Annotated in this window: 57 protein-coding genes and 1 pseudogene (1 of these 58 only partly in view); 29 read left to right on the plus strand and 29 right to left on the minus strand. The window is 62.6% G+C overall.

Annotation, left to right across the window (positions count from 1 at the left end; translation table 11 throughout):
• Together K3555_RS05795 and K3555_RS05800 are read right to left on the minus strand one after the other, a co-directional pair.
• A protein-coding gene (locus K3555_RS05795; protein ID WP_259990964.1) for an EI24 domain-containing protein crosses the window boundary here: on the minus strand, positions 1-553 show its 5' portion. Its footprint begins 137 nt before the window's first position; the window shows 553 of its 690 coding nt (coding positions 1-553); the start codon lies at positions 551-553; the stop codon falls past the left edge of the window.
• Positions 550-1,128, minus strand: a complete 579-nt coding sequence (locus K3555_RS05800; protein ID WP_259997915.1) for a nitroreductase family protein — start codon at positions 1,126-1,128, stop codon at positions 550-552. Before K3555_RS05800 ends, K3555_RS05795 begins: the two co-directional genes overlap by 4 nt.
• A 521-nt stretch (positions 1,129-1,649) precedes the next feature.
• Between K3555_RS05800 and K3555_RS05805 the strand changes: the two genes are divergently transcribed.
• On the plus strand, positions 1,650-2,615 hold the full coding sequence (locus K3555_RS05805; protein ID WP_260007736.1) for a calcium-binding protein: 966 nt from the start codon (positions 1,650-1,652) through the stop codon (positions 2,613-2,615).
• 247 nt (positions 2,616-2,862) lie between these two features.
• Here the strand turns inward: K3555_RS05805 and K3555_RS05810 are convergent, their stop codons facing one another.
• From K3555_RS05810 to K3555_RS05830, 5 genes are read right to left on the minus strand one after another with little or no spacing between them, the layout of a single operon-like run.
• Complete coding sequence (locus K3555_RS05810) at positions 2,863-3,231, minus strand: DUF1353 domain-containing protein (protein ID WP_260007737.1); 369 nt, start codon at positions 3,229-3,231, stop codon at positions 2,863-2,865.
• A complete protein-coding gene (locus K3555_RS05815; protein ID WP_260007738.1) occupies positions 3,228-4,208 on the minus strand; it encodes a phage late control D family protein in 981 nt (326 codons plus the stop codon). Before K3555_RS05815 ends, K3555_RS05810 begins: the two co-directional genes overlap by 4 nt.
• A gap of 3 nt (positions 4,209-4,211) precedes the next feature.
• Positions 4,212-4,415 carry a tail protein X gene (locus K3555_RS05820; RefSeq protein WP_260007739.1) on the minus strand — a complete coding sequence of 68 codons (204 nt, stop codon included), beginning with the start codon at positions 4,413-4,415 and terminating at the stop codon, positions 4,212-4,214.
• Positions 4,415-4,843, minus strand: a complete 429-nt coding sequence (locus K3555_RS05825) for a phage tail protein (RefSeq protein WP_035920047.1) — start codon at positions 4,841-4,843, stop codon at positions 4,415-4,417. Before K3555_RS05825 ends, K3555_RS05820 begins: the two co-directional genes overlap by 1 nt.
• Positions 4,843-6,501 (minus strand): hypothetical protein, encoded by a 1,659-nt coding sequence (locus tag K3555_RS05830; protein ID WP_260007740.1) that lies wholly within the window; start codon positions 6,499-6,501, stop codon positions 4,843-4,845. The genes K3555_RS05825 and K3555_RS05830 overlap by 1 nt, the downstream gene beginning before the upstream one ends.
• A 124-nt stretch (positions 6,502-6,625) precedes the next feature.
• Between K3555_RS05830 and K3555_RS05840 the strand changes: the two are divergent.
• A pseudogene (locus K3555_RS05840) lies at positions 6,626-8,180 on the plus strand (IS3 family transposase).
• 10 nt (positions 8,181-8,190) lie between these two features.
• Here the strand turns inward: K3555_RS05840 and K3555_RS05845 are convergent.
• Entirely contained in the window at positions 8,191-8,457 is a 267-nt protein-coding gene (locus tag K3555_RS05845) for a hypothetical protein (RefSeq protein WP_260007741.1), read from the minus strand.
• 898 nt (positions 8,458-9,355) lie between these two features.
• Here K3555_RS05845 and K3555_RS05850 point away from each other — a divergent pair.
• Positions 9,356-9,637: a DUF167 domain-containing protein gene (locus K3555_RS05850; RefSeq protein WP_260007742.1), complete on the plus strand. Its 282-nt coding sequence runs from the start codon at positions 9,356-9,358 to the stop codon at positions 9,635-9,637.
• A 3-nt stretch (positions 9,638-9,640) separates the two neighbouring features.
• On the opposite strand, the gene K3555_RS05855 is transcribed toward K3555_RS05850, so the two are convergent.
• Positions 9,641-9,880, minus strand: coding sequence for a hypothetical protein (locus K3555_RS05855; protein ID WP_129370243.1), 240 nt, complete (start codon positions 9,878-9,880; stop codon positions 9,641-9,643).
• A 149-nt stretch (positions 9,881-10,029) separates the two neighbouring features.
• Between K3555_RS05855 and K3555_RS05860 the strand changes: the two genes are divergently transcribed.
• The 5 genes from K3555_RS05860 (at position 10,030) to K3555_RS05880 (ending at position 12,066) form a co-directional block, all read left to right on the plus strand.
• Positions 10,030-10,743: a M48 family metalloprotease gene (locus K3555_RS05860; RefSeq protein WP_260007743.1), complete on the plus strand. Its 714-nt coding sequence runs from the start codon at positions 10,030-10,032 to the stop codon at positions 10,741-10,743.
• A 2-nt stretch (positions 10,744-10,745) separates the two neighbouring features.
• Positions 10,746-11,138 carry a YigZ family protein gene (locus K3555_RS05865; protein WP_260007744.1) on the plus strand — a complete coding sequence of 131 codons (393 nt, stop codon included), beginning with the start codon at positions 10,746-10,748 and terminating at the stop codon, positions 11,136-11,138.
• Positions 11,139-11,226: 88 nt separating this feature from the next.
• The gene (locus K3555_RS05870) at positions 11,227-11,490 is read left to right on the plus strand and encodes a DUF6455 family protein (RefSeq protein WP_027258172.1); all 264 of its coding nucleotides are present in this window, start codon (positions 11,227-11,229) and stop codon (positions 11,488-11,490) included.
• 40 nt (positions 11,491-11,530) lie between these two features.
• Positions 11,531-11,791, plus strand: a complete 261-nt coding sequence (locus K3555_RS05875) for a DUF6455 family protein (protein WP_260007745.1) — start codon at positions 11,531-11,533, stop codon at positions 11,789-11,791.
• A gap of 5 nt (positions 11,792-11,796) precedes the next feature.
• A complete protein-coding gene (locus K3555_RS05880; protein WP_260008498.1) occupies positions 11,797-12,066 on the plus strand; it encodes a DUF6455 family protein in 270 nt (89 codons plus the stop codon).
• Between the two features lie 54 nt (positions 12,067-12,120).
• Here K3555_RS05880 and K3555_RS05885 read toward each other — a convergent pair whose 3' ends face one another.
• The 3 genes from K3555_RS05885 to rimO form a co-directional block, all read right to left on the minus strand.
• A complete protein-coding gene (locus K3555_RS05885) occupies positions 12,121-12,363 on the minus strand; it encodes a CDGSH iron-sulfur domain-containing protein (protein WP_129370247.1) in 243 nt (80 codons plus the stop codon).
• 140 nt (positions 12,364-12,503) lie between these two features.
• Positions 12,504-13,343 (minus strand): hypothetical protein, encoded by an 840-nt coding sequence (locus K3555_RS05890; protein ID WP_260007746.1) that lies wholly within the window; start codon positions 13,341-13,343, stop codon positions 12,504-12,506.
• 9 nt (positions 13,344-13,352) lie between these two features.
• Positions 13,353-14,771 (minus strand): 30S ribosomal protein S12 methylthiotransferase RimO, encoded by a 1,419-nt coding sequence (gene rimO / locus K3555_RS05895; protein ID WP_260007747.1) that lies wholly within the window; start codon positions 14,769-14,771, stop codon positions 13,353-13,355.
• A gap of 648 nt (positions 14,772-15,419) precedes the next feature.
• On the opposite strand from rimO, the gene K3555_RS05900 reads away from it, so the two are divergent.
• Positions 15,420-17,330: an AsmA family protein gene (locus tag K3555_RS05900; RefSeq protein ID WP_260007748.1), complete on the plus strand. Its 1,911-nt coding sequence runs from the start codon at positions 15,420-15,422 to the stop codon at positions 17,328-17,330.
• Positions 17,331-17,478: 148 nt separating this feature from the next.
• Here K3555_RS05900 and K3555_RS05905 read toward each other — a convergent pair whose 3' ends face one another.
• The 4 genes from K3555_RS05905 to K3555_RS05920 are packed head-to-tail and all read right to left on the minus strand — an operon-like array spanning position 17,479 to position 22,207.
• On the minus strand, positions 17,479-18,975 hold the full coding sequence (locus K3555_RS05905) for a phosphomannomutase/phosphoglucomutase (protein WP_260007749.1): 1,497 nt from the start codon (positions 18,973-18,975) through the stop codon (positions 17,479-17,481).
• 21 nt (positions 18,976-18,996) lie between these two features.
• Positions 18,997-19,830: a 3-deoxy-8-phosphooctulonate synthase gene (gene kdsA / locus K3555_RS05910; protein WP_129370252.1), complete on the minus strand. Its 834-nt coding sequence runs from the start codon at positions 19,828-19,830 to the stop codon at positions 18,997-18,999.
• A gap of 15 nt (positions 19,831-19,845) precedes the next feature.
• Positions 19,846-21,570 (minus strand): capsule biosynthesis protein, encoded by a 1,725-nt coding sequence (locus K3555_RS05915; RefSeq protein ID WP_259991006.1) that lies wholly within the window; start codon positions 21,568-21,570, stop codon positions 19,846-19,848.
• Positions 21,548-22,207: an ABC transporter ATP-binding protein gene (locus tag K3555_RS05920; RefSeq protein WP_129370254.1), complete on the minus strand. Its 660-nt coding sequence runs from the start codon at positions 22,205-22,207 to the stop codon at positions 21,548-21,550. The genes K3555_RS05915 and K3555_RS05920 overlap by 23 nt, the downstream gene beginning before the upstream one ends.
• 242 nt (positions 22,208-22,449) lie before the next feature.
• Between K3555_RS05920 and K3555_RS05925 the strand changes: the two genes are divergently transcribed.
• On the plus strand, positions 22,450-23,067 hold the full coding sequence (locus tag K3555_RS05925) for a uracil-DNA glycosylase family protein (RefSeq protein WP_409201676.1): 618 nt from the start codon (positions 22,450-22,452) through the stop codon (positions 23,065-23,067).
• Positions 23,064-23,855, plus strand: coding sequence for an SseB family protein (locus tag K3555_RS05930; RefSeq protein ID WP_260007750.1), 792 nt, complete (start codon positions 23,064-23,066; stop codon positions 23,853-23,855). Before K3555_RS05925 ends, K3555_RS05930 begins: the two co-directional genes overlap by 4 nt.
• Before the next feature lie 270 nt (positions 23,856-24,125).
• Here K3555_RS05930 and yghU read toward each other — a convergent pair whose 3' ends face one another.
• Entirely contained in the window at positions 24,126-25,001 is an 876-nt protein-coding gene (yghU, locus tag K3555_RS05935; protein ID WP_260007751.1) for a glutathione-dependent disulfide-bond oxidoreductase, read from the minus strand.
• A 272-nt stretch (positions 25,002-25,273) separates the two neighbouring features.
• On the opposite strand from yghU, the gene K3555_RS05940 reads away from it, so the two are divergent.
• Entirely contained in the window at positions 25,274-25,792 is a 519-nt protein-coding gene (locus K3555_RS05940) for a YHS domain-containing (seleno)protein (protein ID WP_259991014.1), read from the plus strand.
• A gap of 142 nt (positions 25,793-25,934) precedes the next feature.
• Here K3555_RS05940 and K3555_RS05945 read toward each other — a convergent pair whose 3' ends face one another.
• Positions 25,935-26,534, minus strand: a complete 600-nt coding sequence (locus K3555_RS05945; RefSeq protein ID WP_259991016.1) for a GcrA family cell cycle regulator — start codon at positions 26,532-26,534, stop codon at positions 25,935-25,937.
• Positions 26,535-26,694: 160 nt separating this feature from the next.
• Here K3555_RS05945 and K3555_RS05950 point away from each other — a divergent pair, with 160 nt between their 5' ends.
• Positions 26,695-27,507 (plus strand): ABC transporter permease, encoded by an 813-nt coding sequence (locus K3555_RS05950; protein ID WP_260007752.1) that lies wholly within the window; start codon positions 26,695-26,697, stop codon positions 27,505-27,507.
• Between the two features lie 5 nt (positions 27,508-27,512).
• Here K3555_RS05950 and K3555_RS05955 read toward each other — a convergent pair whose 3' ends face one another.
• Positions 27,513-28,751: an MFS transporter gene (locus tag K3555_RS05955; RefSeq protein ID WP_260007753.1), complete on the minus strand. Its 1,239-nt coding sequence runs from the start codon at positions 28,749-28,751 to the stop codon at positions 27,513-27,515.
• Positions 28,752-28,875: 124 nt separating this feature from the next.
• Positions 28,876-29,793 (minus strand): DMT family transporter, encoded by a 918-nt coding sequence (locus tag K3555_RS05960; RefSeq protein ID WP_260007755.1) that lies wholly within the window; start codon positions 29,791-29,793, stop codon positions 28,876-28,878.
• A gap of 403 nt (positions 29,794-30,196) precedes the next feature.
• Here K3555_RS05960 and K3555_RS05965 point away from each other — a divergent pair, with 403 nt between their 5' ends.
• The 4 genes from K3555_RS05965 (at position 30,197) to K3555_RS05980 (ending at position 33,989) form a co-directional block, all read left to right on the plus strand.
• Positions 30,197-31,372, plus strand: a complete 1,176-nt coding sequence (locus K3555_RS05965) for an aspartate aminotransferase family protein (protein WP_260007756.1) — start codon at positions 30,197-30,199, stop codon at positions 31,370-31,372.
• 77 nt (positions 31,373-31,449) lie between these two features.
• Entirely contained in the window at positions 31,450-32,376 is a 927-nt protein-coding gene (gene argF, locus K3555_RS05970; protein ID WP_260007757.1) for an ornithine carbamoyltransferase, read from the plus strand.
• A 216-nt stretch (positions 32,377-32,592) separates the two neighbouring features.
• On the plus strand, positions 32,593-33,168 hold the full coding sequence (locus tag K3555_RS05975; RefSeq protein WP_260007758.1) for an isochorismatase family protein: 576 nt from the start codon (positions 32,593-32,595) through the stop codon (positions 33,166-33,168).
• Positions 33,169-33,269: 101 nt separating this feature from the next.
• On the plus strand, positions 33,270-33,989 hold the full coding sequence (locus K3555_RS05980; protein WP_260007759.1) for an SDR family NAD(P)-dependent oxidoreductase: 720 nt from the start codon (positions 33,270-33,272) through the stop codon (positions 33,987-33,989).
• Positions 33,990-34,055: 66 nt separating this feature from the next.
• On the opposite strand, the gene K3555_RS05985 is transcribed toward K3555_RS05980, so the two are convergent.
• From K3555_RS05985 to hrpB, 3 genes are all read right to left on the minus strand, one after another.
• Positions 34,056-35,537, minus strand: a complete 1,482-nt coding sequence (locus K3555_RS05985; RefSeq protein WP_129370266.1) for an inorganic phosphate transporter — start codon at positions 35,535-35,537, stop codon at positions 34,056-34,058.
• Positions 35,538-35,627: 90 nt separating this feature from the next.
• Positions 35,628-36,086 carry an NUDIX hydrolase gene (locus K3555_RS05990; RefSeq protein ID WP_129370267.1) on the minus strand — a complete coding sequence of 153 codons (459 nt, stop codon included), beginning with the start codon at positions 36,084-36,086 and terminating at the stop codon, positions 35,628-35,630.
• 291 nt (positions 36,087-36,377) lie between these two features.
• On the minus strand, positions 36,378-38,855 hold the full coding sequence (gene hrpB, locus K3555_RS05995) for an ATP-dependent helicase HrpB (protein WP_260007760.1): 2,478 nt from the start codon (positions 38,853-38,855) through the stop codon (positions 36,378-36,380).
• A gap of 199 nt (positions 38,856-39,054) precedes the next feature.
• Between hrpB and meaB the strand changes: the two genes are divergently transcribed.
• The 5 genes from meaB to K3555_RS06020 all read left to right on the plus strand — a co-directional run bounded on the left by meaB (position 39,055) and on the right by K3555_RS06020 (position 42,315).
• The gene (meaB, locus tag K3555_RS06000) at positions 39,055-40,032 is read left to right on the plus strand and encodes a methylmalonyl Co-A mutase-associated GTPase MeaB (protein ID WP_260007761.1); all 978 of its coding nucleotides are present in this window, start codon (positions 39,055-39,057) and stop codon (positions 40,030-40,032) included.
• Positions 40,033-40,037: 5 nt separating this feature from the next.
• Positions 40,038-40,841, plus strand: coding sequence for an alpha/beta hydrolase (locus tag K3555_RS06005; protein ID WP_260007763.1), 804 nt, complete (start codon positions 40,038-40,040; stop codon positions 40,839-40,841).
• 150 nt (positions 40,842-40,991) lie between these two features.
• Positions 40,992-41,282: a 50S ribosomal protein L28 gene (gene rpmB / locus K3555_RS06010; protein WP_129370271.1), complete on the plus strand. Its 291-nt coding sequence runs from the start codon at positions 40,992-40,994 to the stop codon at positions 41,280-41,282.
• Between the two features lie 153 nt (positions 41,283-41,435).
• Positions 41,436-41,783 (plus strand): hypothetical protein, encoded by a 348-nt coding sequence (locus K3555_RS06015; protein WP_259997968.1) that lies wholly within the window; start codon positions 41,436-41,438, stop codon positions 41,781-41,783.
• A gap of 55 nt (positions 41,784-41,838) precedes the next feature.
• Positions 41,839-42,315 (plus strand): copper chaperone PCu(A)C, encoded by a 477-nt coding sequence (locus K3555_RS06020; RefSeq protein ID WP_260007764.1) that lies wholly within the window; start codon positions 41,839-41,841, stop codon positions 42,313-42,315.
• A 101-nt stretch (positions 42,316-42,416) separates the two neighbouring features.
• Here the strand turns inward: K3555_RS06020 and K3555_RS06025 are convergent, their stop codons facing one another.
• Positions 42,417-43,115, minus strand: a complete 699-nt coding sequence (locus tag K3555_RS06025) for an NAD-dependent deacylase (RefSeq protein WP_260007765.1) — start codon at positions 43,113-43,115, stop codon at positions 42,417-42,419.
• A gap of 49 nt (positions 43,116-43,164) precedes the next feature.
• On the opposite strand from K3555_RS06025, the gene K3555_RS06030 reads away from it, so the two are divergent.
• Positions 43,165-43,602 carry a low molecular weight protein-tyrosine-phosphatase gene (locus tag K3555_RS06030; protein ID WP_260007766.1) on the plus strand — a complete coding sequence of 146 codons (438 nt, stop codon included), beginning with the start codon at positions 43,165-43,167 and terminating at the stop codon, positions 43,600-43,602.
• Here the strand turns inward: K3555_RS06030 and K3555_RS06035 are convergent, their stop codons facing one another.
• From K3555_RS06035 to K3555_RS06050, 4 genes are all read right to left on the minus strand, one after another.
• Entirely contained in the window at positions 43,603-44,568 is a 966-nt protein-coding gene (locus K3555_RS06035; protein ID WP_260007767.1) for a LysR family transcriptional regulator, read from the minus strand. It lies immediately after the preceding gene.
• 180 nt (positions 44,569-44,748) lie between these two features.
• Positions 44,749-45,060: a hypothetical protein gene (locus K3555_RS06040; RefSeq protein WP_260007768.1), complete on the minus strand. Its 312-nt coding sequence runs from the start codon at positions 45,058-45,060 to the stop codon at positions 44,749-44,751.
• Positions 45,061-45,227: 167 nt separating this feature from the next.
• Positions 45,228-45,410 (minus strand): hypothetical protein, encoded by a 183-nt coding sequence (locus tag K3555_RS06045; protein WP_129370277.1) that lies wholly within the window; start codon positions 45,408-45,410, stop codon positions 45,228-45,230.
• Positions 45,411-45,639: 229 nt separating this feature from the next.
• A complete protein-coding gene (locus K3555_RS06050) occupies positions 45,640-47,187 on the minus strand; it encodes a hypothetical protein (RefSeq protein WP_260007769.1) in 1,548 nt (515 codons plus the stop codon).
• A gap of 46 nt (positions 47,188-47,233) precedes the next feature.
• On the opposite strand from K3555_RS06050, the gene lepA reads away from it, so the two are divergent.
• Together lepA and K3555_RS06060 are read left to right on the plus strand one after the other, a co-directional pair.
• A complete protein-coding gene (lepA, locus tag K3555_RS06055; RefSeq protein ID WP_259991056.1) occupies positions 47,234-49,033 on the plus strand; it encodes a translation elongation factor 4 in 1,800 nt (599 codons plus the stop codon).
• A gap of 461 nt (positions 49,034-49,494) precedes the next feature.
• Positions 49,495-49,752, plus strand: coding sequence for a hypothetical protein (locus tag K3555_RS06060; RefSeq protein ID WP_259991058.1), 258 nt, complete (start codon positions 49,495-49,497; stop codon positions 49,750-49,752).
• 59 nt (positions 49,753-49,811) lie between these two features.
• On the opposite strand, the gene K3555_RS06065 is transcribed toward K3555_RS06060, so the two are convergent.
• Entirely contained in the window at positions 49,812-49,949 is a 138-nt protein-coding gene (locus K3555_RS06065; protein WP_134830252.1) for an entericidin A/B family lipoprotein, read from the minus strand.
• Between the two features lie 234 nt (positions 49,950-50,183).
• Here K3555_RS06065 and K3555_RS06070 point away from each other — a divergent pair, with 234 nt between their 5' ends.
• The 4 genes from K3555_RS06070 to K3555_RS06085 all read left to right on the plus strand — a co-directional run bounded on the left by K3555_RS06070 (position 50,184) and on the right by K3555_RS06085 (position 54,169).
• Positions 50,184-50,492, plus strand: a complete 309-nt coding sequence (locus K3555_RS06070; protein ID WP_260007770.1) for a TraR/DksA C4-type zinc finger protein — start codon at positions 50,184-50,186, stop codon at positions 50,490-50,492.
• A gap of 235 nt (positions 50,493-50,727) precedes the next feature.
• The gene (locus K3555_RS06075) at positions 50,728-51,381 is read left to right on the plus strand and encodes a protein-L-isoaspartate O-methyltransferase (RefSeq protein ID WP_259991063.1); all 654 of its coding nucleotides are present in this window, start codon (positions 50,728-50,730) and stop codon (positions 51,379-51,381) included.
• Between the two features lie 136 nt (positions 51,382-51,517).
• Positions 51,518-52,942, plus strand: coding sequence for a TolC family outer membrane protein (locus K3555_RS06080; protein ID WP_260007771.1), 1,425 nt, complete (start codon positions 51,518-51,520; stop codon positions 52,940-52,942).
• A 75-nt stretch (positions 52,943-53,017) separates the two neighbouring features.
• Entirely contained in the window at positions 53,018-54,169 is a 1,152-nt protein-coding gene (locus K3555_RS06085) for a hypothetical protein (RefSeq protein WP_260007772.1), read from the plus strand.
• Positions 54,170-54,372: the final 203 nt, after the last annotated feature.

Below are 54,372 nucleotides of genomic sequence, written 5' to 3' on the forward strand. Positions count from 1 at the left end.
GACGCAGTTTCTTGGCCTCTGCCGTGCCAATGCGGCGGGCGGCGGCGAGGGTAAAGTATTCGCGGCCCAAGAGGAACCCGTTGAGGCCCCAGAAGATGAACAGTGCAGCGGGCGGGAACAGCACATAAAGAAACAGCGCCAGGATGTTGGCAGCAATCAGCAGGCCGAGGAAGTTCACCGTGTCCCTGACCGCATCCCAGAACGGCACCTTGGCGGCCGGGGGCAGGGCGGGGTAGTGTTTGTCCTCTACCGCCTGGGCGACCTCCTCCAGGAACATCGAGGTGATGGCTGAGGCAACCGGCACCATCAGGAATACCGACAGCACCAGCATGAAGAACAGGGAGCCGATAGACAGCAGATCATCGACCCAGGTGACGTCACCCAGCAGCGGCAGGGTGGCTTCGGGGCCGACCAGCCATTGGATCAGCATCAAAAAGCCTGCATAGGCGGCAATCAGCAGGGCAATGGTGAGGCCAAGCCCCAGAAACAGCACCTTGCGGAAGCGCGGGTCGCCGGTCTGGCCAAGCGTTTTGAAGAAGGCGGTGAAGATCATGCGCTCACCCAGGTTGTAATGGAGTCCAGGTCCGGGCGCGGGCGTTCAGGCGGGGCGGAGCTTTCGGTGGCGATATGGATGATGCCGGCGATGTGCTCGTTTTCCGCCAGATCAAAAGCCGCCTGGCAGAAACCGCGGTCATGGCTGGCCCAGCCGCTGAGCCAGTTGGCGCCCCAGCCCGAGGCCAGGGCGGCATTCAGCAGCGCCAGGCAGGCAGCACCGGCGGAGTAGGTCTGTTCCCGCGCCGGGATCTTGGTGCTGTGTTTTTGCACCTCGACCACCACCACGGCCAGCTGGCCCTGGTCGAATTGGCTGCGGCCCTTGGCGATGTCCTCGGGGCATTTGCCCAAGCGCGCACCCGCCGCCTCGGCCAGGGCGGCCAGCCGCGCCATGGCGGGTTGCTCCACCACGATAAAGCGCCAGGGTTCCAGCTTGCCATGGTCAGGCGTGCGGGCGGCGGCGGTCAGGATCGGCAGCAGCTCTTCGCGCGACGGCGCAGGCGCCACCAGCGTTTTGGCCGGGCGAGAGCGGCGCGACAGCAGGAATTCAAGGGCAGCGTCATTGCGTGCGGGCATATGTGAAACCTTCTTACATCTATTGCCGCCTATTTCGGCAAGCAGTGGCGTTTTTTCAAGATCCAACGGGAGTAGCGGGACACTTCGCGTTGCAGTGCGGGACACTTCCCGTTGCAGCAACTCATTTTCGCGATTTCCCTGATTTTTATGCCTGAAACGGGGGTTTAGCCAGTCCGGATCTGCGCCGGTTCCGTGATTTGACGCCGGAATTTTGGGACACTTCGCGTTGCAGTACGGGACACTTCCCGTTGCAATACCCGGCAATCCGCCGCCCAAAACGTAAAAAAACGTCGGGCGGCAGAGGGTTTTAAAGGGTGTTTAAAGGGCTGTTGTAGGGGCTGGCGGGACCAACCGGACTTTCGCCGCGGATGCAAGTTTGCCGCCCGACTCTGCAACTTACCTTGTTGCTCAACGTCCGCATTTTAAGAGGCGGACGGATAGCCATTGCTGATCCGAATTCATCAAAAGTTAAATGCCGCAATCTAGACGAGGCACTTTAGTAATTTAGGTTGGAGTGATCAATGTCTGGAACTAGTGGGAAGGACACGTTGATTGGGGATAGCGGTGTCGACACTTTGATTGGCGGTGCAGGGCAAGATTCAATTAGCGGTTTAGGTGGAAATGACGAATTACATGGAGGCGGCGGCGAAGATACCATTGATGGCGGTAGCGGCGACGATTTTGTTGCCGGTGGCGACGGTGCAGACACAATTATCGTGAGTAAAGGGGTCGACACTCTTGATGGCGGGACAGGGAACGATGTGTTCATCGTGGACGGCAGCCAGGTCGACGATGACATCCGTGGTGGCGGCGGCGTCGATACACTCCGCTTTGAAAGCGGCACGGCCACAGTACTTTCCACTGCGAGCCTTACGGACATCGACTTCATCGAGTTAGCAGAAGACACAACTGGCGTTCTTCGCATTCTCAATAAACAAACGGCTATTTTCGATTTCAGCGGCACGCAGCTTATTGGTACAAACACGATCGAAGCTTACGGCTCGGTCAATAGCCCGATTACTGTGATCGGCACGAATCAAGCAGATCACATTTATGGTGACTCTACTGCCATGAACACTCTTTCTGGAGGAGGCGGGAACGACACCGTGGAAGGCAAAAACGGTGACGACATTCTGGACGGTGGTACCGGAGATGACAGTGTTCTGGGCGGATCCGGTGATGACTCTCTCGCGGGGGGCAGCGGGAACGACACGCTTTTGGGTGAGCACCACAATGACACCCTATCCGGAGGAATTGGAAACGATGTGTTTGTATTCGCTGACGGTGGGGATCAGGATGTGATCCTGGATTTCGCGGACGACACGGATTCAATTCATTTTTCTGGTTTCGGACTGAGCGACGCACAAGACGCGTTGAGCTATGCAAACCAAATCGGAAACAACGTTGTGTTCGATCTTGGTAGCGGGGATACATTGACCGTTGAGAATGCTGTACTCGCAAACCTCGAAAACGACATCTTAGTCTGAGGCTAGGAAGCCGATTTTGCTGCCGCCTAGCAGATCCGCTCTGACGTCAGCGCTACGTTCCTTTGTTACGCCGTTTTGTGCGGCGTAACAAAGGGGTGTCTGCATTTTGACAGGGTTAACTTTTGTTTCACGGCTCGCTCCCCTTCGCGGAGTCAGAGCTCCGGGGAAAATGCCGATCATCGGAACGGTTTCATCGGAGCCCGGGGTAATCCCAGCAGCATTGGGCTCAAAGTAACTGCCCGCGCCCTTATGCCGACAGAAACACCCATTTCCAGAACCGGCGGGAGCGCATCCCCGAATAGGCGAGCCAGGTTCGCAGACCTGGCGCATGGACACTTAGGGCCGCCTCAAACCACTGGCTGTCTGCAAAGGCCCGGCGGAACCCTTCCTCTAGCAGCGTGTCATGGATCACGGCCGACTTGAGGAAATAGGGGTCATCCGGCGAAAACACCCAGCGCAGAGGACGGGGAACGGAGCTTTCGAATTCGCGCCCGGCCGGGATGGTCAGCACCCAGCCGCTGTTCTTCTTTCCTATGTCCCAGGACAACGGCCGGGTGGTGATGTAATCGCGGCTGCCGCCTTTTTCGGCCCAGCTTGTGTCTGGCAGTTTGGTCATGAATTGGCCTTCTCATTATCGCGTTCGGCTTGGAAACTTGTCGTCAATGTGCCCGCCAGCGTGTGGGTAACGCTGGTAATCAGCCATTCGCCTTCCAGCTCGGGCTTGATGCCGGTCAGGTTGACCTTGGCTTCGGCCATCAGGTCGCCCCAGAAACCGCCCAGGCGGATGCTGATGGTGCCGCTGGCCCGGCCGCTGCGCTCCAGAGCGGCGTCGGCCGCGCGCTGCGCTTCCTCCCGCGACGGGTAGCGGTGGCGCAGCTTCAGCTTCGGGTCTTTGTCTCCGGCCTTGCAGATCTGCACCTTGGCTGCGCCCAGGTCGGTCCATTCAACAATGACGCAGCCGTATTTGCCGCGTCCGTTGATCTGCCAGTCGCCGGAGGCAATCTGGCTGCGGTGGACGTCAAAGACCGGCAGATCCGCACCGTCGGCGCCCTTGTTCTCGCCGCGTTTGGCAAAGACCAGGGCACCGCCTGCAGGCTTGGCAACGGCGTCCAGGTCCTGGGCAAGGCGGGTGAGGAAGTTCAGATCGCTTTCGCTGGTCTGCGCCAGATATGCGTAAGAATGGGCATTCAGGCTATCGCTGATGATGGCTTTCAGCCCGTGTTCCCCAGCGATTTTGCCCACTAGCTCCGCCACGGTCACCTTGTGCCAGGAGCGGGTTTTCTTGGCCCGGATGCCGCCCAGCATGTCGGCCGCCTTGGCCCCGATCGTCATCGTATCCGGTGCCAGCTCGCCGCTGATTTCATCGACGGTGAATTGCCCCAGTTCGACCAGGTCGCCGGTGAAGCCCAGGGCGATTTCCAGCTTGGCGCCGGTCGCGGGCAGAGCAACGGCATAGTCCCGGTCATCCACTTGGATTTCGGCGCGGTCGGACTTGCTGCCTGCCTCATCGACAATGGTCAGGCCAATTAGCCGGTCGGCAAAGTTGCCGGTGACGTCGGCGCCATCAGCAATGATCCGGTAGGCGATTTTCATGGTCTACCCCCAGAGCCGCACGGGCTTGCGCACGGTGGCAGGCTCCACAGCGGGCAGGGTGATTTCAAGGCCCTTGGGAAGAATGGGGCCAAGCCGGGCAAGACCCGGATTTGCCTCATAGACCGCGACGGCCATGTCTTCGCGGCCGTAGTGGTCCTTGCAGATCTCATCCACCATGTCGCCTTCGCTGGTACGGTACGTGGTCATCACAAGCCCCCGAAGAATGAGGACAGAACACCATTGTCCTGGCCGTAGGATTTCAGGTTCATGGTGAACTCGATTTTGCGGGGGGCGCCGTCCGCCAGAAAGAGGCTTTTGCGTTCTTCCACGCGGGTGATGGTCCAGCGGTCCCAGACCCAGCCCAGCCCGTCCACCATCATCATCGGCAAGCCGGTTTTGGCCTGCAGACGCATCAGTTCAACCTGCCTTAAACCGCCCTTGAAATGGGGGTAAATCACCCCTTCAAGGGTGAGGTCTTCGGCGTCCGGCCCGGTGTACTGCAGGGCCGGGGCACGGCCGATCCGGTCCACCTTCTGCCAGCGGTAGCCGGCGGTGCGGGAAAACTGCTGATAGGAGCCGCCGGACATTCCAAAGCGGAACACCCCAAGCGCCATCATGACCAATCCAAGCTGCATCAGTAATCCAATCCATCGTGCAGATCCGCGCGGCGGTCGCTGTCTCTGCGTTTGAGCTGCCGCATGACTTCCCGCCCGATTGCCTCGCTGTCCTGGCCCGGCTGCGGGTAGACATTGATAGTGAACACATCGCCTTCGCGGGTCACCTGCGGCGCCGGGGCCTGGGCAGACAAAGCGGGGCGCGGATCTATGCGCTGCTGGATCTCCGCCTTGCTGGGCAAGGCGGCAGCGGGCACCGCCATTGCCGTCGCCGCCGCGGCTGCCTTCATTGCCTGCCGTGGCAGGATGCCGGCCAGTGTGCCCGGTGCTCTGAGTAGTTGAGCCTGTCCAGGCAATCGAGGTGCAGCGGCAGCCTTCAGAGCCTGGCTGATCCGGGTGATGTTCCGGGTGCTGATCGCCGTGTTCTGAACGCTGGCGGCTTGGCGAACCATGCGCGCGACAGGTTTGGCAGCGGCTGCCGCAGTTCTTGCTGCTCTAAGGGCGCGGGCGGGCAGGATGTTGCCCGGCAGGTTCGGGACAAACACCTCCGGTTCCCGCCGTTCGCCAATCAGATAGGAGAGGCCGGGCAGCACCGGGCCGCCGCTGTCCCGGTTGCCCTGGACACGCGGGGCGGCCGAGCCGGACAGCGGGTGCGCCCGCGCGGCCGGAGTGGCAGGGCCATCGCCGCCGCTGGCCCAGTTCTGCAGATCCGTCAGCCATTGCGGCTTTAAGTCCTTCAGCTTGTTGGTGATGAAGGTGACCAGCTGGTCTACAATGGAGGCCATGCCGTCCCAAAGCGACTTCATGAAGGTGACGCCGGTTGCAAACTGGCTGAACTCTTTGAATTTGGCGATGATCTGATCCGGAACACCCAGGAGTTCCATCACATAGGCCACAAGGCCAATGGCGCCCTCTACCGCCAGGGTGAAGGGGTTGAACTCAGCCAGCAGTTCGACCACGCCTTTGATGATGCCCTCATCAAAAGCAGCGCGGACCAGGTCCACTTTCTCGATGACGGCGCCGACAATCTTGTCCCAGTTGTCATAGACGGCATAGGCCAGCGCGGCGACGGAAGCGATAATCAGGCCAATCGGGTTCGCCATAGCCAGGACGCCGAGCCGCACAAACCCTTTGGCCAAGAGGCTCACGCCGGACAGCAGCCATTTGATAGGGCCCTTGGCCACCCAGGCCAACAGCTTGCCCGCGCCGATGATCGGCGTCATGGGCAGCCACCAGATGTATTTCAGGGCAGCAAACCCGGCATAGACCGCAGCGATTGAGCCGAGCACCTGGCCGTTGATGCCGGTCCATTGGCTGAGCTTGCCGACAAAGCCGCCCAGGGCCTGGCCTGCGCCGTTGCCCCAGGCCGTCCATTCATCTCGGGTGGCATCCAGCGGCCCCATGAGATTGCCGAACCAAGTCCAGAGGCGTTTCACCGCATCCGCAATCCCGTCCAGCATCGGTGCGGCCGGGCCAAGGGAGGTGCGGAAAGAGGACCAGAAACCCGCAAAGAAAGCCTGCAAGCCGGACCAGTTGTTGTAGATCCACACCCCACCCATCGCCACGCCCGCAATCAGCGCGCCAATGCCGGTGGCCAGAAAGGCACGGTGAACCGCACCGGGTTTGCCGGAGGCTTCAACTCCTGAGTAGGATGAAGTCACAATGAGCAAGACAACCAACAAGTATTCTCCTGAGGTCGGCGAGCGTGCGGTGCGCCTGGTGCTGGACAAGTGAGCCATTGAAGGCGCCATTGGTTCGAGCCCAATGGCAAACGGCCAGCACAGTTCCCGCTGGCAGGCAATCATGCCGGTCTCTGCGAAGATCGGCTGTTCGGCGCACACGCTGAATGAGTGGGTGAAGAAGGCGGAAGCCGACAGCGGCAAGCGGGCGGGTGTTCCAACTGATGTCGCCGGCAGTGCGGGTCGTTCGCGCAGCGATCAAACGAAGGCGCTTGAGCGGGAGAACCGCGAGCTGCGCCAGGCGAACGAGATTCTCCGCAAGGCATCGGCGTTGACCTTGTCACTCGGACCAGTGGCGTTCCTACGGTCAACTTTGCGATGGCGGAGCTCGGCCGCCGGTTGAAGGGATGGTGTCATTCATCCGCTGCCCGGCAGCGCATGCCAGCATGCGCGAGAGGGGACATGCATCGCGGTGAGCATGGGGTCGAGCCGATCTGCATTCGCCATTGCCGCTCGGACCAATGGCGCGACATGGCTCATTCCTGCCGATTGCCCCTTCCACGTATTACGAGCATCTGGCGCAGCGGGCCGATCCGGCCCGGTTGCCGGACCGTGCCCGGCGTGACGCGGCATTGCGGCCCGGGATCCTGCGTGTTTTCGAAGAGAACTGGCGGGTCTATGGCGTGCGGAAGATCTGGCGGCAATTGCAGCGGGAGGGTTTCACTGTTGCCCGCTGCACGGTCGCCCGGCTGATGAAGAGCATGGGTATTCAAGGCGCTCGCCATTGTCCTCGGACCAATGGCGGACAAAAGCTCGCTCCGGGGCAAGCCGCACAAAACCACGATGCCCGGCAAAAAGGCCCCGTGCCCGCTCTCGCACATGCTGCGCATGTGCTGCCGGGCAGTGGATGGACAAGGTGAACCGGCAATTCCGTGTACCCGCGCCCAACATGCTCTGGGTCAGCGATTTCACCTATGTTGCCACCTGGAAGGGGTTCACCTATGTCGCCGCTCGCCATTGTCCTCGGACCAATGGCGCCTTCAATGGCTCGCTTATCGATGCCTATGCCCGCAAGATCGTTGGCCCCCTCTCGGCAGATTTGGCTTTGCCAAATCGCCTGCCGGTCAATGGGTCGTGTCAGCACCTCGGCGCATGCCGGGTTCGTTCTCCCCTCTCGCACATGCTTCGCATGCGCCTGCCGGGCAATGGATGCTCTGGAGCAGGCTGTTCACGAGCGGCGGCCGACAAAGGCGATGGGGCTTGTTCATCACTCCGGCCGCCGTTCTCGGCGATGCTGGCATCGCCTGTCACGCAGTGGGTCAGCCAATACCTTCGATCAAATACACAGAGCGGTTGGGCGAAGCCGGTATCGAGCCCTCTGCGGGCAGCGTTGGAGACAGCTATGAGTTCAAGCAGATCCGCGCAGCGGATCAAATGATCCGGGGGATCATTTGAAGGCGCAGAACGCCCTGGCCGAGACGATCAACGGTTTGTTCAAAGCCGAGGTCATTCACCGCCGCGGCCCTTGGCGCAACTTCGAAGACGTGGAATACGCAACGCTCGAATGGGTGGTTTGGTTCAACAACCGCCGCCTGCTTGAACCCATTGGGAACATCCCGCCGGCAGAAGCAGAGGCCCATTTCTACGCCGCTCTGGAAACTGAGGACATTGCCGCGTAACTAACTGAAATCAGTCTCCGGCAAACCCGGTGCGGTTCAGATGGAGCTTGCTGCTGTTTACTAGAGCGGTCCTAATCTTGCCGTCCTTAGCATTGATCGTGTCTTGTTTTCGACTCTCTTTCTGGTCACCTAGTCGGCCAAAAAGGTCATCTTCGGAAGCTCTGTAGTTGCACAATGTTCCGAACTGGAAGTAGCCCTTGAGCGCATCTTCAAAGTACTTCGCTTCTATGTGGCGTGTGATGTAGTCTGGTTGCTTCTTTTCAAAGTAGGCAATCATTGAGTCCGAAATTGGTGGACACATGAGCTTGTTCGTTACTTGGATACCTATGTTCGAACCCTCGAGAGACACCCCATTAAATACGATGCCGTTCTGAGGTAGCGAACTTTCTCTTGGCCTTCGGGGCCGAGGCGTTGCCAGACGGACTGAACAAAGTGCCGTTGTATTTCGTAAGTGCCAGTACGTCATACCATGCGCCTCTTTTAGGGCAGGCTGGTTGTGAGCTTGTCTGATGGTTCAGTCATGGGGATAGAAGATGGGCGTGATAACTTTGCTGAAAATGAAACCCCAATGCCGCTCAACTCAAGGTGAGTGTTGTCCTGATAAAATCAACTGCCAAGTGGGTTCACTGGAACTGTGGTTGTGACGCACTGCCTCACAATCCGTTCCAAGTTTGGAAACGTCCGTTCCGCCTTAGTATTGAGCTAAGGGTTTGTTCTCAAGCCGGTAATCCCATTCTGGGAAGTGTCCGCAGAGTTTTGGGGCTAGTTCCAAGTTCGACGGCTCGATTTTAGAAGCCCGCCCGCATCGTCACCCGCCCTAAAACCCTGTTTTAAAGGCCTTTCAGGGGCGTTTGAGAGTTTGCAACGGGAAGTGTCCAAGAATTACCTTAAGGCGCCGTATCGGCCATTTTGCCGGGTACTGAAGGACAAACGCTCCGGGCCTGTCTTCGGATGCAAACCTTCCTGAATGCTCTTTTATATATGGCTCCATCCGGGTTCTTCCGGCTTTGTCCGGCCTCTTCCGGATACTGCAACCCGAAGTGTCCCCTAACACTGCTGCACCTGTGCTGCAAAGGCAGCAGGCGGCGGGGCTGGGCTTCGTTGACCCGGTGGTAGCTGCGGGGCAGCGGAAAAGTCTATGGTTTTTGCCGCCCGCACAGGGCAAATGTGGTGCTATGGGAAAGCCGAAGAAGAAAGACCTGCCGGATCTGAGCCAACTGTGTGTTCCGGGGATGGAAATCGCGGTGCGGGCCGCTCCCAAGGCGGCGCGCAATGCGATTGTGCCGGCAGAGGGCGTGCTTAAGATTTCGGTTACCGTGGCGCCGGAGAACGGCAAGGCCAACGACGCCGTCCGCAGCCTGCTGGCCGCGGCAATGGGAACTGCGGCGTCCAATCTGGTCCTGCGCCGCGGTGCAACCTCGCGCGGCAAGGCTTTTGTCTACAACGGCCCGGCCTGACGCCTAGTCATCACCTGGCACAAGCCTGTAGACGCCTTCCGGCAGGTCCAGCGCTGCGGCCAGATCCCGCACCTGCAAATGGGACAGGGTGATTGTCTGCACTTTGTCGGTGCGCGGGTCGTATTGTTCGACCGTCACGCATTCGGTGAAGGAATTGATGGTCACATCCTCGGTGAGCGGGGTTCCGTCCTCATCCACCAGGGTAATAACCGTCGAGTCGAATTCATGCTCTATGGTAAACATAAGACCAGCCTGCACTGCCGCCTGGCTGCTGGCAAGGCCTTGCAATCACAGACTATCACATGGATCTGGCAGCAAGGTTCCGCTGCCGGGCGATTGCCTTCCGACATCCTTGCGCGATAAAGTAGCCCGGAACTGCAAAAGGAAGTACCATGCGCCGTTTACTGTGTCTCATTGCTCTTGCCGTCAGCGCCTGTGATGTGGCGATTGAGCCTGCGCCGCAATCTGCGCCGGTTGCTCGGACACCGCGGGTGCAGGGGATGGCGCCAGGGGAGGCGCGCACCGCCTTTGCGTCGGTGTCCCGGCGGGTGGAGCCGGTGGCTGAACGCGCGTGCCGCAGCCGGACCCAGGGGCTGAACTGCGATTTTCTGATCCGCATCGATCCGAACCCCAACGCGGCCCCCAATGCTTATCAAAGCCTCGACCGTTCCGGCCGGCCCATCATAACCTTCACACAGCGGATGCTGGGGCAGATCGCCAACCAGGACGAGCTGGCCTTTGTGATGTCGCATGAGGCCGCCCACCACATTCGCGGCCATCTGGCGCGGCAGGCGCAGAATTCGGCGCTGGTCAGCGCCGGTGCAGGGCTGATCACAGCCCTTGCGGGCGGCAGCGCGGCAACAGTTTCCACCGCACAGGATGTGGGCGGTTATGTCGGCGCGCGCACCTATTCCAAGGATTTTGAGCTGGAGGCCGATGAGCTGGGCACCCTTATCACCCATCAGTCCGGTTACCGGCCCAGCATCGGCGTGCGCTTCTTCAACCGGCTGCCGGATCCCGGCGACCGTTTCCTGGGCACCCATCCCGCCAACCCGGACCGGGTGCGGGTGGTGCAGGCCACCATCGACCGCCACGGGCTGAACTGAGCATGACTGCCAAGGATCATGCTGCGCCCGCGCTGGAGATGCTGGGTGTGGTGCTGACCGACCGCGGCTCGCGCTATGCAGTGACGGGGGCGCGGGCCGCCTCACGCGCGGAGGTCGACGCGGTGCTGGCTGAGCTGAAGTCTGACCGCGCCTATGCCAAGGCGACCCACAACACCTGGGCTGCGATGCTGCCCGCGGGCGGGCTTAAGGCTGATGACGGCGAGAGCGGCGCGGGCATGGTGATCCTGCGGATGATGGAGCGCGAAGGCCTGAAGGATCATGTGATCATCGTTACCCGCTGGTATGGCGGCAAGAAACTGGGCGGCGACCGGTTCCGCCGGGTGCAGGATGCGGTGCGGGCGTACCTCGGCCACCTGGGCGGGAAATCCGCCTGAAGCCGGTCCCGTTTGACCTGCATCAAATCGGCGCCTGCACCCTGCCGCTAAGCTGTACCCGAAATGAATGATTCCGGGGGACTGCGCGATGACCACCCATGCCGATCTGAAAAAGCACGCCGAACTGTTTGACCGGATGGCCGGCACCGTCGGGCTGGATCTTGAGGAAGAGGCGGTTGCCGGAACTTTGCGCTTTGACGAGATCGCCGAGGCGGTGTTGCGCTGCAGCCGTTGCGGCGGCGTCGGGGCTTGCCGCAAGTGGCTGGCCGAAGGGCCGCGCCCCGGTGCCGAGGCGCCTGATTTCTGCCGCAACCGCGACCTGCTTGGCTATTTGAACGAGCAGCAGGCCTGATGGCTCCGGATTTCTTCCGGTCTCTTTAAGGAGTTCGAACATGCAGCCATTGGGGGACCCCTTGTATCATTTGCGGCTGATGGCCCGGATGGGCCAGGCTGTGGGGGCGGATCTTACATCTGCCTTTGCCGCGGGGGATATCAGCCACGCGGACTGGGCCGCGATGATCACCCGCTGCCGCGGCTGCGGCGCGACGGATCAATGCGAGGCTTTTCTGTCCACCCATGACCACGCCGGGGCACCGATGCCGGGGTGCCGCAATGCGGATGTGCTGATGCAGTTGAAGGGCCGCAGCGCGTGAAGGACATGGATGCGGAGGCCCGGAGCCTTGGCAATATTTTCCGCCACCTGTGGCTGCTGCGCGCCGTGGCCGGGGCCGCGGGCGTCGATCTGGATCATGCGGTGAAAACCGGGCAGCTCAACGGTTTGGACTATGCCCGGATGGTGACCGCCTGCCGCGGTGCGGGCTGCAGCCAGTCCTGCGCGCTGTGGATCTCCACCCGCCGCGATGACGGCACCCCTGCGGTTCCAGAGTTTTGTCCCACCGGGGATGTATTCCAACGGCTGATGCCTTAGGCCGCAGCATGGCCCGCTGGCGGGATTCGCAGGTCTGGCCTTCGGGATGGTCTGTTACAGCTTTGAGTGGCTGCCGTCGCATAAGGGCTTTTTGCCAGAGTGCTTGCAGCCGCAAAAGAACAGCTTGCCGTCCTTTTCTGCTTTGTATTTCACCGGCTCGAACGCCGTGCCCTTGTGCGAGCCATCGCAGAACGGCTGCTTTTGCGACTTGCCGCAGGCGCACCAGAAATAGGTCTTTCCCTCAGTCACTTCGACGGGGAAGGGGGCTTTCTGGGCGATTTCCGGAGTGTCTGTCATGGCTGGGGCTCTCGCTGGCTGGTTGCTGTTGGGGGGAGGGTAGCAGGGAATTGCTCTTTAGGTAGAGGCAGAAAAGCAAAAGCCCGCGCAAAGCGCGGGCAGCGTCCGACTCTCCCCACGGGAGGGTGCTGGGTGGTAAGTTATTTGAATGGCATGCTGTCTAGCCAAGAGTTCCAATTAACTCTGCCATCGTCAAATCCTAGGTGCTTAAGAATAAGTAGGCCAACTAGCCTTTCAAAGGGGACATAAAATTTAGACAACTTGTAGGTTTCTTGGGTCGCTTTGCAGAAGGCTTCCAGTTCACCATTATGAAAACATGCGTTACGCAAAGTGGTGTATGTAAGAGCCTGCCGAAACGGTTCTGATTTTTGGTCTTGGTGGAAGTCGAAACCGTGCGAGCGGATGAAATTTGTTATTGGGGCAGCTGCATTTCCGCCAAACTTGTTTTGTTCCTTGCGCGCTAGCGCTTCGAGCCCTGAGAACAGGAAGAAGAATTTGTTTTCTATGAAGTCAGCGGCCCCACCCATGTAACATAGAGCAGTCTTATGGAGAAGTTGGCAGAATTCCACCTGTGTAGGTGCACTCGTGTTAAATACTGCTTCAAGCGCCAAGCGCATAAAATCCTTGCGCGAATTTGTGGAGAAGCTGTCTCCCAGGATCAGCTTTCCAGGACCAGATGGTCGATCAAATTCCATTCTTTCATTGCGCGCTTTGTCGAGTGCTTCCTCAACAGTTCTTGCTGAAACACAATGCGATATTTTGGAGGACCTTTTGTCTGCTACCGTAAGTATTATCTCCAGCCAAAAGAACAGCTGCCTGTCTAACTCTTCAGTTTCAATGATAGCAGTGCAAGGTGAGCCTTGATTGGAGATGTAGTGTTTCTTTAGCTCACTGACGTTCGTATAAACCGGGTGTACGGTGAATCTTTCGAGCTCAATTTTCTTTGTGACTTCAAAGCCGAATAGAGGAGAGTAGTACAAAATATATCCTCAAAATTTCTTTCTACCCCACAAGTCATACTCTCCGGCTTCATCAACTTCAACGGTCACCAGATCACCCGCCTGCAACCCGTCCGTCCCCTCATCAATGAACAGGTTGCCGTCGATCTCCGGCGCGTCGGCCTTGGTGCGACAGGTGGCGATGCCGTCGGCGTCGATGTCGTCGACAATCACCTGCTGGGTCTGGCCGACCTTGGCCGCCAGCTTGGCCTCGGAGATCGCCTGGGCCTTCTCCATAAACCGCTCCCAGCGCTCCTGCTTCACCTCTTCCGGTAAGTGGTCCGGCAGGTCGTTCGACCGCGCGCCGTCGACGTTTTCGTATTTAAAACAACCCACTCGGTCCAGCTGCGCCTCGTCCATCCAGTCGAGCAGGTGCTGGAACTCACCCTCGGTCTCGCCGGGGAAGCCAACGATGAAGGTGGAGCGCAGGGTGATGTCCGGGCAGGCCGCGCGCCAGGCGCGGATTTCGTCCAGCGTCTTGGCCGCCGCCGCCGGGCGGGCCATGCGGCGCAGTACGTCCGGGTGGGCGTGCTGGAACGGGATGTCCAGATAGGGCAGCAGCGCGTTGTCCGGGTCCGCCATCAGCGGGATCAGGTCGCGCACAAAGGGGTAGGGGTAGACATAATGCAGCCGCACCCACAGGTCCTCTGCCGGGGCCAGCCTGCCCAGCTCGCGGGAGAGGTCGAGGATATGGCTGCGCACCTCCTCCCCCTTCCAGGGGTGGCTGGAATACTTGCGGTCCAGCCCGTAGGCGGAGGTGTCCTGGCTGATCACCAGCAGTTCACGGACCCCGGCCCCAACCAGCTTTTCCGCCTCGCGCAGCACCGCGTGGACGGGACGCGACGCCAGCTTGCCGCGCATATCCGGGATGATGCAGAACTTGCACTTGTGGTTGCAGCCCTCGGAAATCTTCAGATAGCTGAAGTGGCGCGGGGTGAGCTTGACGCCGGCCGCGGGCAGCAGGTCCACGTAAGGGTTCGGGGAAGGCGGCACTGCGGAATGCACCGCGTCCAGCACCTGTTCGTACTGATGCGGGCCGGTGACCGCGTGGATGCGCGGGTGGTGCTCGCGGATATAGTCCGGCTCGGCGCCGAGGCAGCCGGTGACGATGACTTTGCCGTTTTCCTTCAGCGCCTCACCGATTGCCTCAAGGCTTTCCGCCTTGGCGCTGTCCAGGAAGCCGCAAGTGTTGACGATTACCGCGTCGGCGCCGGCGTAGTCGGGCGAGATGCCGTAGCCTTCGGCGCGCAGCCGGGTCAGGATGCGCTCACTGTCCACCAGCGCCTTGGGGCAGCCGAGCGACACCATGCCGAGCGTCGGCTGGTCCGGGCGCGGCGCATCACCGAACTGCGGGCGGGGGGCAAGGTCGGGGCGGAGGCTGGGCGGGTTGCTGGACGGGGTGCTGGTCATTCGCGCGCATATATCAGGAATGCGGCAAGAGGCAAGGAAAACGGGGGTGTCAGGTGTGAACCCCCTTTGTACACCCCCTGTGCACCCGGCGGCTGCATTTTCCCTTTGCACGGCCGCAAGGCCGGGCAGCGCCTGCCCTTCGTTAGGTGTTGAAGGCGGAGCGCCAAAGCCCGTAGCCAGCGGGCGCAAAGTTTCTGCAGCAACGCCAATATAGCGTTTGAAGGTGCCGCCGGTTTTTGAGGTTTTGTGTGTCCTGTGCATATCCGGTATCTTCTGGAACTGTGTCTGCCATGGGTGCTCTTTGCACCGCTGAGGCGAAGAAGTGGCGGTCTCAAGCCAAGCAGATGCCTCTAACCGCGCGCGAAGCCTGCGCCACTGTCCGCCATATCCTCGCCAAACAAGGCTTCCCCGTAGACGAGCACTTCTTTTTCCGCCGGGAGATGCATTTTGCCGGAAAGATTGGCTCCATCTGGCAGCGGCTGCCCTATCTGCTGTTCGGCCTGTCCTCCGGATACGGCTATCCTGCGGTCAAAACGCGCGAAGCTTTGATGCAGGAAGCGGCTTCCTGCATTGCACCCGCTTCACCAGACGGTAAGCTGGCAAAAAGACCCTTGGACTACAGGGGGACAAGACATGAGGAGTGGGCTGATGAAGCTGATAATCCGGGTTGTAACCGCGCTGGTGCTGACGGTGGTTGTGCTGGCGGGGCTGGTGCTGCTGCTGCCGGGCGAGAAAATCGCGCGGCTGGCGGCCGATCAGCTGGAGACGCAGACGGGCCGCAAGCTGGCGTTCGGCGGCAAGGTGCGCTTTACCTTCTGGCCGACGCTGGGGGTCAAGGCGGACGCGGTGACGCTGTCCAATGCAGATTGGGCGGGACCCGAGCCGATGCTGCAGGCCGAGCGTCTGACCATCGGCGTGGCGGCGGCAGAGCTGTTGCAGGGCGATGTGCGGGTCACGGAAATTTCGGCGATCCTGCCGCATCTGAACCTGGCCACCAACGAGGACGGTATCGGCAACTGGGTCTTTGGCAGCGGCGCGCCAGCCTCTGGCGGTCCGGCCGCAAGCAGCAGCGGTGCGTTGCCGCTCAGGATTGAAGCGGTCGATCTGACCGGTGCCTCGCTGCGCTACGCAGCATATGGCGAAGCGCCGGTGGAGATGAAAAACATCGACCTTAGCCTGCTGTGGCCGGAACCCGATGGCACCGTGAACGCCAGGGCGACCCTGCGCCCGGCGGGGGAGCCGGTGGAGGTTGACGCCGAGATCGGCACCTTTGCAGCGTTTCTGGCCGGTGAGGTGTCCTCGATCGGGGCAACGGTGACGGCACCGGGCGGCAAGGGGCGGTTTGACGGCCATGCAGATATCAACGGCGAGGCCAGCGGGCGGCTGACCTTTGGCGCTGATGATGCGTTGCAAACGGGTGTCGCGCTGGGGCTGGTCCTGCCGGATGCCTTGGCGCAAAAGACCGTGTTCGGCGCCGATGTGACCTATACCGCCGACGGGCGGCTGTCGATGCGCGATCTGGCGGTTGAGCTGGGCGGCAACAAGCTGACCGGCGCCGCGGATGCAGAATTCAACAAGCGGCCGGAGATTACTGCGCAACTGCGCGGCGGCGCGCTGGATTTCTCCACGTTGGCTGGCGGGACGGGCAGCTCTGGCAGCGGCGGGGCAGCCGCGGCAGGCTGGCCCAAGGACGCGATTGATGCCTCGGCGCTGGGGCTGGCGGATGCTGTCATTGACCTGTCCTTTGACAGCTTGAATACCGGCGGTGTGATCCTGGGAGCCAGCACGCTGAACCTGACGATCGAGCGCAGCCGCGCGGTGCTGAAGTTCCTGCCGGCCTCCATGTTCGGCGGCCAGGTGCGGGGGCAGGTGGTTGCCAACAATCGCAATGGCCTGTCGGTGGGCGGCAAGCTTTCGTTCAACGGCATCAGGCTGGAGCGGGCCCTGGGCGAAACCGCGGGCTACAGCCGGCTGAACGGCGAGGCGCTGGGGGAGCTGGAGTTCCTGGGGGCCGGAAACTCAGTAGACGCTATCATGCGCTCGCTCAACGGCAAGGGCTGGCTGGAAGCTGGGAAAGGGTTCTTTACCGGCTTCGATCTGGAGCAGCTGATGCGCTCGGGCGGCAATGGCGGCAGCACCGTGTTTGATCAGATGACAGCCAGTTACACAATTGACGGCGGCAACCTGCGCAACCAGGATCTTCTGGTTCTGCTCAAGGGGTTCCGCGCCGAAGGCAAGGGCCGGATCGGGCTGGGCGCGCGGGATCTGGATTATCTGTTTATTCCCCAGTTGGTGCGGGCAGGCAGTGATCAGGTGCTGACCATCCCGGTGCGGATCACCGGTCCTTGGGAAAACCCGGATATCCGTCCGGACCTGAGCCAGGCGCTGCAGCCGAAGATCGACGAGATCGAGCAGGAAGCCAAGGATCGGGTACGCCAGAAGCTGAGTGAAGAGCTGAACACAGAGATTGCGCCGGAGCAGGACCTGAACGACGTGCTGAAACAGCGCATCGAGCAGGAAGCGCGGGACCAGTTGCTGAAACTCCTGGGTGGCGATTGATCTGACCCGGCTGCAGGCGCCTTACACTCGAATTGGCGCATGTAAGGGCAGACTTGCACTTAGACCGCTTCTCAGCAGAAAGAAGCGCCCGCCAAAGGCGGGCGCCGGTCGCCTGCGTCAGCAGGCGAAACCACTCTTTCCCATCTGATTAGATGGTCTGATCGTAATCGCCGACCAGCGGCTCGGTGCGGATCACCGCGTCGATATCCGCGAAAATCGCCCGCATCTCGTCTTCGCTTTCGGAGCTTTCGCAGACCACCACCAGGTTCGGCGTGTTGGACGACGCGCGCACCAGCCCCCAGGAGCCATTGTCCAGGATCACCCGCGCACCGTTCACGGTGACAACTTCTTTGATCGCCCGGCCGGCAAGGCTGTCGCCTGCCTCATGCTTGGCCACCAGTTTCTGCACCAGCCGCTCCAGAGCGCCGTATTTTTCGGTATCTGCGCAATAGGGCGACATGGTCGGGGTGGACCAGGTCTTGGGCAGGGCCTTGCGCAGGTCTGACATCGACTGATCCGGATTGCGGTCCAGCATCTTGCAGACTTCAACCGCCACTCGCATGCCGCAGTCATAGCCACGGCCGATGGGTTCAGCCAGAAAGTAGTGGCCGGATTTCTCGAACCCGGCCAGGGCGCCGATTTCCTTGACCCGCCGCTTCATGTGGCTGTGGCCGGTTTTCCAGTAATCCGCCGTCACACCGTTCTTTTGCAGCTCGGGGTCAGAGGCAAACAACCCGGTGGATTTCACATCCGCCACAAAGGTGGAGTTCGGATAGATTTTGGACAGATCGCGCGCCATGATCACACCCACCTTGTCGGCAAAGATCTCCTCGCCCTCGTCATCCACCACGCCGCAACGGTCGCCGTCGCCGTCAAAGCCAAGCGCCAGATCGGCACCTGAGGCTTTCACCGATGCAGACATGTCATGCAGCATTTCCATGGCTTCTGGGTTGGGGTTGTAATGCGGGAAGGTGTAGTCCAGCTCGTTGTGGCTCTCAACCACCTCAACCCCCAAACGCTTGAACAACTCGGGCGCAAAGGCCGAGGCGGTGCCGTTGCCGGTGGCGCAAACCACCTTCAGCGGGCGGGACATTTTGAAGTCGCCGGCCAGATCGTCGAGATAGGCTTCCTTGACGCCATCCACGAACTCGTAAGAGCCGCCCGGAGCGGGCTGGCCTTCGCCGTTCAGCACGATGTCACGCAGCTCGTCCATCTCGTCCGGGCCGTGGGTCAGCGGGCGCTCGAAGCCCATCTTGACGCCGGTCCAGCCGTTGGGGTTGTGCGAGGCGGTGACCATGGCGACGGCAGGCACATCCAGGTGGAACTGCGCGAAATAGGCCATTGGCGACACGGCGGGTCCAATGTCCTTCACTTGGATGCCGGCCTGCATCAGGCCGAGGATCAGGGCGTTTTTGATCGCCAGCGAATAATCCCGGTAATCGTTGCCGACCGCAATCACCGGCTCGATCCCGCGCTTGCGCATCTGGGTGCCCAGCCCCAGGCCCAGGGCGGTCATGCCGGGCAGGTTGATCTCCTCCGGGTATTTCCAGCGTGCGTCATATTCGCGGAAACCCGTGGGCTTGATCATCGCGTCGCGCAGAAAGCTCCAGGTGTTCGGGGTCACCTCGGACTGGGGTTTTGTCATCTCTGAAATCTCTTTGCTGGTTCAAATACGGATGGGATCGGCCTTGGCCAGCGCATCAAAGCGCATCAGGCTGCCGATAAGCTGCGGCATCTGATCCAGATAGATCATGTTCGGCCCGTCGGACGGCGCGGTGTCCGGGTCCTCATGGGTTTCGATGAACACCGCTGAAATACCGAGAGAGACAGCCGCGCGCGCCATCAGCGGGGCAAACTCGCGCTGGCCGCCGGTGGAGCCGCCCTTGCCGCCGGGCTGCTGAACCGAATGGGTGGCGTCCATCACCACCGGGTAGCCGCCCTGCGCCATCTGCGGCAGCGACCGCATGTCGGCGACCAGGGTGTTGTAGCCAAAGGAGGTTCCGCGTTCGGTCAGCAGGATATTGGTGTTGCCGGTGCTTTCCACCTTGGCAACCACATTGGCCATGTCCCAGGGCGCCAGGAACTGGCCCTTTTTGATGTTCACCGCCTTGCCGGTGTTGCCTGCCGCCAGCAGCATGTCGGTCTGGCGGCACAGGAACGCGGGGATCTGCAGGATATCAACGGCCTCTGCCGCCACCGCGCATTGCGCTTCGGTATGCACATCGGTCAGCACCGGCACGCCGAATTCGCGGCGGATGGTGTCCAGCACCTTCAGTCCTTCGTCCAGCCCCAGGCCGCGCTTGCCGGACAGCGAGGTCCGGTTGGCCTTGTCATAGGAGGCTTTGAACACAAACTGGGCGCCGGCCTTGTCGCAGGCCTCTTTCAGCTGCCCGGCAATCATCCGGGCATGGTCTGCGGTTTCCAGCTGACAGGGGCCGGCGATGAATGTCAGCGGACAATCATTGCCGATAGTGAGGCCGGCGATATCGATGTTTTTCATGAGCTTCCGATGGCTTTATGATGAGACCTGTTCCCGCAGGATAGACGCGGTAAGCGAGCACATCAGATAAATACCGGAAAAGATCAGGAAAGCCAAAACGGTATTCTCAAACTTGCGCGGATAAGACGGTTCCTGGCTGGGAACAGGCTCCACCGCGGTGGTCAGATAGCGGACCTGGCGGTTGGCCTCCAGACGGGTGGTTTCCACTTGCTGCAAGGCCGATTGCAGCATCAGATCGCGGGTCGCCAGATCGGCCTGGGCCATCTGAATCTGGATCCGCAGATTGGCCAGCGAGTTTTCGCCGGCCGAGGCGTCGACCATCCGGTTGTTGAGGCTTGCGATCACTGCTTGCAGCCGCCGGATGTCGGCCTCGGCGCCGGACACCTTTGCCCGGTTGGGCCGGGCATTGTCCTGAAGGGCGGCCAGTTCCAGCCGTTTTTCCTCCAGCTGGATTTCAAAGGTGCTGATCTGCTGGCGCAGCGATACCACCACTCCTTCGGGGTCCAGAACCGAACCTTGCTGCTGCAGCAGCACAAGCTGTTCCTGCGCTGCCCGGCGCTGGCCTTCGGCGTCTGACAGGGCGGATGCGGCTTCCGACATCTGGTCGGCGCGCTTTTGCTGCGACAGGTTGTTCACCTTCTCCTGCGCATAGGAAATCAGCTTGCTCGAAAACTCTGCCGCGGCTTCGGGATCGGCGGCAGAGACTTCCATCCGCACCACGCCCTCGGTCGGGTCATAGCCGATCTTCACGTTGCGGCTGTAGGTGGCATAGGCTTCCTCGTTTGTCGGGTCGCTCTGCAGCCGCTGGATCGGGTCCAGCCAGGCTTGGGTGAAATGCGCCTTAAAGCCGGCCTCGCGGTCCAGCCGCAGCATCGCCTCCTTGGACATCAGGTAGCTTTGCACTGCAATCGAATCCTGGCTGGTGGCGAACTGAGTGCCCGACAGCAAGCCGCCGACACCGCCGCCAGCGCTGTCGGCCTTAAGCACCAGGAACTCGGATTTGGAGGAATACATCGGCGTCGCCACCGAATAGAAGTAAAACCCTGCGGCCAGTGTCGGCAGCAGCACGAAAAAGGCCAGCCGGGCTGCCAGCAAGGTCAGTTTGCGGCGGCGGCGGCGGGCGATATCGCGCTGAATTTCCTGGATTTCACGGGTGCGCCGCTCTGCCGGGCTCAGCTCGGTCGAGGGCAGGGTGGTTTTGCCCGCGGGCACTGTTTGCGGCAGCTGGACCGATCCGGGCGCAGGCGGGGTGCCTGCGGGCTGCGCCTTGTTTTGCGGCACCACCAGTTCCAGCATATTGGCGCGCTTGAAAGGGTCGATGCCGCGTTCACGCAGCATCTGCACGGCTTCAAAATCCGAGGTAGGGGCAAGATTGTGTTTCTGCGCCATCCGGCGGGCCAGGCGCAATTGGCGGCCGGTCAGGCCTTCGTGGCGGATCGCATTGATATCGGTTTCCTGCTGAGTCTCGCGGGCCGAGCTGACCATGCCGGACAGCGGCGCGGCGCGGGTCTGCGTTTCAGCCGGATGTGCTGCGCCCGGATTTGCCGGGGCTGCCTGGGCTGCTGATGCTGCTGCAGGCGCCGCGGGCCGGGCGGCGGCGGCTGTTCGGGGCTGGGAATGCCCGGCCGCCGGACTTGCAGCTGCGCCGGCCGCCTGAGGTTGATCCCCGGCGCCGCTGGCTCCGGCTGCAGCGGGACTGCGGCGGATGCGGAACTTTTTAGCTCTCGGTTTCGTAGTCATAGAGCTGTTTCGCTTCTTCCAAAGTGTCAAAAATGTGCAACTGGCCCTGCAGCAGGACCGCAGCTGAACGGGCAAATTTCTCCAGCGTCTTGGCTTGGTGGGAGACGATGATGATTGTGGTTGTCTCCAGCCGCTCCTGCAGGATTTCGCCGGCCTTGCGGTTGAACTCCACATCCGTGGTGCTGGGCATGCCTTCATCGATCAAGTAGATGTCAAAGTCCAGCGCCAGCATCAGCGAGAAGCTGAACCGTGCCCGCATCCCCGAAGAATAGGTGCCGATCGGCTGGTCGAAATATTCGCCCAGACCGCACAGCCAGCGGCAATAGGCCTCCACATAGTCGGGATCCAGGCCATACAGTTTGGCGATATAGCGGCAGTTTTCCATGGCGGACAGGCGGCTGATCACCCCGCCCATGAACCCTAGCGGAAAGGAAATCTTGCAATTGCGGCGGATCTCGCCCTCATCCGGTTTTTCCAGGCCGGCCATCATGTTGATCAGCGTGGTCTTGCCGGTGCCGTTCGGAGCCAGCACGCCCAGCGATTTGCCCGGCTCGACGCGGAACGACACGCGGTCAAGGATCACCTTGCGCTGGGTCCCTGTCCAGAAGGACTTGCTGACGTTTTCAAACTCAAGCATTGCTGGTTCCGGTGCTGCTCGTGCGGCCCTCTTGCGGGCTCTGTCTGCCTCATGTCCACAATGGCGCACTGACGCGCCCGTGGCTCTTTGGTATCAAAAGAGTGTTAATGGCCTACGCCGCGAATTTGGCTTTATTATGTCGAATTGTACCATAAATGTTCAATGAAGTTTTAACCAATTCAGCCCCGATCCGGGGTGCGGGACGGGTTTTTTGGCGGCAGGATGGCAAGGCGGGGCGAGAGATGACTGTTTCCAAGTGCGGGACAATGAAGTCCGGGCAGCAATTGAAGGCGGAGATTCGGGGCTGCCGGATCTGTGCAGACCGCTTTGCCGCCACCGCCACCGCGCATGAGCCGCGCCCGGTTGTATGGTTCCGGCCCTCAGCGCGGATCCTGATTGCCGGCCAGGCGCCGGGTGCGCGGGTACATGAAAGCGGCCGGCCCTTTACTGACCCGTCCGGTGACCGGCTGCGCGCCTGGTTGGGCCTCACTGAGGCGGAGTTTTATGATAAGGACCGGGTGGCTGTGGTGCCGATGGGGTTCTGTTTTCCCGGCTACAACCAGAAAAAGGCCGATCTGCCGCCGCCTGCCGTGTGCAGCAAGACCTGGCATGCCCAAGTGATGGCGCAGCTGCCGGATGTCCGCCTCAAGGTGCTGGTCGGCGCGCATGCGCAGCGCTATCACCTGGGGGTGAAGGGGCCGGTGACACCGCTGGTTCAGGGCTGGCGGGATCATGCGCCGCAGGTCTTCCCCTTGCCGCATCCGTCCTGGCGTAATACCGGATGGCTGAAGAAGAACCCCTGGTTCGAGGCCGAACTGCTGCCGGTGCTGCAGGCCCGGGTGAAGGAGCTGATGCGATGACAGAAGAAACCCCGCTGGATCTGGCGCATGCGGCGATGGAAGCAGCCCCTGCAGACGATGCTGCCCGGCTGCGGTTCTACGAGCGGCTGGCTGACAGCGAACTGTTCCTGATGCTGACCGAAGAAGCCGCCGGCGGGCAGATCTCGCCTGAATTGTTTGAGACACCTGAGGGCGCCTTTGTGCTGGTGTTCGACCGCGAAGAGCGTTTGGCGCATTTTGCGGGCCGGGCGGTGCCTTATGCCGGGCTGTCCGGCCGCGTCATCACGCAGATGCTGGCCGGGCAGGGGATCGGGCTAGGCCTGAACCTGGAGGTGGCGCCCTCTGCCATTCTGATCCCGGCCGGCGCGGTCGGCTGGCTGCATCAGACGCTTGGCCACACCCCGGACGAGGTGGAAGCCGGCATTGCGGAGTTTACACCGCCAACCGGGTTGCCGGAGGTGCTGCTGACGTCGCTGGACGCCAAGCTGGCTACTGCCGGCGGGCTGGCGGCAGCGGCCTATCTGGCGGGGGTGCGGTATGCCGGCGGGGGCCAGGGGCATCTCCTGGGGTTTGTCGGTGCCAAGGAAGCTGCGCAACCGTCGCTGGCCAAGGCCGCGGGCGAAGCGCTGACCTTTTCCGGAATTGAGGCGGGGGCGATGGATGTGGCCTTTTTTGCGGCAGAGGATCCGGTGGCGGCCAGCCTGGCCCGGGTCGGGTTGCGGTTCGATCTGCCGCAGCCGCCGGAACCGGACGCCCTCCAGCCGGAGATCCCGGGCAGCAACCCGGACAAGCCGCCGCGGCTGGTCTGACTGCAGCTGTCACGGTAGGCTCCCGCCTGCTCCGGCACATTTTGCAAATGTGCGTCACAGTTGGGCGTGGCGCTGTGCTGTGCACAGCGCGGCCCTTTCTGCTGTTAAGCGCTTGTTCGGGAGTATGCCAGCCCTTGACCCGGCAAAGGGTGGAATGCTGCTTGCAATCGGTGGCGCGCCGCGCGTGAGCGCGGCGCCGGGCCCAAGGCCGCAAAGGGAAGCCCAGGCATTGCCTGGGCTTTCGCGGGCGCGGGAGGGCTTGGCTGGCGGTTACTCCGCTGCCGGTTCCAGCTTGTCCTGAGTGCGGGTGTCGAAATCGCTTGCGTCGTGGCGCTCGTGCAGTTGCATGTGCAAATCGCCGAATGACCGGTTCACCATACGGCCGCGCTGCACAGCCGGGCGGGCGTCGATCACCTTGGCCCAGCGGACCACATTGGTGTAGCTTTCCACGTCCAGGAACTCTGCCGCATCATAAAGACGGCCCAGAACCAGCTGGCCGTACCAGGACCAGATTGCCATATCGGCAATGGTGTATTCCTCACCCGCAATGTAAGTCCGCTCCGCCAGCTGCCGGTCCAGCACGTCAAGCTGGCGTTTGCTCTCCATCGCAAAGCGGTCGATCGGATACTCCCACTTTTCCGGGGCATAGGCATAGAAATGGCCAAAGCCGCCACCCAGATACGGGGCGCTGCCCATCTGCCAGAACAGCCAGCTCAGGGTCTCGGTGCGCGCTGTGCCCTCCTTGGGCAGGAATTCCCCGAATTTCTCGGCCAGATGCATCAGGATCGAACCGCTTTCGAACACCCGCACCGGTTCATCGCCGCTGCGGTCCAGCAGCGCCGGGATCTTGGAGTTCGGGTTGATCCCAACAAAGCCGGAACCGAACTGGTCGCCGTCGCCGATCTTGATAATCCAGGCGTCATATTCGGCGCCCGCATGGCCCTTGGCCAGAAGCTCCTCCAGCATCACTGTGACCTTTACCCCGTTCGGGGTCGCCAGAGAGTAAAGCTGCAGCGGGTGCTTGCCCGCCGGCAGTTCCTTGTCATGGGTCGCGCCGGCAACGGGGCGGTTGGTGGAGGCAAACTCGCCGCCGTTTTCTTGCTCCCACTTCCAGACTGTCGGCGGGGTATAGGGGGTGTCGCTCATCTGTCGGGCCTTGCTTTGATTGTTTCCGGTTTGCGGTCAATCGCACGCGCTGCGGCAATTGGCTGTGGCAGAGATAAGAGGGGATTTGGAAATTCCAATGACTGGAAGGTACGGAGGCGGAAATTTTACAAAATGCTCACGGGGTCTCGTCTGCGCACACAGAGGCGTGAGCCCCCCTTCGCATTTGCGCCGGGACCTATAGTGTCTGACACGAAGCCGGATAAGATGCCGGTGCCCGAATTGAAGCGATCACCGATGAAAGGGATGATTTCATGAAGCGTTTTGCATTTGCTGCCGTGGCAGCGCTGTCCTTTGCCCTGCCGGCCTTTGCAGGCGAGCAATATGTCGATGGCACCGGATTTGCTGTCTCCGGTTATGACGTGGTGGCCTACCGCAGCCTGGACATGAACCCGGTGGGCACCGCGCAGCCTGAACCGGTCCGGGGGCACGCGGATTTTACAGCCGAACACAACGGCGCGACCTGGGCGTTTTCAACCGCGGCCAACCGCGACGCATTTTTGGAAAACCCGGCCCATTATGCGCCGCAATATGACGGCCACTGCGCCTATGGTGTGTCGCGCGGCGGTAAAGTGCCCGCCAATCCGAACCTGTGGCGCATTGTGGATGACAAGCTGTATCTGAACATCACCGACGTTGTCGTCGGTTTCTGGGAAGAGGATATTCCGGAAAACATCAACCTGGCCGAAGGCAACTGGCCGGGGATTGAGCCGGACGCGGCCTCGGGTAGTGTGATCCCGAAGTTCACCTCCGAAGGTCCGGTGGCAAACTGATTTAGCGCTCAGTTACCCGGTGCCCTGCTCCTGAGCCGTCCACCGGGCAAACGGACCGCAGAAATGAAAAACCCGCGCTGCAAGGCGCGGGTTTGATTTGATTCAGAAGCGTTCGCGCAGGCAGCGAATGCCTGCCCGATCCTCAGCGGCGGCGGTCGCGGCGCGAGGACATCGGCTGGAACGCCACGCCCACATGCGCTTCGCAATAGGGTTTGCCTTGCTGAGAGGGCAGGCCGCAGAACCAGAAATCCTCGGTCGCGGGATCGCCCACCGGCCATTTGCAGGTGCGTTCGGTCAGATCCATCAGGCTCAGCTTCTTGGCCTTCTTTTCGATCTCGTTGACCTTGGCCAGGGCTTCGGGGCTGATTTCATTGGCCGAAGGCTGCGGCGGCAACGGCTGGCCGGCCGGGATGATCTGGCGGCGTGCAGGCGTCGCGGGCCGGGCTTCGGCTGCCGCGGGCTGGACCGCTGCGGGGCGGGCCGGCTCGGTCTTGGGCTGCGGCTTGGGTTTGGCTGCGGCCGCAGGTTTCGGTGCCGCAGCGGCGGGGGCTGCTGCGGGCTTTTCCTTGGGCTCGGCGGCCTTGGTTGTGCCGCTGTTGCGGTTGGACAGGCCGAGGCGGTGCACCTTGCCGATCACCGCGTTGCGGGTGACGCCGCCCAGTTCCTTGGCGATCTGGCTGGCCGACTGACCCTCGCCCCACATTTTCTTGAGCAGTTCGACGCGCTCGTCTGTCCAGGACATCTGTTGCCTTTCCAAGCTAATAGCGGCCCCAGGGATTCTGCAGCCGCCATCATATTCCGTGTGATCGCCCTATTCTAATCACTGCGGGCGGAGTTACAAGGCATCTTGCGCCCCTTGCCGCAGCCGTTATGCAGGCAAAGCAGCGAAAAACGGGGGCAGCATGGCGGATCAGGGGTATCAGGTTGAATTGGGCGCACGCCGGTTCGGACGGGTGAACTGGCTGGGGCTCAAGGCGCTGGCCTGGCGCGAGGTGAAGCGGTTTCTGGCGGTCTGGACCCAGACGCTGCTGGCGCCGCTGATGACCGCGGCGCTGTTTCTGATGATCTTCAACATTGCCATCGGCCCTCAGCGCGGTGATGTGATGGGGGTGCCGTTCCTGACCTTCCTGGCGCCGGGCATCATGATGATGACGGTGATTCAGAACGCCTTTGCAAACACGTCCTCTTCCATCGTGATTGCCAAGGTGCAGGGTAACATTGTCGACACGCTGATGCCGCCCTTGTCGGGGCTGGAGATCCTGCTGGGCTATTTGGCCGGGGCGGTGGCGCGCGGCACGCTGGTGGCGCTGGCCATCGGGCTGGGGCTGATGGCAGTGCTGCAGATCGTGCCGGCGCATCCGCTGACAGCGCTGGTGTTCATCGTGCTGGGTGCGGCGTTTCTGGGCGGCTTGGGCATCGTTGCGGGCGTCTTTGCTGACAAATTCGATCAGATGGCGGCGATCACTAATTTCATCGTCACTCCGCTCGCCTTTCTGTCAGGCACTTTCTATTCGGTTGAGGCATTGCCGCCGGTTCTGAAGGTGATTTCGCATCTGAACCCGGTCTTCTACCTGATCGACGGCGTGCGATTCGGGGTGATCGGCACCTCCGACAGTCCGCCGCTGCTGGGGCTGGCGGTTTGCAGCGGTGCCACCTTTGCGGTGTGCCTGTTGGCCTGGGCCATGCTGCGCTCCGGCTACCGGCTGAAACCCTGACGCTGCTATTCTGCCGGAACCGGATCTTCGCCTGACGGCTGAACTTGTTTCCTGCGTCCAAGCCGCGGGTGCAGGTTTCCGGCCAGCAGCACCGCCCCCGCGGTGGCTGCCGCGCCTGCCGCAAAAATCCCCGCAACCGGCGCCGCCAGCAGAACCAGCCAGGCAACGCCAGGGGTCAGAATGCCGGAAATGTCGCGGTAGCTGGAGTAAACCGCCGACATCTCAGTGCGCTCGGATGGTTTCACCGCCATCAGAAACGGCAGACCCGCACAGATATCCAACAGGATCAGTGCGGCCGAACCAGCCACCAGCAAGGTGATCGACACAGCAGGCCAGCCCTGGGCAACACATGCGGCGCCAAAACAGGCGGTCACCCCCAGAAAGCCGGCCTGCACCGCAAGCCGGATCGAATTCCGTTGCACCCAGCGCTGCAGCAGCGGTGCGCCGAACAGGGCGGCATTGGTAACGGACAGCAAGATACCGCCCAGCTCCTCGCCCAGGCCCTTTTCGATGGCAAAAATCGGCAGGTAGACAACGTAGATCCACCACCCGGCCGAGCGGATCACCGCAAACAGCCAGCCAGCGACCAGGCGCGGCTGTGCCAGAAAACGCGGTACGTAGGTCAAGGGATTAGAGGCCGGGCCGCGGGCGCGGGCGATTTGCTTGCCGTTGCCCATGCGCATCCACCAGAAGGCCGCCAGCATCACCAGTGCTGCAGCGCCAGAGATCAGGAAGGGGGCGGGCGCCCAGACCTCAAGCAGCAGCACGCCGGCCACCGGGCCTGCTGTCCAGCCAAGGGCCGAATAGAACATCCGCGAGGTTTCGCATTGCCCGAGTTCCATCCGGGAGATGTAGTCCAGCACATAAGCGTTGAAGCAGATGAAAGTGGTCACCGCCGCCACTGTGTTCAGTGCAAGGGCAGCAAGCACCGAAACCGGGCTGCCCTCGATGGCAAAGCCGGCAGAGGCAATAAACATCAGCGCCCCAAGCGAATAGGCCCAGCGGCGCGGCACCAGCCGGATCAGGGCAGGGACCATCAGCCCGGCCAGCAGCGATAGGATGCCGACCGCAAAGTATGAGGCCGAAACCATCCCGGCATCACCCAATGCCCGGTACATGATCAGCGGAAAGACAGAGATCAAAGTGCCGCGCACCACGGCCTCCAGCCCGGCCAGAACGCCAAAGTCCCGCACCGAAGGCACCGGCGCATGGCGCAGCCATTCGGGAATTCGCCTCTCGTGCATCTGCGTCCTCCTGTTCTGTCAAAGGACAGCGTGGCGCGGAAGATGCAGGGAAAATGCCGTTTTTCGACCCAAGGGTCGCATGCGGGCCTGGCGCCGGAAATAACTTCTCGTGATGGCCGGGCGGCTAAGGCTTGTGCGCCGCTGCAGCCGCGCGGCCCGCCGGGGGACTGGGCCGCCCTTCCCGCCAGGCAAGGATGGCGGCGCCCGCCAGAATGATAAAGGCGCCAAGGAAAGAAATGGCATCCGGCACCACGCCAAAGCCAATAAAGTCATAAAGGGCTGCAAAGACCAGCGTTGCATAGCTGAACGGCGCCACAAAAGAGGCATCAGCACGGGCCATGCCATTGATGAAACAGGCCTGGGCAAAGGCCATCAGCAGCCCCAGTGCGGCCAGCGCCCCCCATTGTGCAAGGCTGGGCATTTGCCAGACCGGCAGCACGGCGCAGCTGGCAATCATCACGCCCAGCAGGTTGTTGAACCACAGGACTTGCAAGGGCCCTTCGCGGCCCGCGAGCTTTTTGATGAATATCAGCTCCAGCCCCATGATCGCTGCTGCCCCAAGTGCGAGCAGCGCCGCAGGCTGAAAGCTGGCAGGTGCCGGCCGCAGCAGGATCATCGCGCCGATCATGGCAATCAGCGCCGCACCCCAGCGCCAGGGGCCGACCCGCTCGCCCAGCAGCGGGATTGCCAGCAGCATGCCGAAAACCGGGTTCAGGAAGGCAATCGCGGTAGCATCGGCCAGCGGGATATAGGCAACCGAGGCAAACATCAGCGTTACCCCGGCCCAGCCAAAGGAGGTGCGCCCGATGTGATAGCCCCAATGCGGCCGGATGAACCTGGGCCGCAGGATCAGCACGGCGGTTGAAATGCCCATGAAGGCAAACAGGAAGCGCCCATGGCTGATCTGCAACGGGTGCAGCGGCGCCCCCAGGCTCCCGGTCCCCAGTGCCTTGGCCAGCAGAGTGGTGCCAGCGATGAAGGTTGTCGCTGCCAGGATCAGGGCGGCAGCCAGAGCCGGGTTCTGCGGGGTGTAACGGGTCATGGCAAAGCGGTGCGGCAAGCCGCCGCGGGATGCAAGAGAAAACGCTCTGCAATCGGCAGCAGTCTTGCGCAGGAAGGGGCGCTGCCCCTCTTGGCCTGACGGCCAATTCACCCCGGAGTATTTCGGCAAAGGTGAAGGGGCGCGCGGCGCGCTGCGGCGGATTGGCGGGCAGGGCTATACAAAAGGGGTTTTCTTTCGCTCAATCCTCCACTATGGAACCCACCCATGATCAAACGTGCAGATATCACCGTTTCGCGACGCCGACGCCGCCTGGCGTGACCGGCCCTTTGATCCGTTGTGCCTTTTCATGGCGCATCCCCTTCCAAAATCATTGGCCCACCGTTGACCCAAGGCCCCAGCTGTTGCACAGCTTTGGCTTCAACCTTTGAAAAGGATGATCCTGATGATCCCGTCCGTTCTGCCGACCTACAACCGTGCACCGCTTGAGTTCGTCAAAGGCGAAGGCGCCTGGCTGACCACGGCGGACGGGCGACGCTTTCTGGATCTGGGCTCGGGCATTGCCGTGAATGCGCTGGGCCATGCCCATCCGGCGCTGGTGGAGGCGCTGACGACCCAGGCGCAAGCCTTATGGCATGTCTCCAACCTGTACCACATCCCGCAGCAGCAGGCGCTGGCGGACAAGCTGGTGGAGCATACTTTTGCCGATACCGTGTTCTTCACCAACTCCGGCACCGAGGCCTGCGAGCTGGCAGTGAAAATGGCGCGCAAGTATTTCTATGACAAGGGCCGGCCGGAGCGGGTGGAGATTATCACTTTTGACGGTTCCTTTCATGGCCGGTCCTCGGCCGGCATCGCCGCCGCAGGGTCTGAGAAAATGGTCAAGGGCTTTGGCCCGCTGCTGCCCGGTTTCGTGCATCTGACCTTCGGCGATCTGGATGGCGTCACCAATGCCATTTCGGACAGCACTGCCGCGATCATGATCGAGCCGGTGCAGGGCGAGGGCGGCATCCGCCCTGTGCCCGATGCCGAGCTGAAGGCGCTGCGCGCAATCTGTGATGAGCACGGCCTGCTGCTGATCCTGGATGAGGTGCAATGCGGCGTCGGGCGGACCGGCAAGCTGTTTGCCCATGAATGGGCAGGCATCACCCCCGACATCATGATGGTGGCCAAGGGTATTGGCGGCGGCTTCCCGTTGGGCGCGGTGCTCGCCACCGAAGACGCGGCCAGCGGCATGACTGCGGGCACCCATGGCTCCACCTATGGCGGAAACCCCTTGGGCTGCGCGGTGGGCTGCGCGGTGATGGATCATGTGGCTGACCCGGACTTCCTGGCTGAGGTGAACCGCAAGGCGGGCCTCATGCGGCAGAAGCTGGAGGGGCTTGTTGCCGATCATCCTGACGTCTTCGGGGAAGTCCGCGGTTCCGGCCTGATGCTGGGGCTCAAGTGCAAGGCGGTGAACGCGGATGTGGTCCAGGCAGGCTATGATAACGAACTGATCACCGTCCCCGCAGCGGACAACGTGATCCGCCTCCTGCCGCCGCTGACCCTCACTGACGAGGACATCGCCGAGGCCGTCAGCCGCCTGGAGAAAACCGCCGCCCAGGTTGCAGCCGCATAAGCTTCCTCTTGCAGAAAATATCCCGGGGGTCCGGGGGCAGCGCCCCCGGGCCGTCGCCAGAATAAAGCGATACAGTCATGAACCATTTTCTCGACATTCACAAAACCGACCCCTCCGACCTGCGCGCAATCATCGATCAGGCCAAAGCCACCAAGCAAGCGCGCCTTGGCCAGCCCAAGGCCGCCTTGGATGATGAGCTGCCGCTGAAGGACCGGATGGTGGCGCTGATCTTTGAAAAACCCTCGACCCGGACCCGGGTGTCCTTTGACGCCGGCGTGCGCCAGATGGGCGGCCAGACAATGGTGCTGTCGGGCAAGGACATGCAGCTGGGTCACGGCGAAACCATCGCCGACACTGCCCGTGTACTGTCGCGCTACGTCGACATGATCATGATCCGCACCTTTGACGAAACTGTGCTGACCGAGATGGCGGAATACTCCGACGTGCCGGTGATCAACGGCCTGACGGACCGCACCCACCCCTGCCAGATCATGGCAGACGTGCTGACCTATGAGGAGCACCGCGGGTCGATCACGGGCAAGAAAGTGGTCTGGGCCGGCGACGGCAACAACGTCTGTGCCTCCTTCCTGCATGCCGCCGGGCAGTTCGGGTTCGACCTCACTTTCACCGGCCCGGCGCAACTGGATCCGGAGGAGGAATTCATCGGCCTGGCGCGCAAGGCGGGCTCCAAAGTGACCGTTGAGCGGGACGCGTTCAAAGCCGTTGAAGGGGCCGATCTTATTGTGGCCGATACCTGGGTATCGATGCATGACAGCCAGTCCTCCAAGGAGCGCCGCCACAACATGCTGCGCCCCTATCAGGTGAATGACGATCTGATGGCTGCTGCCAAACCTGACGCGCTGTTCATGCACTGCCTGCCAGCCCACCGCGAGGAAGAGGTGACAAGCGCGGTAATGGATGGGCCGCAATCGGTGATCTTTGACGAGGCGGAAAACCGGCTGCATGCGCAAAAGGCTGTCATGCGCTGGTGCATCGGCGGCTGACGTCTGCTGGTTTCGCGGAGCGCGGGCGCTCCCGCCTGCCGCGGTGCATTCAATAGAATGAACCTTGCCAGTTGGGCGTGGCGCCGGGCCAGAGGCCCGGCGCCACGCGCCTGACAGGACCGTTCGTTTTGACCTAAACGGAACGGGGGATTGCGCTGGCCTATTCCGTTCTGCTCTGCAATCCTCGCGCCTGTATTCAAGCGCGAGGGATTTTTCATGGATCAAAACACCGCTTTGCTGATTGTCGACATGCAGCAAGAGATGGCAAATGTGACCGCCTCCGGCCGCCAGCGGGCCAATCCGAAGGCCGACGAGAAGATTGCCGGTCTGGCTGCCGCCTTCCGCGCAGCCGGCCGGCCGGTTGTGCATGTGATGCATGACGACCCGCGCCCCGAAAGCGGGTTTCGCCGCGATCTGCCCAGCGGCCAGCCTATGGAATGCGCTAAGCCGGCGGACGGCGAGGCGGTGTTCTGGAAAACCGGCTCTTCCGGGTTTGTTGGCACCGGGCTGGAACAGCACCTGCGCGACGGCGGCATCTCCAGGCTGGTGATTGCAGGCGGGGTTGCGGCCTTCTGCGTCAACTCGACCGCCCGTTCCGCAGCCAACCTGGGGTTTGAAATCCAGGTTGTTGAGGATGCGCTGATCGCTTTCTCGCTGCCGGCACGCAAGGGCGGCGAGCTGGACGCCGGGCAGGTGCTGGAGGTGACGCTGTCGGCGCTGCATGCCGGCTTTGGCACGGTGCTGCCAGCGTCGGAGGTTCTTGCGCAACTGCCGGCAGCCGCGCCCGCCTGACACATGTCCGTGAAGTGACGCGGTGATCCGCAGCTGCGGCCTCTTGCGCGCAGTCCGTGTTGACACCAGCATCCTCCCGGACATGAACGGGAGGTCCAGCGATGGCAAACAAATTATCGAAACCGGCTGCATTGATTATCGGCGCAGGGACGGGACTGTCGGAGTCCTTTGCCCGGGCGATGTCCCGCGACGGCTACGAGCTGCATCTTGCAGCGCGCAACATAGCCAAGCTGGAGGCGCTCGCGTCGGAGACCGGCGCCGAGCTGCATCAGCTGGACGGCACGGACGCATTGGGTGTGGCTGCGCTGGTGGACGGCTTGCAGGGCGATCTGCGGGTCGCCTGCTACAATCCTTCCGCGCTGCAAAGGGGGAGCATTGCGGACCTTGATCCGGAAACTGTGCGGAAATCCGTGGAGATAACCGCTTTCGGCTCATTTCTGCTGGGGCAAGCCGCCGCCCGGCGGATGCTGGCCCAGCAGATGAGAAAGGGTTGCCGCGGCACCATTTTGTTCACCGGGGCTTCCGCCGGGGTAAAGGGATTTGCAAACTCGGCTGCATTTGCGATGGGGAAGTTCGCGCAGAGAGGGCTTGCACAGTCCATGGCGCGGGAATTGCATCCTAAAGGTATTCATGTGGCCTGGATCAATGTCGATGGCGCGATCCGTACCGCAGAACGGGAAGAAAAGGCTGCTGCGGAGGGGAAGACCGGCAGCATGCTTGATCCGGACGCGATTGCCCGGGAATACATGCATCTGATCAATCAGGACCGTACAGCCTGGAGCGACGAGCTGGTGCTGCGGCCCTGGGTCGAGACGTTCTGAACCGCGAAAAGAAAAGCCCCCGCAGCCGGCTGGCGCGGGGGCTTTTAAATGCCGCGGCAGTGCGGATCAGCCGACGATGGCGTTCAGCAGCAGGAAGATCACCGCTGACAGCAGTGCGGCAGCTGGCACGGTAATCACCCAGGCGGCCACGATGGTCATAAAGTGGCTGCGGCGCACCAGCTTGCGGCGGCGGCGTTCTTCGGGGGCGATACGCTTTGCTGCCGGGCGCCCTTCGACGGTTTTCTTCAGGCGGCGCTCCATGTGCCATTCGCGGAAAAAACCGACGCCGAACACAGCCCCCACCGCGATATGGGTGGAGGAGACCGGCAGGCCCAGCCAGCTGGCCACAATCACGGTGATGGCAGCGGACAGCGACACGCAGAAGGCGCGCATCGGGTTCAGCTTGGTGATCTGGCTGCCGACCATGCGGATCAGCTTGGGGCCGAACAGGAACAGGCCGAACGAAATGCCGAAGGCGCCGATCACCATCACCCATGTGGGAATAGTGACCTTGGAGGCGAAGTCGCCGAACTCGGTTGCATGCACGATGGCCGCCAGCGGACCGACCGCATTGGCGACATCATTGGCGCCATGGGCAAAGGACAGAAGCGCGGCGGAAATCACCAGCGGCAGGCCGAACAGCGCTTTCAGCGATTTGTTGCGGTTTTCCATGCCCTCGGACTGGCGTTTGATCAGCGGCGCGGTGATGACATAAGACAGCGCCCCGGCGCCTGCACCGATCAGCAGTGCGGTCTGCAGGTCGATCTTGACGATCCGCTTCAGGCCCTTCAGCGCCAGATAGGCGGCAAAGGCGCCTGCCATGATGCCCACCAGTACCGGCACCCAGCGGCGGGCTGCGGCGATCTTGTCGTCCTGGTAGATGATCTTGGCCTTGATGAAGGCCAGAAACAGCGCGGCAACCACCCCGCCCAAAACGGGCGAAATCACCCAGCTCGCGGCGATCTTACCCATGGTGGGCCAGTTCACCGCGGCAATGCCTGCGGCAGCCACACCGGCGCCCAGCACGCCGCCAACCACCGAATGGGTGGTGGAGACCGGCGCGCCGACCCAGGTGGCCAGGTTCACCCACAGCGCCGAGGAAATGAGGGCTGCCATCATCGCCCAGATGAACACGCTGCTGCTGGAAACCGCAGCGGGGTCGATGATGCCCTTGGAGATGGTTGAAACCACGTCGCCGCCCGCTAGCAGCGCACCGGCGCTTTCGGCAATGGCGGCAATCACAATGGCGCCGCCCATGGTCAGCGCATTGGCGCCGACCGCCGGCCCCATGTTGTTGGCAACGTCATTGGCGCCGATATTGATCGCCATATAGGCGCCGAATGCGGCGGCGGCGATCACCACCATATTCATCGCCGAGCCGCCGAAGAACACGCCGGCCGCCAGGCCGGCCACCACGATAAAGGCCAGTGCGATGCCGGGCCCTACCAGAGGCCGGGAGGCATAGGCTGTCGCCAGTTCGAGCTGGGAGATCCTGTTCAGATCCTTGTCCAGCGTGTTCCATTGCGTGCGCTGATCTTGATCGCTCATCGTCGCATTCCTGATTCCGGGGTCTGCGCACGCGCCTAACGCTGCTCCGGTCACGGATCAAGCGTTAGACATGAAAATGTCACATAACTTTTACAATTGACGCAAAAGCTCCTGCAGCTGCGGCTCCTGCACCAGCGTTGCGGCCTGTTCCGGGCGCATCCATTGGCGGTTGCGCTCAGCGGATTCAGGATAGTCGTCGGTCAGCTGCTCCACCTCGGCGGAGAAAATCAGCGTCGTCACCGGTTCCTCGGTGCCGTTGTCGTGGTATTTGGTGTAGTTGTACTCACCGATCGGCTTTTGCGAGATGCGGGCCTCGCGGACGCCAGCTTCTTCCCAGGCTTCCTGCAGGGCGGAATCCGGTCCGTCCTTGCCCTCGACCGGCCAGCCTTTGGGCAGGATCCAGCGGCCGGTGCCACGGCTGGTGATCATCAGCACTTCTTTGCCGTCCTCGCCGGTGCGGCAGCACAGCGCGGCGACTTGCAGGCGGTTTGGTCGTTTCAGCATCGGCTTGAGAATTTCTTCCCAGGCGCGGATCAGAGTGCTTGTCATATCTGCTCAGCCTTTGTGGTTGGGTTGGTCCCGTGTTTTGTGTGGAATTGTGGGAAAGTAGGCCTGAATGCCCGGAGTTTCAAGGCCGCGGCCTGAGATATGCCGCCGGGGACGGCGCGCAGGCTGCCGCATTTATGCACCGTTTGCGTCCGCTGCGAAGCGTCGGGGTGCCGCCGCTTCGGGTGCCGGGCAGCCCCGGACGGGCAGGGCTCCCGCCGCCAGGACAGCGCATCACAGATGCGCCGCCAGCCGTTGGGCCGGGTAGCGCGCCTTGCGACGCGCTGCGGGTGGCTATTTGCGCCGTTTCGCCCGCAATGTCGGGTCTTCCTGTGTGGGGTCCTCGGGCCAGGGATGCCTGGGGTATTGCGCGCGCATGTCCTTGCGGACGTCCGCGTATGACCCCGCCCAAAAGCCTGGCAGGTCGCGGGTGATTTGAATCGGGCGCTGTGCCGGCGACAAAAGGGCTATCTTCAGCGGCACGCCGCCCACGCATGGGTGGCGGCTGACGCCGAACAACTCCTGCAGACGGACCGAGATTTCCGGCACCTCACCGTCATAGCTGATCGGGATCTTGCGCCCCAGCGGCGTGATGAAACTGCCTGGCGCCTCGCGGTCCAGAAGCTGCGTCTGCTCCCAGTTGAGTGCGGCGCGCAGCGCGGGCAGCAGGTCGAAACGTTTCCAGTCCCCGGCAGATTTCACGCCGTCCAGCATCGGCAGCAGCCAGTCTTCCAGCGTGTCCGTCAGGCCGGGGAGGGTGAAATCCGGCAAATCATGTCCTTCGCCGCGCACCAGCTCCACCCGCGCCGCCAGCCGTGCCGCAGCCCCTGACAGCCGCAGGCCGAGGTCGCGCACGCCGTCCAGCATCGCCCGCGCCACCGCGTCCGGCGGCACGTCCTTCCAGATCCGGTCATCCAGCACGACGGCACCCAGCCGCTCCTGCTGGCGGGCCGCCACCCGGCGGTCACGCTTGGACCACTCGCACATATCATCCCAAGCGATCTGATCCGCAAACAGCTCGCGGATTTCGCTTTGGGAGATCTGCGCCGCCATCCGGATCCTCGCCTCACGCGGGTTGCCGTCGGTGTCCAGCGCCACGATGAAAGGCGCCCCCGCCAGCGTGTCGCTGCTTTCCAGCACCGCGCCCTTGCCGCCGGACAGTACAAACCGCGGCGCGTCGCCCTTGCGCCGCTGCCCGATGCGGTCGGGATAGGCCAGCGCGGCCATTGCTGCCGGGGACAGCGTGCCAGTCCCCGTAACAGTAGCGGTGCCGCGCCCGGCCTGCCGTTCCAGCCGCCGGGCCTCGCTATTGATCCGTTCCACCACCGGGCGGTTCAGCTGATAGGGGCGGGCGCGTTCAAACCCCTTGGGGTCCTTTAGCGCCTTCAGCCGCAATAGCAGATCGGCAGGGGCCCCGCGCAGCGGATCGCGCTCGCCCAAGAGGGCTGCCAGCGGCGCCGCAGCCGGGCCGGCGGTCAGCAGCATATGGCCAAGGCGGGGATGCAGCGGCAGGGATGAGAGCGCCTTGCCGTGTTTGGTGATCCGCCCCTGCGCAGTCAACGCGCCCAGCATCTGCAGCAGCGCTTGCGCTTCGCTCAGCGCGCCGGCAGGCGGCGGGCTGAGGAACGACAGATCCTCCGGTGCTGCGCCCCACAATGCCAGTTCCAGCGCCAGATCCGTAAGGTCGGCGCTTTCAATCTCGGCCGGGGCGAAACCCATCAGCGCGCCTTCCTCGCCCTTGGTCCACAGCCGGTAGCAGACGCCCTTGGCCACCCGGCCTGCACGGCCTTGGCGCTGGGTGGCCTCGGCGCGGGTGGCTTTCTCGGTGACCAGCCGCGACATGCCGGAGCCGGAATCAAACCGCGCCCGCCTGGACTGCCCCATATCCACCACCACCCGGATGTCCTGAATGGTCAGCGAGGTTTCGGCAATCGAGGTTGCCAGCACTACCTTGCGCCCGCCCTTTTCGGGCTGAATGGCGGCGCGCTGCTCGGCAAAGGGCAGGGCGCCGAACAGCGGGCGGATATGGCAATGGCCGGGCAGGCGTTTGGCCAAGGCACCGGCAGCGCGGCGGATTTCGCCCTCACCCGGCAGAAACACCAGAATGCCGCCGCCCTGATCCTTGTCTGCGCTGCGAGTGTCCCTTTCCGCCTGCACCACCAGATCCGCCAGTGCATCGCCGCGCCGGGCCTGGGCAGGCAGGGGGCGCTCCAGCCAGCGTGTCTCCACCGGATAGCTGCGCCCCTCGGAGGTAACCATCGGCGCCTCCATCAGCGCCGCCACCGGTTCCGCGTCCAGCGTTGCCGACATCGCCATCAGGATCAGGTCATCGCGCAGCGCCCCAGCCACTTCGAGACACAGGGCAAGCCCCAGGTCGGCGTTCAGGGAGCGTTCGTGGAATTCGTCAAAGATCACAGCGCCGACGCCGGGCAGGTCCGGGTCCGACTGCAGCATCCGGGTCAGGATGCCCTCGGTCACCACCTCGATCCGGGTGGACTTCGAGACCTTGGCATCGCCGCGCACCCTATAGCCGACGGTCTGGCCGGGTTTCTCGCCCAGCGTTTCCGCCATCCGCTCGGCGGCGGCGCGGGCGGCCAGGCGGCGGGGTTCCAGCATCACAATGCGGCCCTGGGTCAGGCCCGCCTCCAGCATCGCCAGCGGCACCCGTGTGGTCTTGCCCGCACCGGGCGGCGCCTGCAGCACAGCACGGCGATGGCTGCGCAGGGCGTCCAGCAGTTCGGGGAGGGCGTCTTCGATCGGCAATCTGGTCATGCCGCCTTATCGCCAAAGCCGGCGGTCAGGTCCAGCGGCCAGTCTGCCGGGGCAGAGCTTGCGCAAACCGGATCAAGCGCGGCGGATTTGCCGCCTTTTCTGCGGCATCGGCTGATGTAGGTTGCGCGGCAAACGGCAGGGACTGGACTTTGCAGCCACGCTTGCGCCAAGGTCCGCCCATCACGACAGGAAGACACGCATGGATACCGAACAGCTGAAGCAGAAGATCCTGGCCGGCGACCGCCGGGCCTTGGCGCGCGCCATCACCCTGGTGGAAAGCGGCCGCGACGATCACCGAACCAAGGCGCAGGAACTGCTGTCGGAGCTGGCAAAACACAAACGCCAGTCGCTGCGCATCGGCCTGTCGGGCACACCGGGGGTGGGTAAGTCCACCTTCATCGAAAGCTTCGGCATGATGCTGACAGCGCTGGGTCTGCGCGTCGCGGTGCTGGCGGTGGACCCCAGCTCGGCGCGCTCCGGCGGTTCGATCCTGGGCGACAAGACCCGGATGGAGCGCCTCAGCCGCGACAAGAACGCTTTTATCCGCCCGTCCCCCAGCCAGACCCACCTGGGCGGCGTCGCCCGCCGCTCGCGCGAGGCGGTGGCCCTGTGCGAGGCGGCAGGGTTTGACGTGGTGCTGGTTGAAACCGTCGGCGTCGGCCAGTCGGAAACCGTGGTGGCCGAGATGTCGGACCTGTTCCTGCTGCTGCTGGCACCCGCCGGCGGCGATGAGCTGCAGGGCGTGAAGCGCGGTATCATGGAAATGGCCGACCTCATCCTGGTCAACAAGGCAGACGGCCCTCTGAAACCCGTCGCCACCCGCACCTGCGCTGACTACGCCGGTGCCCTGCGTCTGTTGCGCAAGCGCCCGCAGGACCCCGAGGGCTTTCCCAAAGCGCTGATGGTCTCGGCAGTCGAGGAACACGGGCTGGAACAAGCCTGGGAAGAGATGCAGGCGCTGACCGTCTGGCGCCGCGACAACGGCCATTGGGAGCGGCGGCGCGCGGATCAATCCTGCTACTGGTTCGATCAGGAAGTGCGCCAGGCATTGCTGGCGCGACTGCATACCGTCAGTGCCCAATCCGCCATGGCAGAGCTGTCCGGCCAGGTGGCCAAGGGTGCGCTGACCCCGGCGGCGGCGGCGCAGCAGATGCTGCAGGACCATCTGAAGGGCTGACTGCCATGCAGGAGATCCGGGTCTTTGACGGCGAAAAGCTGCGCGCCTCGCTGTTCAACGCGGGGGCAAAGCGCCTGTTTGCGACCTTCCGCCAGCGGGTTGCTGTGGCGGGCGAATTCGAAGACCGCGGCCCGGTGAAAAACATGATCCGGCACGGCTATGCGCATCTGCATATCCAGTGCCGCAACAATGATTGGTATGTGAACAGCGAAACCCAGGCGCTGTCGCGCAGCCTGAAAGACCTGACCAAAGGCTATAGGGACGCGGCGGCCATGGGGTTTTCCATGGGCGGCTACGGGGCGCTGCGGTTTTCTTCGGCGCTGAACCTGAAGCGGCTGATCGCCGTTTCGCCGCAATACACCATTGCGCAAGGTGCGGTGCCGCATGACCGCCGCCGCAAGGAAGCGGCCGCTTTCGATGAAGCGCTGGGCGACCTGATCCGTTATGGCCGCCACGGCGTTAAGGGGGTGGTGCTGTTCGATCCGTTCCGCAAAATGGACCTGAACCACGCGCTGTACATACAGGCGGTGTTTCCCGACCTGCAGCTGTGCCGGCTGTCCTGCGGCGGCCACCCGGCCAGCCAGGTGATCCGCGAGGGCGGCAGTTTCTGGGATTTGCAGTCCATGCTGCACACGGGGCCGCTGACTGCGGCGCGGGTTCTGGGTCTGCACAGAGAGCGGCGCAGGCGCTCGCAGACCTATTGGCAGCGTCTGGCGCGGGTTGCGCGCCAGCGCGGCAAGCCGCAGCTTGGCGCCGCGGCGGACGCCCGGCTTGAAAGGCTTGCAGCCGAACAGGAAAACGGGCAGTAAGCGCCTCAAGAAAGCTGAGTTGAATCACTTGACGCTGTTGCTGGTTGATCGTATGAGCAGCGGACCAGTTTTCGGGCGCAGCCAATGGCAGCGCCCCTTGTGATTTGGTCCGGATCTGCTCCGGACCTCCGAAAAACGAAGGATGATGATATGTCGCGCCGTTGCGAACTGACCGGAAAAGGCCCGATGACTGGCAACAATGTCAGCCACGCGAAAAACAGAACCCGCCGCCGGTTTCTGCCGAACCTGAATGATGTGACCCTGCAGTCCGAGACCCTGGGCCGCGGCGTCAAGCTGAAGATCTCCGCAGCAGCCCTGCGCTCGGTTGATCACCGTGGCGGTCTGGACGCATTCCTGGCAAAAGCCAAGAACGAAGAGCTGTCCGACACTGCCCTGAAAGTGAAAAAAGAGATCGCCAAGGCACAAGCCGCCGAGGCCTGATAGGTCTGGCTTGGCCGAACTGGCCTGATCCTTTCACCGGATTACAGTTACAAACACCGCGCCGGGGAAACCCGGCGCGGTGTTTGCGTTTGCGCAATCTGCCGCGGTGATGGCTCTTGCGGCGGCGGCACAGGGCGGGCATATCTGCCTGTGATGAAACACATTCTGCGCCTTAACCTTGGCCTGTTCCTGGCCCTTGCGGTTGCCCTGACAGGCCATAGCGCTGCTGCACGGCAGGGTGCGCGCGATGCGGCCGGGCAGATGGTGATCTGCACAGGTCTGGGGCCGGAAGTTATCTATGTGGACAGCGAGGGCCAGCCGGTCCAGCCGCCGCACAGCTGCCCCGATTGCGTGATGCATCTGCTGGACGCCGTGGCGCCGCCTGCCACGCTGCCGGTTCCCGGGCAGTCAGCGGGCCGTGTGCACGCGGTTTCGCATAAGGCCGCCATTGGCAGCTATTTCAAACCAAGGGCCACCGCGCGTTCGCCGCCTGCGGCCTGATTGCAGACAAGCCCATTACCCCAAAATTCAATCGTTTCTTATGAGGAGGCATAAAATGTCCCTGAAATCTGTATTCCTTGCCGCCGCTGCAGCGGCCACTTTGGCCGGGTCCGCTTATGCAGACGGTGCCCACAAGATCATGGTCCATGACCAATACGCGCGGGTGTCCTCGCCCACCGCCAAGGCCGGTGCTGCTTTCATGGCGATCATGAACCAGACCCATGCTGATGACCGGCTGATCGATGTCCGCTCGGATGTGGCCGCCAGGGTGCAGCTGCACACCCACAAGGAAGGTGATGACGGTGTCATGAAGATGATGCATGTCGAAGAAGGCTTTGCCATTGCCGAGGGCGATACCCATATGCTGAAGCGCGGCGGCGATCACATCATGTTCATGGGACTGAACCAGGCGCTGAACCACGGCGATGTGGTGAAAGTCACGCTGGTGTTCGAAAACGCCGGCGAGGTCGAAATCGAAGTGCCTGTGGATTTGGAGCGCAAGGCAGAAGGCCACGGCGGCCACTCCAACTGAACCCGGGCAGGATAAGGCAGGGCGGGCGCGGCGTCAGGCTGCGCTGCAGCCCTCCTTCGCGCCCAAAGCCCGCCGGATGGCGGGCTTTTTGCCGTTTGGGGCTAGCCGAGCTGCTCGGCGACCCAGGCTGAAACGGTTTCGCTGGCCGGACCAAAGCGACGCTCGGCAAAGCGGGATGCGGCGGAGGACGGCTCCAGGTTCAGCTCAACCGTATGGGCACCCGCCAGATGCGCCTCATCGACAAAGGTGACAGCCGGGTAGACTTCGCCCGAGGTGCCGATGGCGGCAAAGATATCTGCCTGTGCCAGATGGGCATAGATCGCCTCCATGAAATGGGGGATCTCGCCGAACCAGACCACGTCGGGCCGGCCCGCAGGCGCCGTGCAGGCGGGGCAGGGCGTGCCTGTGTGCATCTGCAGCGGCGCAGGCCAGCGGTGGCCGCAATCAGCGCAAAGCGCCCCCGCCAGCGTGCCGTGCATATGCAGCACCTCCGCCGCGCCGCCGGCCTCGTGCAGGGTGTCCACGTTCTGGGTGATAATGACCACCTCGCCCGGATGGTCCCTTTGCAGCCCTGCAAGCGCCTGATGCGCCGCATTGGGCCGGGCCCTAGCCGCCTGGGCGCGGCGGGCGTTGTAAAAGCTATGCACCAGATCCGGGTTGCGGGCAAAACCTTTCGGGGTTGCCACATCTTCGATCCGGTGCTGCGCCCACAGGCCCCCTTCGTCGCGGAAAGTACCCAGCCCGCTTTCGGCGGAAATCCCGGCGCCGGTCAGAATGACAATCTTCGCGCTCTTTCCCATCGCCGCGGAACCTCCTATCACTGACCCTATTCACAGGAGCCTTAGACGCATGCCTACCCGTATTCTGTTTGTCTGCCTAGGAAACATCTGCCGCTCTCCGGCCGCCGAGGGCGTGTTCCGCGCGCTCAGCCCTGGAGCTGAGACCGACAGCGCCGGCACCGCGTCCTATCACGCAGGCGAGCCGCCTTACGGCCCGATGCAGGCAGCAGCGCGGGCACGGGGGCTGGATATCTCGGACTTGCGGGCGCGGCAGTTCCGCCGCGGTGATTTCGCAGACTTCGATCTGATTATCGCAATGGACGCCAGCAATCTGGACAACATCGAGGCGTTGCGTCCGGCAGGCAATGAGACCCCGGTGCGCCTTTTCACAGCTTACGCACCCGAAACCGGCGCGGATCATGTGCCTGATCCCTATTACACCCGCGACTTCGATGGTTGCCTGGATCTGATCGAGGCCGCCGCCAAAGGGCTGAAAGCGGCCCTGTAGTTATGCCCCTATCACCCGGAACCCGCCGGCCAGAAACGGCAGCTGCTGCACCGCCGGATCGATCATCTGGGTCTGCACCAGGCGGCGCAGGGTCTCGGCGACGTCGCGCGGCACCCGGTCGGCCCAATCGGCAGCGGTGAACAGCGAGATCGTCCGCGACATCTCGCCAAAGGGCAGCGGGAACGCATCGATCTGATCGTGGAAACGTGCTGCCCGCATATAGCCCAGCGGCGTGGTGACCGCCCAGCCGATCCGCCGCGCCACCATCGCCATCAGCGCCAGATGCGAGCCGACCTCGAACCGGTCCTCAAACTCCAGCTTCTGGCGCACCAGCAGCCCCTCGATCTGCTGCGAGATCAGCTGCTCGCGCGCGTAGCGCAGGAACGGCAAATCCTGCAGCTGCTCCGCCACCTGTGCCGCATCGGACAATGCACCGCGCGGCGCCACCAGAATGAAGGGATCGCGCACCAGCGGGTATTCCACCAGCCCCTCATGCAGCCCGCCGGCGGTGGCGGCAACGGCGATATGCAGCTCGCGGGCCTCAATTGCCTGCACAATGTCATGGCTGGAGGCGGTGATCATCTTGAACCGGCACTGGGTCAGGCTGTCCGCTAGAATAGTGGCCAGCCGCGGGGTCAGGTCATTGTCGAAATCATCGATCAGACCGATCGACAGCGCTTGCAAGTGGCTGAGATCCATCACCGTCAGCTCGCTTTGCGCCAGCCGCAGCTCCGACAAGACCGCCTCGGTCCGGGCCAGGAAACTGCGCCCGGCGGCGGTCAGCACCATCGGGCGGCGGCCATGGTCGATCAGCTCGCTGTCCAGTGCCTTTTCCAAATTGCGCATCTGCTGGCTGACGGCGGGCTGGCTGAGGCCGGTCATCTCTGCCGCCTGCGCCACCGATCCGGTCTTGGCCAGCGCCTCGAACACTTCCAGCCCGCGCAGGGTAACACCTTTGATCAACATGCAATCGCTCCAATACCTTACGCCGTTTGTTCCGCGTTGCAGCAGCCCGGTCAAGGGGGGCAAAGGCGCAGCCTTTCCCCCTTGCGAAAATGCCGCAGCACAGATGTATCAAAACGGGCAAAGGCACCCGTGGGGTGCCTTTGCTTGGCCGTGCGGCTTGGGGAAATGACGAAGGCAGGCTCAGCCGCAGTTGCGCGCCGCATGATCGCCAAAGGCCTTGTAGCGCAGCCACAGCCGTTCGTCCGTGCGGTTGGAGGACTGGCGCACCACCTGGGCCTGGTGCGGGTCGGAAAACCATTTCGACACGGTCTTGCGCTCGGCCCGTGTCAGGCTGCGGTTGGCCACCTTCTGAATGCAGTTGCACAGGCCGGGCGAAGCGGCGGTGCGGTCCGACTGGCGGCAGGCGCGTTCAATCGCGCCGGCCTCGGCCTCTGAAGGCGCCAATGCTGCAAGAAACCCGGCGCAAAGCGCGGCGGTGAGGAAAAATTTCATCTGGCTCGTGCCCCGTTTTTTGGCAAGCGGATCTGATGCCCGCGGAATTGCCCGCAGTATGCCAAAAGCCAAGGCGCGTTTCAATCATGGTAAACAGGGTGTTGAGAAGGCCAGTGTTCAGCAGTCGCTGGAGGGCCGGCTGCCCGGCACTCCAGCGGCTGCCGGTCTCAGGTCTGGTTTGGTCCGCGCATTGCGCGGATCGCCTGGCGCACGGCTTTCCAGTCCGCCGCCTCATCGTCTTTGCCGGCTGCTTCGCAGCTGCGCATCTTTTGCGCGGCCTCAAGCTCGGCCTTATCGCCATGCGCGCTATAGAGCGCGCGGGCATATTCGGTCGCTTTGATTGCATCCATGCGGGTCGTCCTCCTTTGCTGTGTTTCCCGCCAGAGGGGCGCGCGTTTCGCGGAATGAGGCGAGTATAGCGCATTTTGCCGCCGCGCGCAGGGAGCAGGGAGAATTTGAGGCGTTTGGGCGGGGAGGGGAGGGATGTGCCCGCGCCTTCCCGTTTTGCCGGAGGTAAACCTGCCGTTTGACGGGAAGGTCAGGCGCGGCCTGGCCTTGCGGCCGGGCGCGAGGGTTAATTCAGAGGACGCCGAAAACCCGCAGCCCGATTCGGACCACTGCATACAAGACGCCACCAACCCCGCCGACAACCGAAATCGCGAGGCCAGCCAGGCGGATCGATTTGCTCAGGTCGCTGTCGAACGCCTTCGCGCCTTTCTTTGTCAGGCCCTTCGCCGCATCAGAAAGCAGAGCCATTCGAGCGGCCCGGCTGAAAACCCGTGTCGCGGCATCCGCGCCCGGCAAAGGCGGAGCGCCACCGGGCAGCGGCAGCAGCGCGTCGTTGATCAGCTCAGGAATGTCCTGTTCGAAATCTCCGGCCAGTTCCGGCTCGCTGATTGCCATCAGTACCGGCAATGCTTCTTCCAGCACCTGCCTGTCTTCGGTGTTGAGTGCCTTGAACGCCTGCTGGGCAAGCAGTTCACGGTTTGCGGCGACTTCCGGATGATTGGCGCGGATACCGCGCACACCTTCCTCCACCGCATTCAGCAGGGCAAGGTTGTCCTCATTATCCGGCAGCTCGCGGCTGTCATGCAACTGCCCGCGCAGGCTGCCCGCCACCCGGGTCAGGGTCAACTCCGCATTTTGCGGGTCGTCCCTGTATTTTGTCAGCACCCGGGTGAGTTTGCGCACATCGCCCGAGCGTTCCGACAGCCCGTTGTGGCCGCCCAGACAATCCTCCAAGGCGTCTTCGATCTGCGATAGCAGGGCGGACATATAGGGCGCGTTCTCGACCGGGGTTGGAGTGGCGCGGAACTTGCCGGTCTCCGGGTTCAGCTCGATGGTCTCAGCCATCGGCAGTTTTTCAGAGAGCATCTCTGCCTTGATACGCTTGATTTCGGCGGCGACGGCTTCAGGGCCTGATTTCCAGATGTCGTCGTCGATCAAGGCAACGCGGCGTTGAAGTTCCCAGTCGAGTGGTTTGCCTTGTGCAAAACTAAAGTACCAATCCAGCCAATAAGACCAGCGCTCGTTAAGGTTGGAGTTATTTTCAATAAAATCAGATATATCTGAAAATAGAAGGTAGGGTGCAGACCTGTCTTCTTGCCAGAGCGTCAAGTTGTAGAGTGTATTAATATGCGAGTTTGATGAACCGGGCTTCAGAAGCAAATTTCCCAGTATCACTTGATCCTGTAATACACACTCCAAGGCGGTATCGCCGAAGGTTGTGTCCCCTATGGCGTTTAAAAGAGATTTTGCATTGCCTTCATTACCTGCGCTTAGAACGGCCTCAGCCAGCTCACTGATGGCAACAACTGAACTACCGTGGTCGCGAAATCCGTGAGAGGCATCATCAAAGAAGCTATCGTGGTAGCGAGCCCTCGATAAATGTCCAAGCAATGCTCCGCCAGGAAAAACCGTGGCTACTGTGGCTGTCTGCAATACTCTGAATGCGCTGAGTACGATATCTTCAGGAGGATCAACGGTGAAGCTGGAAGACGTTCGTAGTTCGCTGCCTAACGAGGGAGCAAGCCGCAAACAGGCTCGGCACATGACGGCAAGATTGCCTGCGTATCCAATGCGACCATTCAGAACGAGGCCATGCGCATCGTCGCTACGCTTGTTCATTCAATCCACCTTGACCAATACGTGATTCCAAATCATATCCCCTTGCATGACAGAGCTCTCAAAGATCCGCAATTTCTCCATCGTCGCCCACATCGACCATGGCAAATCCACCCTCGCTGACCGGCTCATCCAAGAGACCGGCACGGTGAAGGACCGCGATATGAAGGAACAGCTGCTCGACTCGATGGATATCGAGCGCGAGCGCGGGATCACCATCAAGGCCAACACCGTCCGCATCGACTACAAGGCCGATGACGGCGAGACATATGTGCTGAACCTGATCGACACCCCCGGCCACGTCGATTTCGCCTATGAGGTCTCCCGCTCCATGCGCGCGGTCGAAGGCTCGCTGCTGGTGGTCGACAGCAGCCAAGGGGTCGAGGCGCAGACCCTGGCCAATGTCTATCACGCGATGGAGGCCGACCACGAGATCGTGCCGGTGCTGAACAAGATCGACCTGCCGGCCTCTGACTGTGATCGCGTCGCTGAACAGATTGAGGATGTGATCGGCATCGACGCCTCGGGCGCCATCCGGGTTTCGGCCAAAACAGGCCAGGGCATCCGCGAAACGCTGGAAGCCATCGTGCAGCATTTGCCCGCCCCCAAAGGCACCCGCGACGCGCCGCTGAAGGCGATGCTGGTGGATTCGTGGTACGACGCCTATCTTGGCGTCATCGTGCTGGTGCGGGTGATGGATGGCACCCTGAAAAAGGGCATGCGGGTCAAATTCATGTCCAACGACACCCTGCACCACGTGGACCGCATCGGTGTGTTCCGCCCCGAGATGCAGATGATCGAGTCTCTGGGCCCCGGCGAGATCGGCTTCCTCACCGCCTCGATCAAACAGGTGCGCGACACCCGCGTCGGCGATACCATCACCAACGACCGCAACGGCACCGAGGTCGCGCTGCCGGGCTTCAAACCGGCCCAGCCAGTGGTGTTCTGCGGCTTGTTCCCCGTCGACAGCGCCGAGTTCGAAGACCTGCGCGATGCCATCGACAAGCTGGCCCTGAACGACGCCTCCTTCAGCTTTGAGATGGAAACCTCCGCAGCACTTGGTTTCGGTTTCCGCTGCGGCTTCCTGGGCCTGCTGCACCTCGAAGTGATCCGCGACCGGATTGAACGCGAATACAATATCGAGCTGATCACCACCGCGCCCTCGGTGATCTACCACGTTTACATGAAAGACGGCGAGAAGACCGACCTGCACAACCCCGCCGACATGCCCGACATGTCCAAGGTCGACCACATCCAGGAGCCGCGCATCAAGGCGACGATCCTGGTGCCCGACGACTATCTGGGCGACGTTCTGAAACTGTGCCAGGAGCGCCGCGGCATTCAGGAGGACCTGACCTACGCCGGCTCCCGCGCCATGGTGGTCTATGACCTGCCGCTGAACGAGGTGGTGTTCGACTTTTATGACCGCCTGAAATCGGTGACCAAGGGCTATGCCTCTTTTGACTACCAGATGACCGGCTACCGCGAGGATGCGCTGGTCAAGATGTCGGTGCTGGTCAACGACGAGCCGGTGGACGCGCTGTCGATGATGGTGCACCGCGACCGGGCTGAGATGCGCGGTCGTGCGATGTGCGAAAAGCTGAAAGAGCTGATCCCGCGCCACATGTTCAAGATCCCGATCCAGGCGGCCATCGGCGGCAAGGTGATCGCGCGCGAGACCCTGTCGGCGCTGCGCAAGGACGTGACCGCCAAATGCTACGGCGGCGACGCGACGCGTAAGCGCAAGCTGTTGGACAAGCAGAAAGCGGGCAAGAAGAAGATGCGCCAGTTCGGCAAGGTGGACATCCCGCAAGAGGCGTTTATTTCCGCCTTGAAAATGGACAGCTGAAGCTGGCCATTTTCAAGGCGCGCGGGCGAAAGCGGTTGGCGCAGCCTATTGCGTGCCCGCCCCGGACTGTTCTGCGGTGACAACGCTACATTTCTAAACAAAGCAACACGGGGCCACGGCCCCGTTTTTCGTATCCACGACCCCCAAGAGCCCCGCCCAGCCGAAAGGCCGGGCAACGCCCGACCCTCCCGTCAAACCACAGGTTTGCCTCTGGCAAAACGGGGAGGGCGCTTCGCACTCACCCAGGGCCGGGCGCTGCCCTCCGCGTTCAGATCGAATCTTACCGAATTCGGGTATTCGGCCGGCCAGTACTGACTGCACCAGCTTGACCGCCCCGGCCAAAACCCGCCCAGCCCCATGCGCCAACCTCCGCCGGTTCCACCCTCTCATCACCCCCGCGGCTGAAAGTCCGCCGCAATACTGCTATCCTCCCATCAGCCAAACTTTCGGAGGATGGCCCTATGACCACCAAAACAGTGAAACTCACCACCCTGGCCGCGGCGCTGTGCCTGTTGGCGGCGCCGGCGTTTTCCGGCCAGTGCCCGGCGGATATCGCCAAGATCGACGCGGCGATTGCGGCGGGAACCGCCCTCAGCGAGGATGACCTGGCCGATGTTCAGGACATGCGCGACGAGGGGCAAAGCCTGCATGACGGCGGCGATCATGCGGCCTCGGTCGCCATTCTGGCCGAAGCCAAGGCGCTGCTGGGGATCGAATAGCCCCGCAATAAAAAACGCCCGGCCTGGGGCCGGGCGGTCCTGTCTCAAATCCGACGGGCTTACAGCGCGTCCTGAACATCCTGCGCGGCGCCGCTGATCGCCTGGCCGGCTTTGGAGATGTCGCGCCCCGCGCCCTTGGTGGTCTCGCAGGCGGCCAGCCCCAGCAGCATCAGCACACACGCAAAAATCCTGATCATCGTCTAAGGCTCCTTATCTCTGCCCGGTTCTTTGCGTGAATATCTAGCAAGCCGCTCCGGCGCAGGCCAGCGGTATTGCCGGGGGCAGGGCGGTGCCTGCAACGCAGTTTACCAAAAATTGCAACTTATAAGGTAGTGCAACCCCCGAAAATCGCGAGTAGCTTGACCTGGATCAAGGCTGTAGCTTTGATCCCGCGGCAAGTTATGCGAAATTTGAGCTGGAGGGCATGTACTATGGACTTTTCCACCAGAAAACAAACGCTTGAGGTGCGCCGGATGCAGCTGGCAGGCACCCTGGCAAATGCCGGTCTTGCACCGGACGCGATGCAGATGGGGTCTGCCCGGCAAGCCGGGGCAGGCCATGCCGGCTCTATCGCGTTCCCCGCCAAGGCCGGCCTGGACGAGCTGCGCCGCATCGATGCCGCTTTGGCCCGCCTGCGCGAAGGGTCTTACGGCTACTGCCGGATTTGCGGTGACAATATTGCCGATGACTGGCTGGACCTGCGCCCGGCCTCGCCCTTTTGCAAAAGCTGCGCGCTCTGACAGCCCATGCGCGGCTGCACCTGGGTGCGGCTGCAGCGTGACACTCCGAAGACAGATCCGGGATCTGCATCAGCCAGGGGGCAGCCGCCCCGCTGGCTGAAACCGGTTCTGAACCGCAGCCGTTGTCCTGCTGCAGCGCTGCACTACTTTAGGGCTTCGCGCAAAAGGCCCCGTTGCCGTGCCGGCCGGGATATGTCACAACCTGCCTGACCGACTGAACAAATGAGTTTAGCAGATGCCAGATTTCACTGAGCGCCGCCGCATGATGGTGGACACCCAGATCCGTCCGTCGGATGTCACCAAATACCCGATCATCGAGGCGATGCTGGAAGTCCCGCGGGAACAGTTTGTCCCGGACTCGCAGCGCGAGGCGGCTTATGCGGATCAGAACGTGAAACTGGGCGGCACCCGGGTGCTGATGGAACCGCGCACCCTGGCCAAGATGCTGGATGCGGTGGATCTGCAGAATGACGAACTGGTGCTCGATGTGGCCTGCGGGCTGGGCTACTCCACGGCTGTGGCAGCCCGTGTGGCGCAGATGGTGATCGGCGTCGAAGAAGACGCGGACATGGCCGCCGACGCGCAGGAGCTTTTGTCGGAAACCGGCGCGGACAATGCGATCGTGCATACCGGCCCGCTGGCCGGGGGCGCGGCAGAACACGGCCCCTATGACGTGATCCTGGTTGAGGGCGGCGCCGAGGAGCTGCCTGCGGGTTTGCTGGACCAGCTCAAGGACGGCGGCCGGATCGCGGCTCTGATGATGACCGGCGCGCTTGGCGAGGTGAAGATCGGCTACAAAAGCGGCGCCCGGATTTCCTGGCGGTTTGCCTTCAATGCCAGCGCCCCGGTGCTTCCGGGGTTTGCTGCGGCGCGTGAATTCGCGCTCTGACCCGCAGGGCGCGGCATTGCGTCCCAAGGGCCGCTGCCGTTAGACTGAACAAGAGGCCGGGCGCCGTGCAAAGGAGCGCCCGGAGTGCAGATAAAAACCACCGCGGCTGGCGGCGCGGCAAAAGATAAGGCAACCGATGCGAATGAAATTTCCGGCGAGTGTGTTTAAGGCTTTTGTATTTGCCGGCGGCGTGACAGCCACGGCGCTGCTGCCGCTGAAGGCCGCGGCGGACAACCTGTCCGACGCGATGATTGGCGCCTATAAGACCAGCGGCCTGCTGGAACAGAACCGGGCGCTGCTGCGGGCTGCGGATGAGGACGTGGCCATTGCCGTGTCCCGGCTGCGCCCGCTGATCCAATGGACACTTACCGCCAGCCATACCTATTCCCGCAGCGTCAACCAGTTCGGCAACTTCAACGAGTTCACCAACAACGACCTCGGCACCCAGATCCAGCTGACCCAGCTGTTGTATGACGGCGGCGAAACACGATTGCGCAAACAGGCAGCCCAGGAACTGGTGCTCGCTACACGCCAGCAGTTGCTGAGTGTTGAGCAATCGGTGCTGATATCTGCTGTCCAGGCCTATGTGGGGGTCCTGCAGGGGCAGGAAAATGTCGCCCTGCGCCGCAACAACCTGCGTCTGCTGCTGGAAGAATTGAAAGCGGCGCAAGACCGGTTTGAAGTGGGCGAAGTGACCCGCACCGACGTCGCCTTGGCTGAAAGCCAGGTGGCCGCGGCCCGCGCCAACCTGACGGGTGCCGAGGGAAACCTGCTGACGGCCCGCGCCACCTATCTGCAAATTGTCGGCCACGCGCCGGGCGCGATTGCCGGCCAGCCCCGGCTGCCGTCGCGGGCTGTGTCTATCGACCGGGCGCAGTCCATTGCGGGCCGCAACCAGCCGGACCTGCTGGCACAGCAGCATTCGGTCAAATCCGCCGACATTCTGGTCCGGGCCGCAACGAAAGCCTTGGGTCCAAGCGTCAGCTTCAGGGCCACTGCGGGCCTTAGCGAAGACTTGAATGACAGCACCGGCACCGACTCGGATGCTTCGGCTTCGGTGACGCTGACACAAGATCTCTATGCCGGCGGCCGCAACGCGGCGACCCGGCGGCGGGCCATCGCCAGTGCCGACGCTGAACGCGGCACCCTGATCAATACCCAGCGCGCGGTGCGCCAGAATGTCAGCTCGGCGTTTTTCAACGTGGAAACGGCGCGGGCGACCCTGGTGTCCTCCAATGAACGGGTGCGCGCGTCCAAGGTTGCTTTTGACGGCATCCGCGAAGAGGCCACCCTTGGGGCACGGACGACGCTGGACGTGCTGCAGGCTGAGCAAGAATATCTCGATGCTCAGACAGGCGAAGTGAATGCGCGCGCCGACCAGGCAATCGCGGCTTATCAGCTGTTGCAGGCGCAGGGGCTGCTCACCGCCGAGCATCTGGGGCTGGCGGTCGAGATTTACGACCCGACGCTCTACTACAATCTGGTCAAGGGCGCGCCTGCGCAATACAGCAAGCGCGGCAAGGATCTGGACCGGGTGCTCAAGGCCTTGGGACGTAACTGACAATTCATCCTATCGGTTGTGCGGTGACGGGAAGGCCGCTACACTCTGTTTCAAGAGGCAAGAGTGGTTTATAAAATGTCCGACCCAGTTACCCATGCTGAGATCGAAGATGTATTGTCCTCAATCCGCCGCTTGGTGAGTGATGACAGCCGCAGCGGGCCTGCGGCCCCGGAACCTGCAGCCCGGCTGGTCCTGACGCCCGCGCTGCGGGTGCAGGAGGACGGTCCTGACTGCCCCCCGGCAACTGATCCGGCAACGGCAGAACCTGAGGCTGTTGTGTCCGGGGACCCGGAGCAGGCCGGGGACACCGCGCCGGATCTGGAAGCGGAAGCCCCGATAGCCTTCCGGCACCGCAACAGCGTAGCTGAAACCGCATCGCCCTTGGATGACTGGAAGGCAGAGGCGGAGCAGGACACTGGTTTGCAGGCCGTCCAGCCTGATCGGGACCAATTGGACACAGGATACTTGGGTGCAGACCGCTTGGATGCGGATCACCTGAATTCAGACCCGGATGCAGGATCGGAACACCAGAAACCGCAAGGCACGCCGGGTGCCGTGACAGATGCTCCCTGGGGAGATCCCAATGCCACGCTGTTTGCCGCCGCCGCAGATGCGGAGCAGCCGGCGGATAGCACCGGCAATCTTGATGCCGAAACTCCAGCGGACAGCCAGGCCCCGGAAGACAGTCAGACCCCGCAAGACAGTCAAGTCATTGAAACTGCCGGGGCCCGTGCGGCGTCAGTTGTGCGCAAAATTGCCGAGCTTGAGGCTCGCAGTGCGCGCGGGCAGGCGCAGGAACCGCAGCAATGGGAGCCGGACAGCCAGACGGAGGCTCCGTTTGCCAGCACCGTAACCGACACCATCGAATGGCGTGACGAACCGCTTTCCGCCCGCAGTGCCGCACCGCAAGACGAGGACGGTGCATCCGCCGCTGCTGATACGCCCCGGGACGCGGGAGCGGAAGTTTTACCGGGACCTGGCGTCAACGACGGCAGCGCAGTCGCGAAAGCAGAAACTCTGGCCGAAGCTGCTATGGCCGGGGCTGCGCTGGAAACTCTGGCCGAGGCTGGTGACGGCTATCTGGACGAGGACAGCCTGCGCGATCTGGTGGCCAGTATCGTGCGCGAGGAGCTGCAGGGTCCGCTGGGCGAACGCATCACCCGCAATGTGCGCAAACTGGTCCGCCGCGAAATCCACCGCGCGCTTGCCGCGCATGATCTGCTCTAAACCCGGCGGCTGCCCGCGGAAGGGATGAAGGTCTGAAAGGCGCACTCTGCTGCGCCTTTTTCATTGGCGGCTGTTGAGCAACCCTAGGGCAGGCCGCACCGGGTGCCGCCCTGCACCTGATTGAGGGGATTGCTCCCGCCCGGCGTCTGGCTTTTGGCAAAGCCCTCCGCCCGTTGGGCCCGGCGCCGCGCCAAGCGCGGCGC

It is taken from the genome of Leisingera sp. M527, from assembly GCF_025141525.1.
Classification (GTDB): domain Bacteria; phylum Pseudomonadota; class Alphaproteobacteria; order Rhodobacterales; family Rhodobacteraceae; genus Leisingera.

What these genes read in the sequence shown, in the direction of transcription:
- K3555_RS06060 (WP_259991058.1), top strand. Translation starts at nt 49,495, where the DNA reads ATGACCACCAAAACAGTGAAACTCACCACCCTGGCCGCGGCGCTGTGC.
- K3555_RS05870 (WP_027258172.1), top strand. Translation starts at nt 11,227, where the DNA reads ATGACCACCCATGCCGATCTGAAAAAGCACGCCGAACTGTTTGACCGG.
- argF (WP_260007757.1), top strand. Translation starts at nt 31,450, where the DNA reads ATGAACCATTTTCTCGACATTCACAAAACCGACCCCTCCGACCTGCGC.
- yghU (WP_260007751.1), bottom strand. Translation starts at nt 25,001, where the DNA reads ATGAGCGACACCCCCTATACCCCGCCGACAGTCTGGAAGTGGGAGCAA.
- meaB (WP_260007761.1), top strand. Translation starts at nt 39,055, where the DNA reads ATGGATACCGAACAGCTGAAGCAGAAGATCCTGGCCGGCGACCGCCGG.
- K3555_RS06070 (WP_260007770.1), top strand. Translation starts at nt 50,184, where the DNA reads ATGGACTTTTCCACCAGAAAACAAACGCTTGAGGTGCGCCGGATGCAG.
- K3555_RS06050 (WP_260007769.1), bottom strand. Translation starts at nt 47,187, where the DNA reads ATGAACAAGCGTAGCGACGATGCGCATGGCCTCGTTCTGAATGGTCGC.
- K3555_RS05805 (WP_260007736.1), top strand. Translation starts at nt 1,650, where the DNA reads ATGTCTGGAACTAGTGGGAAGGACACGTTGATTGGGGATAGCGGTGTC.
- K3555_RS05900 (WP_260007748.1), top strand. Translation starts at nt 15,420, where the DNA reads ATGAAGCTGATAATCCGGGTTGTAACCGCGCTGGTGCTGACGGTGGTT.
- K3555_RS05825 (WP_035920047.1), bottom strand. Translation starts at nt 4,843, where the DNA reads ATGCAGCTTGGATTGGTCATGATGGCGCTTGGGGTGTTCCGCTTTGGA.
- K3555_RS05960 (WP_260007755.1), bottom strand. Translation starts at nt 29,793, where the DNA reads ATGACCCGTTACACCCCGCAGAACCCGGCTCTGGCTGCCGCCCTGATC.
- K3555_RS05950 (WP_260007752.1), top strand. Translation starts at nt 26,695, where the DNA reads ATGGCGGATCAGGGGTATCAGGTTGAATTGGGCGCACGCCGGTTCGGA.
- K3555_RS05820 (WP_260007739.1), bottom strand. Translation starts at nt 4,415, where the DNA reads ATGACCACGTACCGTACCAGCGAAGGCGACATGGTGGATGAGATCTGC.
- K3555_RS05810 (WP_260007737.1), bottom strand. Translation starts at nt 3,231, where the DNA reads ATGACCAAACTGCCAGACACAAGCTGGGCCGAAAAAGGCGGCAGCCGC.
- kdsA (WP_129370252.1), bottom strand. Translation starts at nt 19,830, where the DNA reads ATGAAAAACATCGATATCGCCGGCCTCACTATCGGCAATGATTGTCCG.
- K3555_RS05905 (WP_260007749.1), bottom strand. Translation starts at nt 18,975, where the DNA reads ATGACAAAACCCCAGTCCGAGGTGACCCCGAACACCTGGAGCTTTCTG.
- K3555_RS05925 (WP_409201676.1), top strand. Translation starts at nt 22,450, where the DNA reads ATGACTGTTTCCAAGTGCGGGACAATGAAGTCCGGGCAGCAATTGAAG.
- K3555_RS06080 (WP_260007771.1), top strand. Translation starts at nt 51,518, where the DNA reads ATGCGAATGAAATTTCCGGCGAGTGTGTTTAAGGCTTTTGTATTTGCC.
- K3555_RS05800 (WP_259997915.1), bottom strand. Translation starts at nt 1,128, where the DNA reads ATGCCCGCACGCAATGACGCTGCCCTTGAATTCCTGCTGTCGCGCCGC.
- K3555_RS06005 (WP_260007763.1), top strand. Translation starts at nt 40,038, where the DNA reads ATGCAGGAGATCCGGGTCTTTGACGGCGAAAAGCTGCGCGCCTCGCTG.
- K3555_RS05955 (WP_260007753.1), bottom strand. Translation starts at nt 28,751, where the DNA reads ATGCACGAGAGGCGAATTCCCGAATGGCTGCGCCATGCGCCGGTGCCT.
- K3555_RS06030 (WP_260007766.1), top strand. Translation starts at nt 43,165, where the DNA reads ATGCCTACCCGTATTCTGTTTGTCTGCCTAGGAAACATCTGCCGCTCT.
- rpmB (WP_129370271.1), top strand. Translation starts at nt 40,992, where the DNA reads ATGTCGCGCCGTTGCGAACTGACCGGAAAAGGCCCGATGACTGGCAAC.
- hrpB (WP_260007760.1), bottom strand. Translation starts at nt 38,855, where the DNA reads ATGACCAGATTGCCGATCGAAGACGCCCTCCCCGAACTGCTGGACGCC.
- K3555_RS05865 (WP_260007744.1), top strand. Translation starts at nt 10,746, where the DNA reads ATGACTGCCAAGGATCATGCTGCGCCCGCGCTGGAGATGCTGGGTGTG.
- K3555_RS05990 (WP_129370267.1), bottom strand. Translation starts at nt 36,086, where the DNA reads ATGACAAGCACTCTGATCCGCGCCTGGGAAGAAATTCTCAAGCCGATG.
- K3555_RS05945 (WP_259991016.1), bottom strand. Translation starts at nt 26,534, where the DNA reads ATGTCCTGGACAGACGAGCGCGTCGAACTGCTCAAGAAAATGTGGGGC.
- K3555_RS05930 (WP_260007750.1), top strand. Translation starts at nt 23,064, where the DNA reads ATGACAGAAGAAACCCCGCTGGATCTGGCGCATGCGGCGATGGAAGCA.
- K3555_RS06025 (WP_260007765.1), bottom strand. Translation starts at nt 43,115, where the DNA reads ATGGGAAAGAGCGCGAAGATTGTCATTCTGACCGGCGCCGGGATTTCC.
- K3555_RS06065 (WP_134830252.1), bottom strand. Translation starts at nt 49,949, where the DNA reads ATGATCAGGATTTTTGCGTGTGTGCTGATGCTGCTGGGGCTGGCCGCC.
- K3555_RS05940 (WP_259991014.1), top strand. Translation starts at nt 25,274, where the DNA reads ATGAAGCGTTTTGCATTTGCTGCCGTGGCAGCGCTGTCCTTTGCCCTG.
- K3555_RS05875 (WP_260007745.1), top strand. Translation starts at nt 11,531, where the DNA reads ATGCAGCCATTGGGGGACCCCTTGTATCATTTGCGGCTGATGGCCCGG.
- K3555_RS05920 (WP_129370254.1), bottom strand. Translation starts at nt 22,207, where the DNA reads ATGCTTGAGTTTGAAAACGTCAGCAAGTCCTTCTGGACAGGGACCCAG.
- K3555_RS05975 (WP_260007758.1), top strand. Translation starts at nt 32,593, where the DNA reads ATGGATCAAAACACCGCTTTGCTGATTGTCGACATGCAGCAAGAGATG.
- K3555_RS05860 (WP_260007743.1), top strand. Translation starts at nt 10,030, where the DNA reads ATGCGCCGTTTACTGTGTCTCATTGCTCTTGCCGTCAGCGCCTGTGAT.
- K3555_RS06035 (WP_260007767.1), bottom strand. Translation starts at nt 44,568, where the DNA reads ATGTTGATCAAAGGTGTTACCCTGCGCGGGCTGGAAGTGTTCGAGGCG.
- K3555_RS06045 (WP_129370277.1), bottom strand. Translation starts at nt 45,410, where the DNA reads ATGGATGCAATCAAAGCGACCGAATATGCCCGCGCGCTCTATAGCGCG.
- K3555_RS05855 (WP_129370243.1), bottom strand. Translation starts at nt 9,880, where the DNA reads ATGTTTACCATAGAGCATGAATTCGACTCGACGGTTATTACCCTGGTG.
- K3555_RS05915 (WP_259991006.1), bottom strand. Translation starts at nt 21,570, where the DNA reads ATGACTACGAAACCGAGAGCTAAAAAGTTCCGCATCCGCCGCAGTCCC.
- K3555_RS05880 (WP_260008498.1), top strand. Translation starts at nt 11,797, where the DNA reads ATGGATGCGGAGGCCCGGAGCCTTGGCAATATTTTCCGCCACCTGTGG.
- K3555_RS05850 (WP_260007742.1), top strand. Translation starts at nt 9,356, where the DNA reads ATGGGAAAGCCGAAGAAGAAAGACCTGCCGGATCTGAGCCAACTGTGT.
- rimO (WP_260007747.1), bottom strand. Translation starts at nt 14,771, where the DNA reads ATGACCAGCACCCCGTCCAGCAACCCGCCCAGCCTCCGCCCCGACCTT.
- K3555_RS05815 (WP_260007738.1), bottom strand. Translation starts at nt 4,208, where the DNA reads ATGAAAATCGCCTACCGGATCATTGCTGATGGCGCCGACGTCACCGGC.
- K3555_RS06020 (WP_260007764.1), top strand. Translation starts at nt 41,839, where the DNA reads ATGTCCCTGAAATCTGTATTCCTTGCCGCCGCTGCAGCGGCCACTTTG.
- K3555_RS05845 (WP_260007741.1), bottom strand. Translation starts at nt 8,457, where the DNA reads ATGATTGCCTACTTTGAAAAGAAGCAACCAGACTACATCACACGCCAC.
- K3555_RS06015 (WP_259997968.1), top strand. Translation starts at nt 41,436, where the DNA reads ATGAAACACATTCTGCGCCTTAACCTTGGCCTGTTCCTGGCCCTTGCG.
- K3555_RS06040 (WP_260007768.1), bottom strand. Translation starts at nt 45,060, where the DNA reads ATGAAATTTTTCCTCACCGCCGCGCTTTGCGCCGGGTTTCTTGCAGCA.
- K3555_RS06075 (WP_259991063.1), top strand. Translation starts at nt 50,728, where the DNA reads ATGCCAGATTTCACTGAGCGCCGCCGCATGATGGTGGACACCCAGATC.
- lepA (WP_259991056.1), top strand. Translation starts at nt 47,234, where the DNA reads ATGACAGAGCTCTCAAAGATCCGCAATTTCTCCATCGTCGCCCACATC.
- K3555_RS05885 (WP_129370247.1), bottom strand. Translation starts at nt 12,363, where the DNA reads ATGACAGACACTCCGGAAATCGCCCAGAAAGCCCCCTTCCCCGTCGAA.
- K3555_RS05980 (WP_260007759.1), top strand. Translation starts at nt 33,270, where the DNA reads ATGGCAAACAAATTATCGAAACCGGCTGCATTGATTATCGGCGCAGGG.
- K3555_RS05985 (WP_129370266.1), bottom strand. Translation starts at nt 35,537, where the DNA reads ATGAGCGATCAAGATCAGCGCACGCAATGGAACACGCTGGACAAGGAT.
- K3555_RS06085 (WP_260007772.1), top strand. Translation starts at nt 53,018, where the DNA reads ATGTCCGACCCAGTTACCCATGCTGAGATCGAAGATGTATTGTCCTCA.
- K3555_RS05965 (WP_260007756.1), top strand. Translation starts at nt 30,197, where the DNA reads ATGATCCCGTCCGTTCTGCCGACCTACAACCGTGCACCGCTTGAGTTC.